This window comes from Pseudomonas sp., assembly GCF_048265905.1.
Classification (GTDB): Bacteria; Pseudomonadota; Gammaproteobacteria; order Pseudomonadales; family Pseudomonadaceae; genus Aquipseudomonas.
Genome location: NZ_JBLXAP010000005.1, coordinates 230377 through 288047 on the forward strand (window position 1 = coordinate 230377; position 57671 = coordinate 288047).

Sequence of the window (57671 nt, forward strand, 5' to 3'; positions counted from 1 at the left end):
CCTGACACGCCTGTCGAATAATGACTGCATGTATCTGGATCGCAAATCGCGCCTGTGCACCATCTACGATGTACGCCCGGAAACCTGTCGCAACCACCCAAAAGTCGGCCCACGCCCCGGTTATTGCGCCTATATTCCCAAGCCAGCACGCTAAATCGTAGCTGACGCCTTTATTCCGGAAATAAAAAAGCCCCGCAAAATCTGCGGGGCTTTTATCTGGCAAACCCAGGCCTGGCAAACTCAGGATCGACCGGGCTAGTTGGTCGCCACATCATCCTTACTCAACTGGATTTTCTTTGGCTTGATCAAGCTGAAATCAATCAAGGATTTCGGTTTATAAGGGTCGCCAATAATTTGCGGACGGGCGATGAACTTGTTACTGACCAAGCTCTTGCTCCGATCAAGCTCACCAAAGCTCAGCCCAGCCAAATCAGCCCAGGTATGAATCAGGTTCGAGCTGCTGTAAGGCCGCTCAAGCATGCTGCTGAAATCAAAAGAGCTGTGCGCCTTCCACTTGTCCGAGGCCCAGACCATAAATGGAATGGTGTACATCGGCGAAGTTGGCTTGCCTTCGTTACGACCAATCACACCGCCTTTCGGGGTGTCGAACACGGCTTCGCCATGATCCGACAGGTACAACAGAAAACCATCCGGCTTGGTCGCTGAGAACTGCTTGATCAGGCTAGACACTACAAAATCGTTATACAGCACTGCGTTGTCATAGCTGTTGTAGGTCGCTATTTGGTCCTCGGTCACCCACTTGGGCGCCCCTTTGTTATCGGTGAACTTGTCGAAGTCTTCCGGGTAACGGTACTTGTAGCGCATGTGCGTACCCAGCAAGTGCACCACAATCAGCTTGCGCGGCGCTTTGTCAGCCAACACCTTGGCAAAGGGCTCAAGCACATCACCGTCGTACTGGCGAGCGTTCTGATTGAGGTTGTTGTTCAGGTAATACTGCTCATCCGTCTGTTCAGAGAAAGTCGTGAGCATGGTGTTGCGCTTGGTCATGGTCTGCTGATTGGTGATCCAGAAGGTCTTGTAACCGGCCTGTTTCATCATGTTGACCAGCGACGGCGTGGTCAGGTAACCGTCTGGATTTTTCTCATCGGCAAAGGTCAGAACCTGCTGCAGCGCCTCGATCGTGTAAGGGCGCGGCGTGACTACATTGTCGAACACCTGCAACTGATCGCGCAGCTTGTCCAATTCAGGCGTAGTTTCACGCGGGTAGCCATAAAGGCTCATGCGCTGGCGGTTGGTTGATTCACCAATGACCAACACCAAGGTTGTCGGCTTGTCAGCACGCACATCCTTCATGCCCTTAAGTGGCGCAAGCTTGGCGTTGCCCGCCAGAAGCTTTTCCATGCTGTCGAGTTGCTGGCGGTATTTACGAAAACCCACAACCAACTGCCAAGGCACTGCCGGCTCAATGCGCTCTTCAAACTTCTCGAAGGCCAGGCCCAGCGTTGCTCGCTTACTGATTTCTTTAGCCAACGGGTAGCCAATCAAGCTAAGCAGCAGCACAACACTGAGCACCCGCGCCTGAGTAACACCGAATTCCAGCGGTCGGATCTTGCGCCATAGCAGCCAGGCAATAAAGGTATAAGCGAGGTAGACCGGAATCATCCACCACACGAAGTAGTGGCCAAAATATTCCATGCTCTCAGCCACGTTCGACTCGAACATGATGAAAATAACGCTTTGAGAAAATTGCTGGCCGTAGATACAGAAGTAGCCCAGCCCCACTAAAGAGCACGCCCACAAGATCACGCCAACCACAGCGGCGATCGTTTTGGTTTGTTTAGGAAACAGCAAGACTGGGATCAGCCAAATTCCACTGACCAAAAACGCTTGGCGGAAGCTGACAAAACCGGTGGTGTCGGTCAGTTGGATCAATAACTGGGTAACACCGGAGAAATACCAGAAAAACAGGAACAGCCAACCGAGTCCGGCCCAATCCCAACGTTTTCCATCCTTGGCGGCTGCCGATACTTGCATGTCCAACTCCTACTCAATACCGATACACTCAGAAGCCCCGAACATGTGCACTTAAAACGGGGCGAGCGATTAAAGCCGGCCAAAATAGCAGAAACATTGTGAAAAGAATGTCGGTTGCAAGGTCCGAATTCCATGGTGCTTTTGCCAGCCAGCGGACACAAAAAAGCCCCTGACAGCCAAGCTGCCAGGGGCTTTTTAGGTGTAGCTAAAACTAATGCTTAGTTTTTGCTAGCACGCTTACGGTCAGTCTCAAGCAGGAACTTCTTACGCAGACGGATCGACTTAGGCGTGATTTCAGCCAGCTCGTCGTCTTCGATGAATTCCAGAGCTTGTTCCAGGGTGTAACGGATTGGCGGAACCAGAGCGATGGTTTCGTCTTTACCGGAAGCACGCATGTTATCGAGCTTCTTACCCTTGGTTGGGTTAACAACCAGATCGTTGTCACGGCTGTTGATACCAACCAGCATGCCTTCGTATACGTCGTCGCCGTGGCCGAGGAACAACTTACCGCGAGCCTGCAGCGTTTCCAGCGAGTAAGTCAGAGCCTTACCAGTGGCGCTGGAAACCAGAACGCCCTGAATACGACCGCCCATATCGCCCGACTTCATCGGACCATAGTGGCTGAAGATGCTGGTCAGGATGCCCGAACCCGAAGTCAGGGTCAGGAACTGGTTACGGAAGCCGATCAGGCCACGCGCAGGAATGGTGTACTCAAGACGTACACGGCCCTTGCCGTCTGGAACCATGTTGGTCAGGTCACCTTTACGGTTACCCATCTGCTCCATCATCGGACCCTGATGCTGCTCTTCCAGGTCGATGGTGACGTTTTCGAATGGTTCGTGCTTAACGCCGTCAACCATACGAATGATAACTTCAGGACGGCCTACAGCCAGTTCGAAGCCTTCGCGACGCATGGTTTCGATCAGTACCGAGAGGTGCAACTCACCACGGCCGGAAACCTTGAACTTGTCAGCGCTGTCGCCTTCTTCAACGCGCAGGGCAACGTTGTACAGCAACTCTTTGTCGAGACGCTCTTTGATATTACGGCTGGTGACGAACTTGCCTTCCTTACCGCAGAACGGCGAGTCGTTAACCTGGAAGGTCATGCTCACGGTTGGCTCGTCAACGGTCAACGGCTCAAGCGCTTCAACATTCAGCGGATCACACAGGGTGTCGGAAATGAACAGCTCGTCCATGCCGCTTACGCAAACGATGTCACCGGCTTGCGCTTCGTTAACTTCAACGCGCTGCAGGCCCGAGTGACCCATGATCTTGAGGATACGGCCGTTACGCTTCTTGCCGTCAGTGCCAATAGCGGTCACTGGGGTGTTGGTCTTGACCTTACCGCGAGCGATACGGCCGATACCGATAACACCGAGGAAGCTGTTGTAGTCCAGCTGCGAGATTTGCATCTGGAACGGGCCATCAACGTCTACGGCTGGAGCCGGGACGTGGTCGATGATCGCCTGGAACAGTGGGTCCATGGTTTCTTCGAGCTTATCGTGCTCAAGACCTGCAATCCCGTTCAGGGCGCTGCAATAAACGATTGGGAAATCGAGTTGCTCTTCGGTTGCACCCAAGTTATCGAACAGGTCGAAAATCTGGTCAACAACCCAGTCAGGACGTGCGCCCGGACGGTCGATCTTGTTGATTACAACGATAGGACGCAGGCCAGCCTTGAACGCTTTCTGAGTTACGAAGCGAGTCTGTGGCATTGGGCCGTCTTGGGCGTCAACCACCAGCAGCACGGAGTCAACCATGCTCATTACGCGCTCAACTTCACCACCGAAGTCGGCGTGGCCCGGGGTGTCTACGATGTTGATGTCGTAGTCGTGCCATTTCAGAGCGGTGTTTTTAGCCAGAATGGTAATGCCACGCTCTTTTTCCTGGTCGTTGCTGTCCATCACGCGCTCGTTTTCAAGCTCTTTACGGTCAAGCGTGCCGGACTGGCGCAGGAGTTTGTCTACCAGGGTGGTTTTACCATGGTCAACGTGGGCGATGATTGCGATGTTGCGTAGATTATCGATCACTTGTGTATCTCGATCAGAGGATTCGGTTTGCCGCATAGTGTAGACGGCGAGTATTAAGGTTGTGCTAGACGACGTAAAAACGCATTGAGCGGGTCGCGGCTCAGAAGCTTTTACGCCGCCTGTATGTCGGGAGGGCGATGGCGGATGCTGCCGCCATTCAACCCGGGCGTCTTATGTCGGACGATAAACGCGCACATTCGCATGCCCCTCATTTAACAGGTGGTGAGCATGCAAGCGACTCATGACACCCTTGTCGCAATACAACAAATACTGGCGACTAGGGTCCAACTCTTTAAAGCGACTGTTGAGTGCGTAGAACGGCAAAGTCTGCACTTCAGTGCCGGGCAGCTGCAGTGGCTCGTCCTCGGCGCTGTCCGGATGACGGATATCAATGATGACATGACCGGCAAGGGCTTCGCTGACTTCCTCAACATGAATATCTTTGCCCAGCTCGTCGATAACCTTATCAATCGGCAACTGGGTTGCGCTCTGTACTGCACGCTCAAGCACCGCCATGTCGAACTGCTTTTCTTCGTAAGCAATGCGGTCGGGCTTGGCCTTGGTGGTCGGGTTCACCGAAATCACACCGCAGTATTCAGGCATGTGCTTGGCAAAATCGGCAGTGCCGATCTGCGTCGCGGTATTGATAATGTCTTGCTTGTGGCTGGCCAATAGCGGACGCAGCACCAGCTTTTCGGTGGCGGCGTCGATCACCGACAGGTTGGGCAGAGTCTGGCTCGACACCTGTGAAATAGCTTCGCCTGTCACCAGAGCGTCGATCTGCAGACGATCGCTGATCTGCGTAGCGGCGCGCAACATCATGCGCTTCAACACCACGCCCATCTGGCTGTTATCGACCTTGCCGAGGATTTCGCCGAGCACTTCTTCAAACGGCACGCTAATAAACAGTACGCGCTGCGAGCTGCCGAATTTCTTCCACAGATAATGCGCAACTTCCATCACACCCAGTTCGTGGGCGCGGCCGCCGAGATTGAAGAAGCAAAAGTGAGTCACCAGACCGCGACGCATCATTTGATAAGCAGCGACGGTTGAATCAAAGCCACCCGACATCAATACCAGCGTCTGCTCCAGCGAACCCAGCGGATAACCACCCAGGCCTTCATGCTGGTTATGGATGACGAACAGGCGCTGATCACGGATTTCCATGCGCACGACAACATCAGGATTTTTCAGCGAGATGCCGGCAGCGCCACACTGCTGACGTAACTGACTGCCTACATAACGCTCAACATCCATCGAACTGAAGGGGTGCTTGCCAGCACGCTTGCAGCGCACAGAGAAAATCTTGCCCGGCAATTGATCGGCGAAATGCAGCTTGCACTTTTCCAGTACATCGTCGAAATCACCCAGCGGGTATTCGTTGACTTCAAGGAAATGAGTAATGCCCGGCGTGCAGCTCAGGCGGTCAGTCAGCTCGCCGAGAAGCTTGGCATCGGTTAGGGTTGTCTCCACTTCCAGATTATCCCAGACACCGCTAACCGAGAGCTGCGGATCGAGATCGCGCAACACCGAGCGGATGTTCTTGGCCAATTGCCGGATGAAGTTCTTGCGAACAGGCCGACTCTTGATGGTGATTTCTGGGAAAACTTTTACGATCAGTTTCATGGAAGCAACGCGCGCCAAGCTCGCGAAAAAACAGGGGCGCGGATTATAGCGGAAATTGTGCAAGGTTTGATCAAAAACCTTACCTAAACATTTTAGCGCACTAAAATGGTGCGCCATTACTTCGCGCGGCACTTACTTGGTGCGCCGGTCGATTTATAAATTGCGATCAACCCCCGCCGCTCCTGCGTTTGCGGGTTTTAGCCCATCACAGTGCACTGGCATGCAAATTGCTCCCTTGTGAGGCAGGTAGTACTGGCGGAGTATCCGCCGAGCTTTTCCGAATTTTGTGGGCTCAACAGATTGAGCCTTATCCGCCTGGAGGACAGCATGTCGAAGTCGATTCAACTTATTAAAGAACACGACGTGAAGTGGGTTGACCTGCGCTTCACTGATACCAAGGGTAAGCAGCACCACGTAACCATGCCAGCCCGCGACGCACTGGACGAAGACTTCTTCGAACACGGCAAGATGTTCGACGGCTCCTCTATTCATGGCTGGAAAGGCATTGAAGCTTCCGACATGATTCTGATGCCGGTTGACGAAACAGCTGTACTGGATCCATTCACCGAAGAGCCAACCCTGATTCTGGTTTGCGACATCGTTGAGCCAAGCACCATGCAAGGCTACGACCGCGACCCACGCTCCATCGCCAAGCGCGCTGAAGAGTTCCTCAAGTCGACCGGTATCGGTGACACTGTATTCGTAGGCCCAGAGCCTGAGTTCTTCATCTTCGACGAAGTGAAGTTCAAGTCGGACATCTCCGGCTCGATGTTCAAAATCTACTCCGAGCAAGGTTCCTGGAACACTGACGGCGACATCGAAGGCGGCAACAAAGGCCACCGTCCAGCCGTCAAAGGTGGCTACTTCCCAGTTCCGCCATGTGACCACGACCACGAAATCCGTACTGCCATGTGCAATGCCATGGAAGATATGGGCCTGGTCATCGAAGTTCACCACCACGAAGTGGCGACTGCTGGTCAGAACGAAATCGGCGTCAAATTCAACACCCTGGTAGCTAAGGCTGACGAAGTTCAGACCCTGAAGTACTGCGTGCACAACGTTGCTGACGCCTACGGCAAAACCGCTACCTTTATGCCTAAGCCACTGTACGGCGATAACGGCTCAGGTATGCACGTTCACATGTCGATCTCCAAAGACGGCAAGAACACCTTCTCCGGTGAAGGCTATGCCGGCCTGTCTGACATCGCTCTGTACTTCATCGGCGGTATCATCAAACACGGTAAGGCACTAAACGGCTTCACCAACCCTTCGACCAACTCCTACAAGCGTTTGGTCCCTGGCTTCGAAGCTCCAGTAATGCTGGCTTACTCAGCTCGCAACCGTTCTGCTTCGATCCGTATTCCTTATGTTGCCAGCCCTAAAGCTCGCCGTATCGAAGCGCGCTTCCCGGATCCAGCTGCCAACCCATACCTGGCCTTCGCAGCATTGCTGATGGCCGGTATCGACGGTATCCAGAACAAGATCCACCCTGGCGATGCAGCTGACAAAAACCTGTATGACCTGCCACCAGAAGAAGGCAAGTTGATCCCACAGGTTTGCGGCAGCCTGAAAGAAGCCCTGGAAGAGCTCGACAAAGGTCGTGCGTTCCTGACCAAAGGCGGCGTGTTCAGCGACGACTTCATCGATGCTTACCTTGAGCTCAAGCACGAAGAAGAAATCAAAGTCCGCACCTTCGTACACCCACTGGAATACGATCTGTACTACAGCGTCTAATCCAGCCGGTATGACAAAAGGCCACCCTTGGGTGGCCTTTTGTTTTTATAACTGCAACCCGGATCAACCACGCGCAGATTGTCCGTCAGTTCCTTCTACCCCTTGTTTTATGCGCCCGCACACACTGCAACATGCCGACACTTGCCAGCAGCGCTGAGCAGTGCAATCTTTATTAGCAAACTCATTTGAGATATTGGCCATGCGCACCCTAATTGCCTGCCTTTTACTCGCCGCCGCCCTGCCGGCCAGCGCGCAAATCTATAAATACACAGACGCCAACGGCAATACGGTTTTCACCAATGAGCCACCTGATGGCGCCAAGACAGAAGTCATCGAACTGCCCAAAACCAACACGGTAGAAATGCAAACACCGCAGGCGCCAATCAGCAATGACAGCACAGAAGCCTCGACCCAGGCTCAGTCGTCTTATCAAGTGCTTGAACTGACAGGCATACCTGATGAAGCAGCGCTGCGCGCAAACAACGGCACATTCAGCGTCGGCGTTAATATTCAGCCCCGCCTGTCACCAGCCCATCGCTTGCAACTCGTTCTCGACGGCCAACCTTATGGCGAACCGTCTAACGTACCGCGCTTACAACTGAACAATATTGATCGCGGTGAACACTCGTTGGCGGTACAGGTCATCAGCACGACCGGCACCGTACAACAAAGCGAGTCCAGCACATTCACCGTGCAACGGGTCAACACCAACAATAGCCCGGCATTCGTTCCTAAACCCAAACCTAAGCCAGCCCCTTGATGCGCGCACTTTTAACCTGTTTATTGCTGCTCAGTAGCCTGTCCGCCTCGGCGCAGGTCTACACCTATATAGATGCAGAAGGAAATCGGGTATTTACCGACCAACCCAGGGGCGGTAATGCAAAACCGGTGCAGATAGCACCGACCAACCGCATAACCCCGACCATCAAGCTCAAGCCAGAAGTTGTAGAAAACCAACCCGTGGTGCTGTCCTATCAGATGCTGCGCATTCTGGTGCCGCAACCGGACGCAACGATTCGCGACAACGCAGGCAACCTGATTGTCAGCGCCACCAGCGAGCCGGAACTGCTGCCCGGCCATCGCTTTCGTTTGATACTTGATGGCGATGTGATCGGCGAGACCGGCCGCAGCCCGGTTTTCCCACTTGAGAATATTGATCGCGGCACGCACCAGTTGGCTGTTGAAATCATTGATGAGCAGGAGCGCATCATTGAGCGGACACCAAGCCAGCCGTTCCATTTGCTGCGCACCTCGCTCGCGCAAAAGCGCCAGGTTAATCCCTGCAAAATAAAAGACTATGGTGTGCGCCCAGAATGCCCATTAAAGGATAAACCTGAAGAAGAAAGCGACATTCCCTTCGTTCCTTTTATGTAGCCCAACACGCATGCGCACCATTTGAGTGCGCATGCAGGCGGCGACTTCTATACTCTCCCTGTTTTGGGTCGCCCTGCGCACGGCGATCTACACCTATTTGTGGGCGTTGTCGCTATTTATGCGGGTTAAACGCTACTTTTCAGGGCTTTGGTTTGCTTCTTGCATTTTCATAACCACTGCCGGAAGCCGATGCCTATGATCATTAACGACGCACTGCACCGCCTGCTACTCGATAACCTGACAACAGCTACATTATTGCTCGACGCCGAACTGCGTCTTGAGTACATGAACCCGGCTGCCGAAATGCTCTTGGCCGTAAGTGGCCAACGCAGCCACGGCCAATTTATCAGTGAGCTATTCACTGAGTCCGCCGAAGCACTAAGCTCATTGCGCCAAGCAGTCGATGAAGCCCATCCATTCAATAAACGTGAAGCGGTGCTGACCTCGGTGAGCGGGCAAACTCTCACCGTAGACTATGCAGTTACGCCAGTGATTAGTCGCGGCAAAACCTTGCTTCTGCTCGAAGTCTTCCCGCGCGATCGCATGCTGCGCATCACCAAAGAAGAAGCACAGCTTTCAAAACAAGAAACCACCAAGCTATTAGTGCGCGGCCTGGCTCATGAGATTAAAAATCCGTTAGGTGGCATCCGCGGCGCGGCGCAACTGCTAGCCCGCGAACTCCCAGAGGAAAACCTCAAGGACTACACCAACGTAATCATTGAAGAGGCCGACCGCTTGCGCAACTTGGTTGACCGCATGCTTGGCTCAAACAAGCTGCCGTCGCTATCGATGACCAACGTGCATGAAGTGCTCGAGCGCGTCAGCAGCCTGGTTGAGGCCGAAAGCCAAGGCTGCATCACCTTGGTGCGTGACTACGATCCGAGCATCCCGGATGTACTTATCGACCGCGAACAAATGATCCAGGCCATGCTCAATATCGTGCGCAACGCCATGCAGGCGCTGAGCCCATTGAGTGACATGCGTTTGGGTCGCATTACCCTGCGCACTCGGGCTTTGCGCCAGTTCACCATTGGTCATGTTCGCCATCGCCTGGTGACCAAGATTGAAATTATCGACAACGGCCCCGGCATCCCTCCAGAACTGCAAGAAACCATTTTCTTCCCAATGGTCAGTGGCCGTGCCGACGGCACCGGACTTGGCCTTGCAATCACGCAGAATATTATTAGTCAGCATCAGGGGCTGATCGAATGCGAAAGCCATCCGGGCCACACCGTATTCACCATCTTTCTGCCGCTGGAACAAGGAGCAACTCAGCCATGAGCCGTAGTGAAACCGTCTGGATTGTCGACGATGACCGTTCTATCCGCTGGGTGCTTGAAAAAGCCTTGCAACAAGAAGGGATGATCACTCAAACCTTCGATAACGCTGATGGTTTGCTGACCCGGCTGACGCGCCAACAGCCTGATGTGATTATTTCCGATATTCGCATGCCGGGCGTTAGCGGTCTCGACCTGCTTGCCCGCATTCAAGACCTGCATCCGCGCCTTCCGGTCATTATCATGACGGCACACTCGGATCTCGACAGTGCAGTAGCCTCTTATCAAGGTGGCGCATTCGAATATTTGCCCAAGCCGTTTGACGTCGACGAGGCCATTTCACTGGTCAAGCGTGCCAACCAGCATGCGCAAGAACAGCAAAACCTCAGGGTTCCAGTTGCTGAAACACAAACACCAGAAATCATCGGTGAAGCGCCAGCGATGCAGGAGGTGTTTCGCGCCATCGGTCGCCTGTCGCACTCCAATATCACGGTTCTGATCAACGGTGAGTCAGGTACGGGTAAGGAACTGGTTGCCCACGCCCTGCATCGCCACAGCCCTCGCGCCGCGTCTCCCTTTATTGCGCTGAACATGGCGGCAATTCCTAAAGACCTGATGGAGTCCGAACTCTTCGGTCATGAAAAAGGCGCGTTCACCGGAGCAGCCAATCAGCGTCGCGGTCGCTTCGAGCAAGCAGATGGCGGCACTCTGTTTCTCGATGAAATCGGCGACATGCCCGCCGACACCCAGACTCGTCTGCTCCGGGTACTAGCTGATGGCGAGTTCTACCGCGTGGGTGGCCACACTCCAGTCAAGGTTGATGTGCGGATTATTGCCGCCACTCACCAGAATCTTGAAAGTCTGGTGCACGCAGGCAAATTCCGTGAAGACCTGTTCCATCGCCTCAACGTTATTCGCATCCACATTCCGCGCTTGTCAGACCGCCGTGAAGACATTCCAACCTTGGCCCGGCACTTCCTCAGCCGCGCCGCACTTGAGCTGTCGGTCGAACCCAAGCTACTGAAAAGTGAAACCGAAGATTACCTGCAACAATTGCAGTGGCCGGGCAATGTGCGTCAGCTGGAAAACACCTGCCGTTGGATCACCGTCATGGCCTCTGGCCGTGAAGTGCATATCGATGACTTGCCACCTGAGCTGCTTTCGCAACCACAAGACAGCACGCCGGTCAGCAACTGGGAACAGGCGCTGCGCCAATGGGCCGACCAGTCACTGGCCCGCGGCCAGTCAAACCTGCTCGACAGTGCTGTACCCGCATTTGAGCGGATCATGATTGAAACAGCCCTCAAGCACACCGCCGGTCGGCGCCGTGATGCCTCGATCCTGCTTGGCTGGGGCCGCAACACCCTCACCCGCAAGATCAAAGAGTTGGGCATGAACATCGATGGCGGCGATGACGACGACGGCGACGGCGATGACAACTGAGTTTGCTGTAAGCGTATAAGCAACATGAAAAACGGGCCTTGAATCAAGGCCCGTTTTTTTATGCACAGGACATAGACATAAGCACGCTTATTGAGAGTGCCAGCGTTTGAACTAAGCTGGATAGGTTTGGTGCGGACCGCCACTGGCGGCTGCGTGCACTTGACCTACTCGCAGGAGAATGTGATGCCTGACAAGACTGGTACAGTCCAACTACACCGTGTGCTACGGGCACCGCCAGAGCGCATTTATAAAGCCTTTACCGATAAAGGCGCTTTGGAGCGCTGGCTACCTCCGTATGGGTTCATCGGGACGATCCACAAAATGGATGTTCGCGTTGGTGGTGGCTACCAGATGTCCTTCACCAACTTCGGCAGTGCAAGCAGCCATTCTTTTAGCGCTGAATACGTTGAGTTAGTCCCTCACAAGCGAATTCAACATATAGACCGCTTTGACAGCAAACACCTGCCCGGTGAAATGACAGTATCGATTGATCTAAAAGCCGTTTCCTGCGGAACCGACGTCAACATTGTTCAAGAGGGCATTCCTTCTGTGATTCCAGAAGAAATGTGCTACCTGGGCTGGCAAGAGTCTCTCGAACAGCTAGCTCGACTTGTAGAGCCGGATATTCCAGAGCATGGCTAAGCAATCAATTGGCAGCGGCTGGTTAATGACGTCAGCTAAGCAGCTTTCGCAATAAACCCTCTATCACCGATTACAGCACTGAATAAGCAGTGCCCAAAAACGGCGCTCAAATCGTGCATATGCACTCATGAGAGACACTTTTTGGGGTTCAAAGTCCGCGTCAATCAGCTTTCTGGGGCGCAAACAGCCCGGTTTCACTGACATCAAGGCGCAATACAAAAGTTGGCACACTGACTGCATATACCTAAGCAACTCCAGTTTCGGGGGCCTTGGTACAGGCAGGCCGGGGATTCCCCTCTTTTATTAGGTTTGTTTCGCCCTGAATAGACAAAAGCCCAGCCATGCATTGCATGGACCGGGCTTTTTGTCTTTTTGCCGCTGAGCTTATTTGCTCTTGTAAGGAACGGTCACGACTCCATAAGAGTGGGTCAGAGCGCTGCCAGGATAACCATCAACAACTGTCAGCTCACCCGTCTCCTGGTTGATTTTGAACACCCAGGTCTTACCCGTGTTGCCGCTGATAACGTTTACATAGTTACCGTCTGCACTCAGATCCATATCGAGGAAGTACTCATCGTACTTACTGTCTTGATACGCGATCTCTTGCTTGAGTTTGATACTGCCGTCTTTATTGATTTCGTAGGTAGAAATGCTCGACGTCAAAGGATTGGTCGTCCAAGCGTATTTGCCATCAGGCGAAATAGTCACCCAGCAAACTGCCTGCTGGCCGCCCCAGTAGCCTTTCCCAGCAATAACGTCAGGGGAAATGACGCTAAGCTTGCCGTTTTTGTCGATATTGTATGAAGTAACAGAACCTGACTGCCCTTCAAACAAGTGCAGGAAAGGGTACTTCTTTTTATGCTCGGCAGATGAGTTATGAAACTTGTGATCACTAGTGATAAAGCGGGTTTCAGTCACCAGAAGTGTGTAATTGTCGCCTTCACCTTTTACGATTTTCGTGCCGATCGGCAAAGCGAAGAAACGGTCTTTCGAGGCCTGCGGCGAATCGATGCTTGATACCGGCTTTTCAGACAGCAAACCATTGTCGTCAACAGCATAGGAGTGAGTAACGCCAGTGGTGATCTCAACCACGATTAGGAACTTGCCGTTATCTGTGAACTCAACACTTGCCGGGCGCCCAGTAAGCGGGCGAATGGAGTTGGGAATTTCTTTAAGAAAACCATTGTCGTCAATGGTGTAACCCTTGATATTGCCTTCGCTAGGGTCTTCGATCTTCTTGCCCATACTAACGACGTAGACAAGGTTCTTATAGGTCGCAATGCCGTTTGGCTTGATATCACCAGCCTTGACGACGTTGGTCAGCTTCAGAGACAGATCGTCTTGGACACGTAGAGACGAAACCGTGCCATTACCTGCGTTTACAACCAGAACATTCTTGTTATCCGCAGAGCGCCATAGGCCATAGGCTGCGGCTAGTGGGTCAATACCATCAGTAAAGGTGTGGCCAGTTGTAGGATCGTAGGGAAGACCAAACAGCTCAACAAAACCCGTGCCCTTGCCACCAGTTTTGTACTCACCGACTTGCGCTAGTGTCCCGTCAGCAAATTGCTTGTAACCAACAACTGAGTTCTCATCTCCATTATTGGTCGCGACATAGACGCCGCCTGTTATCTCACTGGCGAATGCCGGGAGCGAACAGGCAAATAATAAACAACACATTAATTTTTTCATGCGATCTCGTCCTTAAGAGTATTTTGCAAGAAATGCAGCTACTAGCATCTGATCCGATGATGCCTATCTTAAGTTAAGCATACAATTTGTTTAGCGGGCAAACCGGCACTCCTGTCCTGTATCTCCGTAGGAAGCCTCGCACGCAGTCGAATGGATTTATTTCTCGAGCAAACTAACTCTTAACCGCCATTGCCCGTCTACCTGGACAGCCTGCCATTCGCCACGCAGAGGACGGGCCGCAATGAGGGTCAGCACCATATCCCGCTCATCTCTTTGCAACCGCCAGTTAACCGCTCGTCCATTGAGCTGTAGCTGGCCTTGTTGCTCGCGTCCCAGTGTTCGCAAACGCAGCACATAAGCGCCGTTGTACTCGCCGCTTTGTGGGGTTGGTTGCTCGTTAAACCACAGTTGCAACCCAGCTTGGTGCACCTCGACTCGATCAAGACGCAGCGCATCCGGGCGAAACAAATCACCAAACATTAAACCGATTAAAAAGCCAAAAATGGCTAACGAGCCAATCACTCGCAACCAAGGACGAGGCCGATCACCCATATCGGGAGTAGAATACTGCCCGCCTTCACGCTCGGAGCCGCGCATGTTTCACGTCATCCTTTTTCAACCAGAAATACCACCCAATACCGGCAACATTATCAGGCTCTGCGCCAATAGCGGATGCAGCCTGCATTTAATCGAGCCAATCGGCTTCGAGTTGGATGATAAACGCCTGCGCCGCGCAGGGTTGGATTACCACGAGTACGCCACGCTGCAGCGCCACTCAAACCTTGAAAGCTGTCTGGCCAGCCTCGGCCAGCCACGGGTATTCGCTTTTACCACCAAAGGCACACAAGGCTTCCATGAAGTGAGTTATCGGGCCGGTGATGCATTTCTATTCGGCCCGGAAAGTCGCGGCTTGCCGCAGGATGTGCGTGACGCGCTGCCCGTTGAGCAGTGTGTGCGCTTGCCGATGCGTGAAGGCTGTCGCAGCCTGAACCTGTCGAATACAGTAGCCGTTGCGGTTTACGAGGCATGGCGCCAGCAAGGCTTTGCCATGCCGCCAACGAACCAGGCCAAGCCCGACAATTAATCTGCAGACATAAAAAACGCCCCGAGGGGCGTTTTTTATGAGCAACTCAACCTAGGCCAATGCCTTATTAAGCTGTGGTTTCTGGTGCCGCTTGCTGCAGACGCTGTAGCTCTTGGGCATACAGTGCGTCGAAGTTCACAGGCGCCAGCATCAACGCAGGGAACGAGCCGCGGACAACCAAGCTGTCCAGGGTTTCGCGGGCGTATGGGAACAGAATATTTGGGCAGAAAGCGCCAAGGGTGTGGCTCATCGATGCGCCATCCAGACCTTTGATCAGGAAGATACCCGCCTGCTGAACTTCAGCAATGAAGGCAACTTCGTCACCGTTCTTAACGGTCACAGACAAAGTCAGCACGATTTCATGGAAGTCACCGTCCAGAGGCTTCTGTCGAGTGTTCAGATCCATCTCTACCGTAGGCGTCCATTCCTTACGGAAAATCTCTGGGCTTTTCGGTGCTTCGAAGGAAAGGTCACGTACGTAGATACGCTGCAGCGAGAACTGTGGAGTTTGTTCTTCAGTTGCGCCCGCACCATTGTTTGCTTGTTCAGTCATACCAATGCCTTCTTATTAGTTAAAGCAGAATTTAAAGTCTAACCGTTATGCCTTGAGCAAGGCGTCGAGCTTGCCGGCGCGCTCCAAGGCATAAAGTTCGTCGCTACCGCCCACATGGGTTTCGCCGATCCAAATCTGTGGAACCGAGGTTCTACCTGCTTTGCGCGTCATTTCTGCACGCAGTGCAGAATTACCATCGACGCGCATTTCAGTGAATGCCACCCCTTTGTTCGCCAGCAATTGCTTGGCACGCATGCAGTAGGGGCAATAGTCACTTGAGTAGATTACGACTTCCATTTCACTTCACCACAGGTAAGTTATCACCGCGCCAAGTGGACATCCCACCCGACAGTTTTGCTGCGGTGAAGCCCGCCTTTTGCAGATCACGCGCAGCTGTACCGGCATGTTGGCCGGCAGCATCAATCACAACAATGGTTTTAGCCTTGTGTTTTTCTAGTTCAGCCATACGAGTTGCGATCTTGTCGTAAGGAATGTGCAGCGCACCAACAATATGGCCGGCAGAGAAGTCTTTTTGCGAGCGCACATCCAGTGCGACGCCTTGCTCGCTATTAAGCAACGCGGTCAGCTCACGGCTGCTCAAGCTCTTGCCGCCCTTTTGCAGTTCAGTAACCAGCAACAACACAAGCAGGATTACGAAAGTGCCGACAAGCAAATAGTGGTTAGTGACAAATTCAATGGCGTTGGCAAGCATCAGGAAATTCCAGGACGGTAAAATGCCGGCCAGTATACACAGCCCCACAAGTCGGCCAAACCCCGTCCAGCGGTGACTTGATAGCCGCTAGGCCTTAAAATGGTCAATCTTTATGCCTACAGCAGAGTGAGCCAGCTTTATGAGCGCCACGCCAAAACCTTTGGTACTGATCATTCTTGATGGTTTCGGGCACAGTGACAGCCCCGAACACAACGCCATTTTTGCCGCCAATACGCCGGTCTACGATCACTTGCGTGCGACACAACCGCACGGATTGATCTCCGGCAGCGGCATGGACGTTGGCCTGCCAGACGGTCAAATGGGCAATTCAGAAGTAGGCCACATGAACCTCGGCGCTGGCCGGGTGGTGTACCAAGACTTTACCCGCGTGACCAAAGCCATTCGTGATGGCGAGTTTTTCGACAACGCAGTCATCAACCAAGCAGTTGATGACGCGGTGAGTAACGCTAAAGCCGTGCATATTCTCGGCCTGCTGTCCGACGGCGGCGTACATAGCCACCAAGATCACATTGCCGCCATGGTTGAATTGGCGGTAAAGCGCGGCGCTGAAAAAATTTATCTGCATGCTTTTCTTGATGGTCGCGATACGCCGCCAAAGAGCGCGCAAACATCGATCGATCTACTCGACAGCACCTTCGCCAAGCTCGGCAAAGGCCGCATCGCCAGCATCATTGGGCGTTACTTCGCCATGGACCGCGACAATCGTTGGGACCGTGTCGAGCAAGCCTATAACCTGATCGTCAATGGTCAGGGCCAGTTCAACGCAGCAAACGCTAGCGCGGGCCTTGAAGCGGCATATACCCGTGGCGAAAGCGATGAGTTCGTTAAAGCCACCACTATTGGCGATGCGGTATCGGTTGCAGACGGTGACGCGGTTATTTTCATGAACTTTCGCGCAGACCGTGCACGTGAGCTGACGCGCAGCTTCGTCGAACCAGACTTCAGCGAGTTCAGCCGCGCCCGCGCTCCCCAGCTCGCGGGTTTCATCATGCTCACCCAGTACGCGGCCAGCATCGATACACCGAGCGCATTCAAACCAACGCCATTGACCAATGTGCTCGGCGAGTATCTGGCCAACAACGGTAAGACCCAGCTGCGCATCGCCGAAACCGAAAAATACGCCCATGTGACCTTCTTCTTTTCCGGCGGCCGTGAAGAGCCATTTGCTGGTGAAGAACGCATCCTGATTCCATCGCCGAATGTCGCCACCTACGATTTGCAACCGCAAATGAGCGCCCCGGAAGTCACTGATAAAATCGTCGACGCCATCGAAAACCAGCGCTACGACGTGATTGTGGTCAACTATGCAAATGGCGACATGGTCGGCCATACCGGCGTATTTGCCGCCGCTGTAGCTGCCGTCGAGTGCCTGGACGGCTGTGTCGGACGCATTGTCAGCGCGCTCGATAAAGTCGGTGGCGAAGCGCTGATCACCGCCGACCACGGCAACGTTGAGCAAATGGAGGATGAATGCACTGGCCAAGCGCACACAGCACATACCTGTGAACCGGTGCCATTTATCTATGTTGGCAAACGCAATACCCAAGTACGTGATGGCGCCGTACTGGCAGATATCGCCCCAACCATGCTCACGTTACTGGGTTTGCCGGTGCCAGGCGAGATGACCGGCACCAGCATTCTCACCTTCGATAAGTGAGGATTGGTCGATAAAATCCACAAATGCCTCAGCCCGCTGGTCTGGGGCATTTTTTTTGCTCCAGACCACGGGCATACTAGAGCCACTTTACGCACAGGTATGCCCCGCCCCATGTTTCGCGCCCTAATTCTGATATTGATGACGTGCTTACTCTCCCCTGCATTCGCAGACGAGAAAGCTGACGCGCAAAAAAAACTTAATGCCGCCCAGTCAGATGTCGTCGAGCTGAAAAAACTGCTGCAAAAAATCCAGCAGGAAAAGTCTGGCGTACAGAAGTCGCTAAAACAGACGGAAACCGAGATGGGCGAGCTGGAAAAGCAGGTTAAAGGCCTGCAAGAACAGCTCAACGACGGTGCAGAAGAGATCAAACGCCTCGAAACAGAGAAAAAAAAACTCCAGAGCGCACGAATTGAACAGCAACGCCTGATCGGGATTCAAGCCAGAGCGGCCTACCAAAGCGGTCGCCAGGAGTACATCAAGCTGTTGCTCAACCAGCAAAACCCCGAGAAATTCTCGCGCACCATGACTTATTACGACTATGTCAGTAAGGCGCGCATGGAACAGTTGAATACCTTCAACGAAACCCTGCGCCAATTGGCTAACGTCGAAAATGACATCACTGCCCAGCAACACCAGTTACTTGAGCAAAAAAACACCCTCGACACCCAGACTGAAAAGCTTGCTCAGGTGCGCAAGCAACGTCAGGTTGCTCTGGCCAAACTGAACAACGACTACTCAGCGCGCGACAAAAAGCTCAAAGCCCGTCAGCGCGACCAAGCGCAACTGGCCAAAGTCATCAAGACTATCGATGAAACCCTCGCAAGGCAGGCCCGTGAAGCCGAAGCAGCACGACAAAGAGCATTGGCCGCTGCCAATCAGGCAAAACAGCAGAACAGTTCTTCAGGCTCACCGGCCGCCAACGCTAGCGGACCAATTGTCAGCGCTGGCGCAGTCTACGGCGGTAAATTCGCTAACGCTCGCGGCAAGCTACCTTGGCCAGTTAATGGCCGTTTACTAGCACGATACGGAACCCCGCGCGGTGGAGATGCTCGAACCAAATGGGATGGCGTACTAATCAGTGCAACCGCTGGCAGCCAGGTACGAGCTGTACATGGTGGTCGAGTAGTTTTTGCAGACTGGTTGCGCGGAGCTGGACTTCTAGTCATTCTCGATCACGGCAATGGTTTTTTGAGCCTGTATGGGCACAACCAGAGCCTGCTCAAAGATGCGGGGGAAGTGGTTAAAGCTGGCGATCCAATTGCAACAGTGGGTACCAGTGGCGGGCAGAATACGCCTGCATTGTATTTTGCAATCCGCCAAAAGGGTCGCCCAAGCGACCCGGCACAATGGTGCCGCGCGCAAGGATAAGCGCTTATTTATTTCGTAGGAGTTTGTTTGACATGCCGCACTTGCCCCGCCTTACCTCTCTGGCTTTAGCGATCGCCCTGCTCAGTGGCGTGTCACTGTCTCATGCAGCAGAGATCATCGCTCCAGCAACAGTACCAGCCAGTGACAAGGCGCCTTTGCCGCTTGATGAGCTGCGCACCTTTGTTGAGGTGATGGACCGTATCAAGAGCTCATATGTTGAGCCGGTCACTGATAAAGAGCTGCTGGAAAATGCCATCAAAGGCATGATCAGCAATCTTGATCCGCACTCTGCTTACTTGGAACCAGACGATTTCGCAGAGCTGCAGGAAAGCACCAGCGGCGAATTCGGCGGGCTCGGCATTGAAGTGGGCATGGAAGATGGCTTCGTTAAAGTTGTCTCGCCGATTGATGACACTCCAGCATCAAAGGCGGGCATTCAACCGGGCGACCTGATTATCAAAATAGACGACCAGCCAACCAAAGGCCTGTCGATGCTCGATGCTGTCGACAAAATGCGCGGCAAAGCTGGTAGTAAAATCAAATTGACGATCGTCCGTGACGGCGGCAAACCCTTCGTTGTTGAGTTGGTACGCGCTGCTATCAAGGTGAAAAGCGTCAAGAGCCAAATGCTGGAGACTGGCTACGGCTACATTCGCATCTCTCAGTTCCAGGTCAACACCGGTGAAGAAGTCGGCAAAGCCCTGAACAAACTGCGCAAAGACAATGGCAATAAGCTCAACGGCCTGATTCTCGACCTGCGTAACAACCCTGGCGGGGTGTTACAGGCGGCGGTTGAAGTAACCGACCACTTCCTCAAGAAGGGTTTGATCGTTTACACAAAAGGTCGCATCGCCAATTCTGAGCTGCGTTTTTCCGCAGATCCCGCTGACGCCAGTGAAGGTGTACCGCTGGTGGTATTGATCAACGGCGGCAGTGCTTCAGCGTCTGAAATTGTTGCCGGCGCCTTGCAAGATCATAAGCGTGGTGTGCTGATGGGTACCGACAGCTTCGGTAAAGGTTCAGTCCAGACTGTATTACCCCTCAACAGCGACCGTGCCTTGAAACTGACAACCGCGCTTTACTTCACCCCCAACGGCCGCTCGATTCAGGCACAGGGCATTGTCCCGGACATTGAAGTCAATCGCGCCAAGCTCACCCGCGAAGGCCCGGCATCCAGCCTCAACTATAAAGAGGCAGATCTGCAAGGCCACCTGGGCAACGGTAACGGCGGCGCTGACAAACCAAGCAGCAGCGCTAAAGCAGCTCAAGCTCGGCCACAGGATGATGACTTCCAGTTGAGCCAAGCATTGAGCCTGCTTAAAGGCCTGAACATCACCCGTAACTAAGCGCGCCTCGAACACCAAGGACAAACGCGTTGCCGTTTGAACCTTGGTGGACAAGCTTCGCGTTGTCGCACGCTACTGGACGATGGCCGCTTGGCAGGGTGTATATGAGTTACTGGCTTAAACGGCGCCCACAAAAAACCGGTCTGACTTATCGCCAGACCGGTTTTTTATTGTGCGCAGTTATAGGTAACTGTTGGTCATATCATCAATGAAGCCTTCGGCGCGCAACTCATCCAGTGCTTTCTGCAGACGCTGCACGACTTCATCCGGAGTGTCTTTATTCAATGCCAGATACAGCTCAGCTTCCTTGAAGCGCAGCACTGTATTAAGCCCACTAACACCTTCTTGCTTGGCGAGATAGCGACCAACAGGATCGGTCGTTGCCCAGAGGTCAATCTTGCCGGAGATCAACTTCTTGACGTTTTCCTGATCTCGCAAGGCATTGATTGGCTTGAGCCCTTGACTCTCCAACGCCTGACTCACTGCGTCGTTTTTGTATGCACCGACGTTGTACTGCGCCGAGTCCTTGAGATTGGCAACCTTGATGTCATTGCCGGGCGCTGCCAGCAATACCCAACCGGTTTTAGCCAATGGCCCGACCCACTTGAACAGTGGTTTACGTTCTTCAGTGTAAGTGGTCGAGAATAGACCGTAGCTAGGTTTATCCAAAGTCAGACGGTACAAACGATCCCATGGAAAGCGTAGCGTCAGCGTGTACTTAATCCCTGCACGCTTGAACATCTCCCGCACGATGTCAGCGCTAATGCCGTCGATCCCATCATCGCGAGCAAAGTTTTTATCGTCCACCGCCATATTAAAGGGTGGGAAGTTCTCAGTCAGTAACACGACCTTGTAGTCTTCTGGTAACTCTGCATGTGCCGCGCTTGCCATCAGCGCCAGCCCGATCAACAGACCGTTCTTCACTTTCTTCAGCATTTTGCTTACCCCGCCCTTATGTATTGTGATTATTGGCTAGCAACGCCTGCCCGCAGGGCTGCGGCGCAACCCTCATACCCCCTTAAACAAACGGGCCTTAAAAGGCCCGTTTGGTATTACAGATAGCTGTTGAGGGTGTCGTCGACAAAGCCCTCTTTGCGCATCTTGTCCAACTCAGCCTGCAGCTTCTGTACCACCTCGTCCGGCACCTCCTTATTGAGCGCCAGATAAAGCTCGGCAGTGTCGAAACGCAAGATTGTCTTCAAACCGGAAATGCCTTCTTGTTTCGCTAGGTAACGCCCGGCTGGGTCGCCGGTCGCCCAGAGGTCAATCTGCCCAGCCATCAACTTAGTAGCATTGAGCTGATCGCGCAATGCAGTGGCTGGAGACAACCCCTGTTCCTCCAGGTGCTGGGCAATCGCATCACCCTTATACGCGCCAATTTTGTACTGCTTGGCTTCTTCAAGATTTTTGACCGTGATGCTGCTATCGCCGCGTCCCAAGAGAACCCAATCATCGGGACCGATTGGCCCGACCCACTTGAACAGCTTCTCACGCTCAGGCAAGCGCGCAGTCACGAATACGCCGTAGTTCGGCTTCTCTAGCGCCAATTTGTAGATACGGTCCCAGGGGAAACGCAGCGTCATGCTGTATTGAATACCTGCACGCTTGAACATTTCACGCACGATATCCACGGCAATGCCGTCGAGGTTATCTTCCTGGGCGAAATTTTTACCGTTGATTGCCATGTTGTATGGCGGGAAGTTTTCGGTCAGTAAGACCATGCGGTAGTTTTCATCAATCTCGGCTCGCGCCGCCCCAGACATCAATAGCAGTGCCCCAGCACTTGCCAACAACAGACGCTTCAACATCAATCACAACCCTAATTCAGAACTTATAGTTTTAGGCGGCCTAGACTAGCCCTGTTTTAATGCAGACAAAAATTGGATGTGTATAGCTGCGACTCAGGTCACCTCCCCGTGACCCGAGATAGAGCATTAAGAACACTAACGCACAACAATGCCGCGACTGGCCATGTAAGCCTTAGCCTCAGGCACGGTGTATTCACCGAAGTGAAAAATACTGGCAGCAAGAACCGCAGCAGCCTTGCCCTCAATAATCCCGTCAGCTAAATGCTCAAGATTACCCACGCCACCTGAAGCGATAACCGGAATCCCGACGCTCTCGCTGATAGCGCGGGTAACACCCAAATCAAAACCGCTCTTCATGCCGTCTTGATCCATGCTGGTCAGCAGAATTTCGCCAGCGCCGAGCTCTTCCATCTTTTTCGCCCACAGCACCGCATCCAGCCCAGTTGGCTTGCGCCCGCCATGAGTAAAAATTTCCCAGCGCGGTGTTTCGCCCGGACCAGACACCCTCTTGGCGTCAATCGCGACAACAATGCACTGCGAGCCAAAGCGCTGCGCAGCCTCACCCACAAACTCGGGATTAAACACCGCAGCAGTGTTGATCGAGACTTTGTCAGCGCCGGCATTGAGCAGGTTACGAATATCCATCACCGTACGCACTCCGCCACCAACGGTCAGCGGGATAAACACTTGGCTGGCCATGCGTTCAACGGTATGCAAAGTGGTGTCGCGGCCATCAACGCTTGCAGTGATATCGAGAAAGGTAATCTCGTCAGCACCCTGCTCATCGTAACGACGGGCAATTTCTACCGGATCACCGGCATCGCGGATGTTCTCGAATTTAACGCCTTTAACCACGCGGCCATTGTCGACGTCGAGGCAGGGAATAATACGTTTTGCCAGTGCCATGATGGAGTCCTGTTAAGGGTAGGCAACGCAGGAGTTACCCACCTACTGAAGCAAGTCGGTCAACCCGTGCAGCTGTCGCAAAATGCCTGGGCTTCAGCAACATCCAAGGTGCCTTCGTAAATCGCCCGACCGGTGATTGCCCCAATGATGCCAGGAGCTTTAGCGGCCAGCAGGGATTTAATGTCACCCAGATTGTGGATACCGCCAGAGGCAATGACCGGAATCGAAGTCGCTGCCGCCAACGCCGCAGTGAAGGGTACGTTGCAACCTTGCATCATGCCGTCTTTGGCAATGTCGGTATAAACGATGGCCGAAACGCCGTCGGCTTCAAAGCGCTTGGCCAGGTCAATAACCTGGACGCTGCTGACTTCAGCCCAGCCATCGGTGGCGACGAAACCGTCTTTAGCATCCAGGCCGACAATGACCTTGCCCGGAAAGGCTTTGCAGGCCTCTGCCACAAACTCTGGCTGCTTGACCGCCTTGGTGCCGATGATCACGTAGCTGACGCCCGCTTTAACGTAGTGCTCGATGGTTTCCAGCGAGCGAATACCGCCGCCAATCTGGATCGGCAGATTTGGATAGCGCTTGGCGATTGCGGTGACCACATCGCCATTGACCGGCTGGCCTTCGAACGCGCCATTCAGATCGACCAGATGCAAGCGGCGGCAGCCACCCTCTACCCACTTTGCAGCCATGCTCACCGGGTCATCAGAGAACACCGTTGAATCTTCCATACGGCCTTGACGAAGACGCACGCAGGCGCCGTCTTTGAGGTCGATCGCGGGGATAATCAGCATCGGTTGAACCTATTCAAGTCTTATCATTAATCCAAGAAAGCCGTTGAATGCCTCAAGCTGGCGCGAGGCGTTTCAGCGGTTCGTTAACTTTTTTCGAGTGCCCACAAGTCGCTTTCGATGCTCTCAAACCGGTCTCTAAGCACGGTTTGCACATCATCAACAGCTTTGTTGTAGTAAAGCGGCGCGATCTCGCGGTTAAACAACTCGAGAATCTCCTGCACTTCAAACGAGCCCAGCTCAAGCTCGAAACGCTGGTCGAGAAACTTCTGCAAGCTGGCAACCGCAGCCGCTTCCTGAGCCGGTTCGAGGCTCAGGAAGCGGCTTTTATCCTTGCCCCGAGCCATTTACCAGCGACCGTCCCACGCAGCAAAGTTCTGCAGCAATTGCAGGCCATGGGTGTGGCTTTTCTCCGGATGGAACTGCACGGCAAAGCGCGAGCCATCAGCCAGCGCTGCGGCAAAATCGTTGCCGTAATGCCCGCGACCAACCACCTGTTTTGGGTTGCCTGCTTCAATGTAATAGCTGTGCACAAAGTAAAAACGCGCCATATCCGGAATGTTGTGCCACAGCGGGTGCTTGACCGTTTGCGCGACTTCATTCCAACCCATGTGCGGGACTTTCAGCGCCTCGCCATCTTCAACCTGGCCTTTGCCAAAGAAGCGCACAGAGCCCGGAAACTGGCCAATGCAATCTATGCCGCCATTCTCTTCGCTGCGATCCATCAACGCCTGCATACCCACGCAGATGCCAAGGAACGGGCGATCCTGACTGACTTCACGCACTAGCTGGTCAAAACCCAAACGGCGGATTTCAGCCATGCAGTCGCGAATCGCGCCGACACCCGGGAATACCACGCGATCAGCTTCGCGAATCACCTGAGCGTCGCTGGTCACCAGCACGCGGCCTGCACCAACGTGCTCAAGCGCCTTGGACACCGAGTGCAGGTTGCCCATACCGTAGTCGATCACGGCAACTGTCTGCATCAGAGCACGCCCTTGGTTGACGGCATCTGCCCGGCCATACGCGGATCAAGCTCAACCGCCATGCGCAACGCGCGGCCGAAAGCCTTGAACACGGTTTCGATCTGGTGATGCGTATTGGTGCCGCGCAGATTGTCGATATGCAGGCTCACCAGTGCATGGTTGACGAAGCCCTGGAAAAACTCCTGAAACAGGTCAACGTCAAAGCCACCAACGACCGCACGGGTGAACGGCACATGCATCTGCAAGCCGGGACGACCCGAGAAGTCGATGACCACTCGCGACAGCGCTTCATCCAACGGCACATAAGAGTGGCCGTAACGGGTCATGCCCTTTTTGTCGCCAATGGCTTTAGTGAAGGCCTGACCGAGGGTAATACCGACATCTTCGACTGTGTGGTGATCGTCAATGTGCAGGTCGCCTTTACACTCGATATCGAGATCAATCAGGCCGTGGCGGGCGATCTGGTCAAGCATGTGCTCAAGAAATGGCACGCCGATGTCGAATCGCGCCTTGCCAGTACCATCTAGGTTGATCGAGACCTTGATTTGGGTCTCCAGTGTGTTGCGCTCGACGAATGCCGTACGTTCGGCCATCACCTGCTCCACTCAATCGTTGTGCAAAAGGGTAGCCATTATAGGCAGCCTTATGCGCAGCGGCTACCGGGGATAACCAATGCAGGCTCCCGTAAATCACCATTAGTAAGAAATTTCTCAGAACAAGGTGCCTGCACCGACTTCCGCAGCCCTTGCCAGCAACTGAGCACGACATAATAAGAAGCGATCGACAGGCACTAACCAGACGCATCGCTGCCATCCATTCGTGGTTTGCGGCACTATCGTTGTAACAGTTCCGCAGACTTAGACGAACCACCATGGACACAATTGACCGCTTGATCATCGGCGCCGGGGCCCTTGGCCTTGCCTGCGCAGCCCGCCTCGCCAAGCCCGGTGAAAGCACCCTGATTGTCGAACGTGAAAGACTCATCGGCAGCCATACATCGAGTCGCAATTCCGAGGTCATTCACGCAGGCATTTATTACGCCGCAAACTCGCTCAAAGCGCAGTTATGCCTGGAGGGCCGCGAACGACTTTACGCTTGGTGTGCGAAATATCAGGTGCCACATAAGCGCATCGGCAAGCTTTTGGTCGCAGTCAACGATGACGAGCGCAGCCAGCTCACAGCCATCGCCGAGAATGCCAGCGCCTGTGACGTGAATGACCTGCAAGCCATCAGCCAGCAACAACTGCACAGTCTCGAACCCGCCGTGCGCGGCGTTGAGGCGTTGTTGTCGCCGAGCACCGGCATTATCGACAGCCATGTATATTTGCAATCGCTACTCGCCAGCGCTGAACGCAATGGCGCGCAATTGGTACTCGACACGCGCATTGAGCAACTCGAACCCACGGCCAGCGGCTGGATTGTGCGTGGTGTGAGCTGCGGCGAACCCTTCAGCCTCAAGGCTCAGCAGGTGATAAACGCCGGTGGCCTGTTTGCCCAGCAACTAGCACAAAACACAATTGGCCTTAGTGCTGGTTTGATTCCGAAGCTACACCTGTGCCAAGGTCGCTATTTCGGCTACAGCGGCCGCTCGCCGTTTAGCCGCTTGATCTACCCAATGCCCGAAGCCAATGCAACCGGGCTGGGCATTCATGCCACTCTGGACCTCGCTGGCCAGCTACGTTTTGGCCCTGACACTCGCTACGTTGAGCATGTTGACTACAGCGTTGATGCCGGTTTGCTACAGCCTTTTGCCCAAGCAATCCGCCGATATTTTCCGAAACTCGACAGCTCTCGCCTTGTGCCGGGTTACAGTGGCGTCCGTCCAAAGCTGTCTGGGCCTATGGAACCGGCTGCCGACTTCGTCATCCAAACCTCTGCCGACCATGGTTTGGACGGGCTGATCAACCTATTCGGCATTGAGTCGCCGGGCCTTACTGCCGGCCTGGCAATCGCCGAACGCGTTGCGGGCGTTAATTTGTAACCCACGCAGCGCTATACTTACCCGTTTATATTTAAGCTAATGCATACAAGGAATCGGTCATGAAATCGCTCGGCAAAATCCTGGGTTTATTCTTCCTCGGACTGCTGCTGATCATTGTGGCGCTGGGCTTTGCCCTGACCCACTTGTTCGATCCCAACGACTATAAAGACGAGATCCGCGATCTCGCCCGCGAAAAAGCCAATCTGGAGTTAACACTCAACGGCGATATTGGCTGGAGCCTGTTCCCGTGGCTAGGCCTTGAGCTGACCGACGCAACCCTGGCCAGCGCCGACACCCCAGACAAGCCATTTGCGGACCTGCGCCTGCTTGGCTTATCCGTGCGTGTCTTGCCGCTGCTGCGCAAAGAAGTGCAGATGAGCGACATCCGCGTTGATGGCCTTAATCTCAACCTCGACATCGATGATAAAGGTCACAGCAACTGGGAAAACGTCGGCCATCCAAGAAAGACGGCCAACACAGTTGACGTCTCCGCTGCCAAGCCAGAATCAAACACTCCGGCAGCAACAAACCAGACAAGTGAACCGGTCAAGCTGGATATTGATAGCTTGATCGTCAACAGCGCCCGGATTAACTACCACAACGCTCAGAAAGGCCAACAGTTCAGCGCTGAAAGCATCCAATTGACCACCGGCGCGATCCAGGAAGGCACCAGCGTACCGGTCAAACTCAGCGCTTTCTTTGGTATCAACAAACCGGTGATGCGCGCCCGCACCGAGCTGCAAGGCGACTTGCGCTTTGACCGGGTCTTGCAACGCTATGAACTGGAAAACGCAAAAATCTCCGGTGAAGCATCCGGCGAACCCCTTAACGGCCAAACGCTGACCTATGCCTTGCAAGGTCAATTGACAGTCGACATGGCAGCTAACATCGCGCGCTGGAGCAGCTTGAAGTTGTCTGCCAACCAGCTGCGCGCGATTGGCGATATAGAGGTTACCGACCTGCGCAATAAGCCCAAGCTCAGTGGTGGCCTGTCTATTGCTGAAGTTAACCTACACCAGTTCCTGACAGGCATCGGCCAGAAACTCCCTGCCAGAAACGACGAAACCACCTTGGGCAAATTTGAACTGGTAACCCGCCTTAGCGGCAGCCCAACCAGCATCAAACTCAATGAAATGACGCTCAAGCTCGACGACACCACCTTCACCGGCGAACTGGCGGTTGATGATTTCGCCAAACAAGCACTGCGCGTAAAACTCAAAGGCGACAAACTGGACCTAGACCGCTACCTGCCGCCAAAGTCGAAAGAAGCCAGTGCACGAGATGCCGAGGTCAAGCAAAGTGTCGCCAAAGCTGGCAGCGCCGGCACTTCGGCACTGCCTAATGCGCCAACTCAGCAAGCCTGGAGCACCGACCAAGTGCTACCAATCGAGCGCCTGCGCAAACTCGACATGCAGGTTGCGTTGAAGCTTGATCATTTAACGGCAGACAAACAAAACTTCAGCGATGTCGACCTGCAGGCCAAAAGCCTGGGCGGCCTGCTGACGCTCGAAAATGCCAGCGGCAAGCTCGGTGGCGGCAGCTTTGTAGCCAAGGCGCGAGTAGATGTGCGTCCGGCTACGCCGGTGCTCAGCCTGCAAGGCACAATCAAGCGCCTGCAAGTCGAGCCATTTCTGACTACCGCTAAAAACAAGGCACCGGTTAAAGGCCTGCTCGACCTGCAAGCCAATCTGACCACGAATGGCAACAGTCAAAAAGCTTGGATCGAGGCACTCAACGGCACCAGCAACTTTGCTCTGGAAAACGGCGTGCTGGTCGACGCCAACCTAGAGCAGCAAATCTGCCAAGGCATTGCCACGCTTAATCGCAAGCAACTGACCCGTGAAATCAGTGGCAAGGACACTCCTTTTAAAACCCTGCACGGCAATCTGACCTTCCGTAATGGAGTTGCCAGCAATCCCGATCTGAAGGTCGAGGTGCCGGGCCTGGATGTAACTGGCGATGGCGACCTTGATCTGCGTGTGCTGGGCTTGGACTATCGCATTGGCGTCACCCTGCTCGGTGACACCCGTGCAATGCCGGACCCTGCCTGCCAGGTTAACGAACGCTACGTCGGCCTGGAGTGGCCGATTCGCTGCCGTGGCCCGCTTGAACTTGGCGCTAAAGCTTGCCGTCTCGATAAAGACGGCTTGGGTAAGATTGCAGCCAAATTAGCGGGCGAAAAACTCACTGAGAAGCTCGAAGAAAAACTCGGTGACAAAGTCAGTCCGGAACTGAAAGATGCACTCAAGGGCCTGTTCAAGCGATGAGTCCAGAGCAGTTTTCAACAGCTGTTCTGCAATGGTATGACCTGCACGGTCGCAAGGACCTTCCCTGGCAACAGGGCATAACTCCCTATCGCGTCTGGGTGTCTGAAATCATGCTCCAACAAACTCAAGTCAGCACTGTCTTGGGTTACTTCGACCGGTTTATGGATGCGCTGCCAACGGTGCGTGACTTGGCTGAGGCAGCGGAAGATGAAGTGCTGCATTTATGGACCGGGCTGGGGTATTACACTCGTGCCCGCAACCTGCAAAAAACCGCCAAGCTGGTGATGAGCGAGCACGGTGGGGAGTTTCCACGTGACCTTGAAGCACTGATCGCCCTGCCCGGTATCGGTCGCTCAACTGCAGGCGCGATTGCCAGCTTGAGCATGAACCTGCGCGCGCCGATTCTCGACGGCAACGTTAAACGCGTTCTGGCCCGCTATGTCGCGCAAGAGGGCTATCCCGGCGAACCCAAAGTTGCCCAGCAGTTATGGGATGTCGCTGAACGCTTCACCCCGCAACAGCGCGTGAATAACTACACCCAAGCGATGATGGACCTCGGCGCGACGCTCTGCACTCGCAGCAAGCCAAGCTGCCTGCTTTGCCCGCTTAAAACGGGCTGCCAGGCGCACCTGCTGGGTCTGGAAATCCGCTATCCGATCCCCAAGCCGCGTAAAGCGCTGCCGCAAAAGCGCACATTGATGCCGATACTGGCCAACCCCGACGGCGATATTCTGCTTTATCGCAGGCCGTCCAGCGGGCTTTGGGGCGGTTTATGGAGCTTGCCGGAGCTATCTGAGCTGCAAGAACTAGAATTACTCGCCAACAGTCATCAACTGGAAATGGGCGCGCGCCAACAACTCACCGAGCTCACCCATACCTTTAGCCACTTCCAACTTGCCATCGAGCCATGGTTGATCAAGGTCACCAAAGCCCCGGCAAGCGTGGCCGAGGCTGACTGGCTCTGGTATAACCTCGCCCAACCGCCGCGCCTGGGCCTTGCTGCCCCGGTCAAAAAACTATTGAAACGCGCGGCAGATGCCTTGAATGCAGGAGAACTGTCATGACCCGCACCGTAATGTGTCGCAAGCACAAGCAAGAACTTCCAGGCCTTGAACGCCCGCCATACCCAGGCGCCAAAGGTGAGGACATCTTCAATAACGTCTCCAAGCAAGCGTGGGATGAGTGGCAAAAACACCAAACCCTGCTGATCAACGAGCGTCGCCTGAACATGATGAACGCCGAAGACCGCAAATTCCTTCAAGCCGAGATGGATAAATTCCTGTCCGGCGAAGATTACGCACAAGCCGAAGGTTACGTGCCGCCTAGCGAGTAAATTTGACCAAGGGTGAAACTGATCAAAACTTGATCGATTTCACCCGAATTTACCGTAAGCGCCCGTTATCTTTAAATATTTTTCAAACCTTCGCTTGACATGCCTTCGTCAAATCCGTCTAATACGCCCCGTTGCCCAGATAGCTCAGTCGGTAGAGCAGGGGATTGAAAATCCCCGTGTCGGCGGTTCGATTCCGTCTCTGGGCACCACTAATTGATTTCAGGTGGTGTAAACAGCATCTGAAAGCCCACAAGAAACCCGCCTAGTGCGGGTTTTTTGTTGCCTGTAATTTCCTGCCCAGCCTTTGACTGCTCAAGTTATTTTGAGCAGAGCCCACCTCAGCCCGGCAAGCAGCGCAACCGTCGCCCGAAGAGCCATCACCAACAACCCGGTTAGCTGCATCAAATCCCTCGCGCCTTTTCACTTAGCTATATTCAATTTTCAAGATAATTTTTACCTTAAGATAAAAGAAAGCCAGTAAGATCAATAGATCCGTGCGATAGATTGTAGATATCACATTTACAAATCAGAGACATTTCCACATGCCTGATTTTTCACATTACGATCTCAAACTATTAAACCCTTCCTTCGACTCCCCCCTAGTCGATGTGCTCAGTGAGCTAGAACACCTTCGCCGCTTAAAGCTGGAAGGTGACACTCCACCTTCTGTTTTTTTTCAACTCAAGGCTATTTTTCATACGCTCGAGAGTTTGGGATCAGCGCGTATTGAGGGCAACCATACGACTCTCGCCGACTACATCGAAAGCAAGGTGGAGGGTACAGCGCAAGACAGCGACCAATTGCGCGAAGTGGCTAATATTGAAAACGCCATGAACTACATAGAAGAAATCATCAAGCCTGGCCTACCAATATCAGAACATACGATCAGGGAACTACATGCCATAACCGTGGACGACCTAGTTCGCGAGGGCGACAAGACGCCAGGCGCTTACCGTCAAGGCGCCGTGCAGATATCTCAATCGAAACACCTACCACCTGACTTTGTCCAAGTGCCCGGCTACATGCAAGAGCTGGTGGCGTTCATAAACCGGGAAGACTCCCCGAAATATGACCTTATGAAGGTCGCACTGGCTCACCATAGGTTTGGCTGGATACACCCCTTCACCAATGGTAACGGCCGCGCGGTCCGCTTATTAACCTATGCAATGCTGATTAAATACGGTTTCAACGTAAGTGCTGGTGGGCGCATCCTAAATCCAACCGCAGTGTTTTGCATCGACCGCGAACGTTACTACTCAATGCTTGAGACAGCAGACACAGGCACAAAAACAGGATTGGAAAACTGGTGCACATATGTGCTCGAAGGTATTCGCGATGAACTAGGGAAAGTAGATCGCCTTACTAATTACATTTATTTAACAAAATCGATCCTTAGCCCCGCCGTAGCTTTCGCACGCGAACGGAAATGGATCACGGACGCAGAGGAATCGGTACTAAATCTAGCCATAAAATTGCGAGTCGTGAAATCTGCCGACCTCGCAGACGCACTGCCTGAGCTATCAAATCATCAACGAACCTATCAAATCAGAAAGCTTGTAGATCAAGGATTGCTTCTCCCCATCAACGAGGGTGCAAGGCAATACACCATCGGGTTTTCAAACAACTACCTGATACGTGGCGTGATCAAGTCGCTCAGAGAGCAAGGTTTTATTCCCGAGCCGCTGGAAAAACCATAAATCCTTCGCGCCCATCGCCGTCGCACGCAAGCCCGTCGCCTATCGCTAGCATTGAGCGCTGTTGCTCGGGCATAATTTGCCTGATTTTGCAGTGTATTCAGCTCTTTAGCGCACATTTGCGCGCAGTACTCAGCAAATTGTTTTAGCGTAGACTCGAACAACCCTGTTTTAGCCTGTTGGATAAAACGCCAGGCACGCATGGTGTTTTTTGTATCTGCGCGACAGGCAACTGCAGTGATGCGACACCCTCGCGCACTCAGACACGATACCGGCTCTGGCCCGCTTGGCGCTCCATAAGACGCTGTGCTAGCTTGGCGCTTCAATAGGATGGCCAATTGATACTTGGCGCTAATCCAATAACAAGAGGACAACCCATGGCCGATGCAGCTGTCGCGCTGGAAATCCGCAACCTGCACAAGCGCTACGGCGACCTCGAGGTGCTTAAAGGCATCTCTCTCACCGCCCGTGATGGCGATGTGATCTCTATTCTGGGTTCTTCCGGTTCAGGCAAATCAACCTTTCTGCGTTGCATCAACCTGCTGGAAAACCCGCACAAGGGACAAATCATTGTTTCTGGTGAAGAACTCAAACTGAAATCCGCGAAAAATGGTGAACTGGTTGCTGCTGATGGCAAACAGATCAATCGCCTGCGCAGCGAAATCGGTTTTGTATTCCAGAATTTCAATTTGTGGCCACACATGAGCGTGCTCGACAACATCATCGAAGCACCGCGCCGCGTGCTGGGCCAGAGCAAAGCCGAGGCGATTGAAACCGCTGAAGCATTGCTGGCAAAAGTGGGTATTGCCGACAAACGCCACGTTTACCCCAACCAACTTTCTGGCGGACAACAACAGCGTGCAGCAATCGCTCGCACATTGGCGATGCAGCCAAAAGTTATTCTCTTCGACGAACCTACTTCGGCACTCGACCCGGAGATGGTACAAGAAGTGCTTAATGTGATCCGCGCACTCGCAGATGAAGGCCGCACCATGTTACTGGTCACCCACGAGATGAATTTCGCTCGTCAGGTTTCCAGTGAAGTGGTTTTCCTGCATCAGGGCCTGGTAGAAGAACAAGGAACGCCCGAGCAGGTGTTTGATAACCCTGACTCGATGCGTTGCAAACAATTCATGTCAAGCAATCGCTAACACGGAGCAACATTGGAATGCAAAACTACAAAAAGATCTTACTGGTTGCAGCCGCCACTCTGGCTTTCGGCACCAGCGCAGTCGCTGCAGACAAACTGAAACTCGGTACTGAGGGTGCTTACCCTCCGTTCAACCTGATTGACGCAAGCGGCAAAGTGGGCGGCTTCGACGTCGAAATTGGTCAAGCACTTTGCGCCAAGATGAAAACTGAATGCGAAGTCGTGACTTCCGACTGGGACGGCATCATTCCAGCGCTGAACGCTAAGAAATTCGACTTCCTGATCGCTTCAATGTCGATCACCGAAGAGCGTAAGCAAGCAGTTGATTTCACCGACCCGTACTACACCAACAAGCTGCAGTTCATTGCACCAAAAGACAAAACCTTCACCACTGACAAAGCCAGCCTCGAAGGCAAAGTGATTGGTGCTCAGCGCGCGACCATCGCCGGTACGTGGCTGGAAGACAACATGGATGGCGTTGTCGACATCAAACTGTACGACACTCAGGAAAACGCTTACCTCGACCTGTCATCTGGCCGTCTTGATGGCGTGCTGGCTGACACCTTCGTCAACTGGGAATGGCTGAAGAGCGATGCGGGCAAGAACTTCGAGTTCAAGGGCGATCCGGTATTCGACAACGACAAGATCGGTATTGCCGTGCGCAAGAACGACCCTCTGCGTGAGAAGCTCAACGCTGCTCTGAAAGAGATCGTTGCTGACGGCACTTACAAGAAGATCAACGACAAGTACTTCCCTTTCAGCATTTACTAAGCTGCTAGCTTTGCGCCGCCACTCACCTGGCGGCGCAAGCATCTGAGCCCTCATGAATTTTGACCTCTACGGATTCGGCCCCGCACTCGCTGCAGGTACCTTGATGACCATTAAACTGGCGCTTTCTGCGCTGGTATTGGGCTTGGTGCTTGGGCTGCTTGGCGCGCTGGCCAAAACATCGCCTTACAAGCCTGTGCAGTGGCTGGGCGCTACATATTCAACAATTGTGCGCGGCATTCCCGAACTGCTTTGGGTCCTGCTGATTTATTTCGGCACCGTTAGCATGATGCGCACACTGGCTGACTTTCTAGGCATTGAAAGCCTCGAACTTAGCCCCTTTGCTGCTGGCGTAATCGCACTCGGCATCTGTTTTGGCGCATACGCGACTGAAGTTTTTCGTGGCGCTATTTTAGCCATTCCCAAAGGCCACCGCGAAGCGGGCCAAGCGCTGGGCATGTCTAAACCGCGTATTTTCTGGCGTTTGATTCTGCCGCAAATGTGGCGCATCGCCCTGCCCGGCCTTGGCAACTTGTTTATGATCTTGATGAAAGACACAGCCTTGGTTTCGGTCATCGGTCTGAATGAAATCATGCGTCGCTCACAAATTGCCGTTACCGCAAGCAAAGAACCCTTCACCTTCTTCCTGGTTGCCGCATTTATTTATCTTGGCCTGACAGTCATTGCCATGACTGGCATGTACTTCCTTGAAAAACGCGCGGGTCGCGGATTTAGCAGGAGCGCCGCATGAACTGGGAAGTCATCATCAAGTGGCTACCACGCCTGGCTGAAGGCGCGGTACTGACCTTGGAACTAGTCGCAATCGCAGTCGTTGCCGGGTTGATTCTGGCGATACCAATGGGCATCGCCCGCTCATCGAAGAACCTGCTGGTTCGCGGCATCCCTTACGGCTACATCTTTTTCTTTCGCGGCACACCACTGCTGGTTCAGCTGTTTTTGGTGTATTACGGCCTTGCCCAGTTTGATGCGGTGCGCAATGGGCCGTTGTGGCCGATCTTGCGCGACCCGTTTTGGTGCGCAGTGATCACCATGACACTGCACACCACTGCCTATATTGCCGAGATTCTGCGCGGTGCGATTCAGGCAGTTCCCCAAGGCGAGGTAGAAGCTGCGCGAGCGCTTGGCATGTCACAAACCCAAGCCATGCTCCGTATCATTCTGCCGCGGGCCGCACGCATCGGCCTGCCAGCGTACAGCAACGAAGTCATCCTGATGCTCAAGGCCAGCGCCTTAGCCAGCACTGTGACCTTGCTCGAACTGACTGGCATGGCGCGGACGATCATTGCCCGGACTTACCTGCCAGTGGAAATTTTCTTTGCCGCCGGTATGTTCTATCTGGTGATTGCCTACGTCCTCGTCCAAGCATTCAAATTACTTGAGCGCTGGCTACGCGTAGACGCCTGCCAAGGCCGTTAAAATGGTGCAGGCCGCACGGGCCTGCACCCTTCATGAAGACACCGCAAATGCCATCACCCAACGATTTAGCCGAGCACTTTGAGGCGCTAAATCGTTTTCTTAGCGAGCATCAAGCACTCTGGCGACCGCGCCCATTCAGCGATCGCCCCATGGAGTGGGAGCAAACCCACCCACAATTAGCGACCTGGCTGCAAGCACGCAGCCTTGCCGATGCAGAGCAAGCACAGGCTGATCCGCACAGGCTAGAAGCCCCTGAACCCTTTGCGAGCCTGGCCAAACAAGCCCAAGCGTTGTGTCAGATTGCCCCGCTGCCACAGATAAATAGCCCTCAATTGCCTAACCGCTTGAGCAACGACATCCCCGGACGTAAGTGGCTGCAAATTCAGGCATTCGCCAGCAGCTTGAATTTTGACAAGCCAACAAAGCACTGGCTCGACTGGTGCTCAGGCAAGGGCCACCTTGGGCGATTATTAGCCCTAAAAGGCCAGCCATTAAGCTGTTTGGAATATGACCCCGAGCTTGTGGATAAAGGTGCGCAGCTCAGCCAAAAGCTGGGGATCAATGCCGAGCATATTGAGCAGGATGTGCTGGCTTCAGACGCGGGGAAATGGCTCAAAACCGAGCACACACCGGTGGCATTACATGCCTGCGGCGACCTGCATATCCGGTTGATGCAACTGGCGAGCGAAGCTGGCTGCGAGCAACTGGCAATCGCCCCTTGCTGCTACAACCGCATCAACAGCAGCCACTATCAACCGCTGTCTAAAATCGCTCAGGCAGGCAAACTTGAACTGTCTATCCAAGACCTCGGCTTGCCCCTCAGCGAGACCGTAACCGCCGGTAACCGAGTGCGTAAACAGCGCGATATTTCCATGGCCCGACGCTTGGCCTTCGACTGCCTACAGCGCGATATACGTGGGTTAGACGAGTATTTACCAACGCCTTCACTGGCGTCTGCCTGGCTTAACAAACCCTTCGCCGAGTTCTGTATAGATCTCGCCAAGCTGAAAGATATTGCGCCTCCGTCCGCTACAACCGACTGGGACAAACTTGAAGCCAAAGGCTGGCAATTATTAGCGCAGGTACGCAATCTCGAATTGTTACGCGGCCTGTTTCGCCGACCGTTGGAAGTCTGGTTATTGCTCGATCGCGCCCTGTATTTGTGCGAACGTGGCTATGCCGTTCAGCTCGGCACCTTCTGTTCGCGCGAGCTCACCCCGCGTAACCTTATGCTGGTCGCTGAGCGTATCGTTTCTGCCCACTGAAGCTGTGGATAACTTTGTTGATAGATTCTGCAAAACCCGCTCTAAAGCCGCTGCCATCTAACTGACAAAAAACCGACTATTTTCGACCAATAATTAATTACCAACAAAAACATAAGCTTGCATGACAGTGTGATGACAAGCACCTCTGACTAATACAAATTGATTAATTACTAACCAGTTGTGCATAAGAAATTCGCTGCTCATAGCTAGACGAACAAAAAACCCTGCTAAAAGCCCTTGTCAGCCAGAAACTTATCTATATAATGCGCCCCACAAATGCCGGTATAGCTCAGTTGGTAGAGCAACTGACTTGTAATCAGTAGGTCCCGAGTTCGACTCTTGGTGCCGGCACCATATACAGAAAGGCCCACAGCGATGTGGGCCTTTTTTTTGCCTAAAATTAGTGCGTACTGGATTTACGATATAGGTGTATCAATGAATGTCCGGCTTCATTAGACCACTACACACCTCTCCAACAAGTGCAGCGGATGCACTTTCACCCCCCCCAAACAACAACGTTGACCTATTGCTTTTCATGTAATAACGTAAGTTACATGAAAAGAGACAGCAAGCTTTCCGGTGTTCTTCACGTCCTTCTGCACATGGCAGAGGTAGACGCCCCAATCACGTCTGATGCATTGGCCAAGATCATGCAGACGAACCCCGTGGTGATCCGGCGGATCATGGCGGGGTTACGTGAACAGGGTTTTGTCAGTTCTGAAAAAGGTCACGGTGGCGGCTGGAGGATTTCCTGTGATTTTGCCGCCATCACTTTGGCGGATATCTACAGCGCTTTAGGCTCTCCCCAGCTCCTTGCCATGGGCAATCGCACTGAGGCGCCGGGCTGCCTGGTTGAGGAAGCCGTCAACGCTGCATTGAGCAGTGCTTTTGAAGCTGCCGAAGCGCTGCTGATGGCTCGACTTTGCCAAGTGACGTTGGCCAGTCTCAGTAAGGACTTCCATGCTCGCCTGCACTTGCACGGCGGAGGGTTTGATTTGGAGAAATCCCATGAACTATGACGCTATTGTCATCGGTGGAAGTTTCGCCGGATTATCCGCAGCCATCTACATTGCACGCGCACGCCGCACCGTCTGCGTGATCGACAGCGGTGCTCCGCGAAACCGCTTCGCAGGGGCGTCTCATGGTTTCTTTGGCCAAGATGGACAACAACCACAGGCAATGATTTCTGCGGCCAAGCAACAACTGGCCAACTACCCAAACGCGAGGATCATCAACGGTTATGCAACCGCTGCCGAGCAGATGAGCGATGGCTTTACTGTGCAACTCGCATCCGCTGAAGTGCTATGCGCGACTAAGTTGGTGCTGGCTTTCGGCGTCTCCGACGTACTGCCAGAAACTCCCGGCTTGGCCTCCTGCTGGGGTGTCAGCTTGTTGCATTGCCCGTACTGCCACGGCTACGAGTTTGCGAACAAACGCCTGGGCGTACTTTACGCAGGCCCCGGCTCCTATCGCCATGCCACATTGATCTCTGAGTGGGGGCCAACCACGCTGTACTTGAATGGCCATGATGATCCTGACCAGGATGCGCTGGCGGCGCTTACCAAGCGAGGCATTGCGATCGAACCTGCGGGGATCTCTGCGGCCATTGCTGAAGATGGCCAGCTTTCGGCGCTGCAACTCGAAGAGGGTCGCCACAGCAGCATAGACGCGTTGTACATCCACGCTCATACCAAACTCTCCAGCTCGCTCGCCGAGCAACTTGGCTGTGCTCTGGAAGATGGACCATTCGGCCCGCTGGTCCGCACCGATGCCAACAAACTAACCTCGGTTCCCGGCGTCTACGCAGCCGGAGACATTGCCCGTGCACCGCATAACGCAACTTGGGCCGCTGCAGACGGAGTAACGGCTGGCACAGCATTGCATCAGGCTCTGGTCTTCGACTGACCGAGCATCCAGCCGTCAGCAAACCCGCTTGAATCGCCCAAGGGCGACTCAAGCAATATGTGAGTGATTAGCACCCGATTGCTGTCACAGCCTCTGCTCAGAACTGCGGCGTATATTTAACGCTGAACATCAGGTTGCGTGGGTCGCCGAAGTTATTGCTCCCGTCTGCGGCGGCGAAGCCTGGAAGGTAGTAACGCTTGTCGAACAGGTTGTTGGCATTGACGGCCAGATCGATTTCGTCGTTCAAACGGTAGCCCATGCGGGCATTCCAGACGGTGAAGCCGGGTACGTCGAACTCCCGGTCGAAACTGACGGTATGGCTTTGCGAGGTAAAGCCGCCGCCCAGGCTGACGCGGTCCCATTGGCCTTGTAAGCGGTAGTCAGCCCACATGCGCAGCATGTGCTTGGGTGTCCACTGGCTGTAGATGCTGCCTTCGTTATCTGGGTCATCGAGGAACTTGGTGGTGTTGTAGGTGTAGCCAGCAAACAGTTGCAGATCGCGCAGCACTTCACCGCTGATCTCCGCCTCGATGCCCTGGCTGCGCACCTTGCCAGATGCAGTTGAGCAGTACCAACCATCGCAGGCGAAGCCTGAGGCCTCGTCGGTAACCGCACGGTTCTTCTGGTCATAGCGGAACACAGCCAGCGAAGTGTTGACCCGGCCGTTGAACAGTTCGCCCTTGAGGCCCACTTCGTAGTTGCTGCCGATCACCGGTTCGAGCATCTGCTGCTGGGCCGTGCGTCCGCTCTGTGGCTCAAATACATCGGTGTAGCTGGCGTAAACTGCCCACTCCTGAGTCAGGTCGTAGACCAGGCCCAGATAGGGGGTGAACTCGCCGGTCTCGGTCATGCTGTCCTTGTAATCGTCGTCAGGAAGCATGTAGGCATAGTCGTACCAACTGACGCGGGCACCGACCACGGCCGTCAACGGCTCGGCCAACTTAACCCGCCAACTGCCATACAGCCCCTTCTGGCGGATGTCGTACTCGGCATTGGTGCCGCGCCCGCCCGGCGAGCTGAGAATATCGTCCAGGCTCGGTTCTGGGCGATGATGGTCGATATCAAAGATATTACCGCCCGGCACGAAGCGCCGCGCGTAGAAGTCATCCGAAGTGTATTTGGAGTAGTTGCCGCCGACCGTGATTTCCTGCTCCAGGGAGAAGGCTTCGAATTTGCCGTTGAGAAACATGTCCAGCCCGAGCTTGGTCGACTCGAAGTTGGTGAGCCAGTCAGCGAAGTCCAGGCCGCTGCCATCGCCTGCAACATCACCGTGCATGCGCTGATGCAGCGAGTCGTTATGCTCGCGCATGCGCACGGCGCCAACTTTGAAGCGCCAGTTGTCATCGAAACGATGTTCTAGATCAGCATATAGCGTGTTCTGCTCTATATCGTTGCTGTTCCAGGTGGCGCCACTGTAGGTCGAGCGCGAAAAGCCGATGTCGCTACCGTCGGGGTAGCGCGGCAGGCCACGTACCATTGGCCGGGAATCAAGGTCGGTATTGCTTATGCCCACGCCCAAGGTAGTGTCCGGGCTGAGATCGAAGTCCAACGCGCTGTACAACGAGGTGGTCTTGCTCCACACGTAATCGGTGAAGGAATGAGTGTCGTCCTGATCGACCACCATGCGCCCGCGAATGCTGCCGCTCTCATTCAGAGGGCCGCCGGCATCCGCCTGCAAGCCATAGTGATCCCAGGAGCCAGCCTTGCCAGTGAAGCTGACCGTAGGCGCGACTTGGCCGCGCTTGCGCACCAGATTGATCGCCCCACCGGGACTGCCCGCACCCTGCAGAAGGCCGGAAGCGCCGCGCAGAATTTCCACGCGATCGAAGAACACAAGATCCTGGGTCGCCCAGTTTCCCAGCACATAGGTATTACGCGGGATTGGCACACCATCATATTGCCAGTCATCAATCTGGAATCCGCGTGATGAAATCACCATGCCCGGGCCGATACCGGTGGCGCCGACCAGGCCGGTGGTCTGGTTTACGGCGTCACGCAGGTCGGTGATGCCTTGGTCGTCGAGTTGCTGGCGGGTGATCACGCTGACAGACTGGGGGATTTCCTTGAGCCTATGCGTGCCCTTGCCGATGGTTACCGCACCTGAGGTGTAGGAGCCACTGCCTTCGGTAGTTGCCCCGAGCGCTTGCCCAGTGACGGTGACATCTTTGAGCTCAATCGTGCCATTGGTTTGCGCCTTGGGCTGCACACTGAAATTGCCGCTCTGGGTTACCTTCAACTCCAGGCCTGAGCCTTTCAGGGCCTGTTGCAGAGCCTGTGTTGCGGTTAGCTCTCCTTGTACAGAAGGTGCTTGTTTACCCCGAACCAACGCAGGTTCCAAGGAAATCACCTGGCCACTCTGGCGAGCGATAGCATTGATCGTCTCGCTCAGGCTGGCAGCGGGCAGATCGAAGCGCAGAGGCTGTTGGGCGGCAGGCTCTGCGTAGGCGAAACCTAACGGACCAACAGAAGTGAGCGCGATGGCGATGGCAAGGGCGCGGGGTTTGAACACGGAATGCTCCTGAGTAAATTTATCTAGTCAGGAGATAGGTGGAACGAAACAGAAAAACCAGACACGAATGAGAGTGATTTCCATAGATTATTTTCTGCAGCTCGAAAAGTAAGCAATAGAGCCGCCGCTCTAGCGAGGATCAATCCTGCGCATCGATCAGGGTCAACCAAGGCCCGTAATGGCTGATGCGAATTGGCAGAGTCTCCTCCAAGGCAGTCAGTGTCCGTTCGGGATCATCAAGCGGATAGACGCCCTGCACCCTTATCGAGCGAACCTCTGGATCGACACGAATCAATCCAGATCGATAGGGCCTCAGCGCTTCGATCACGGCTTCAAGAGGCTCGTCGAGCACGCTCAACTGACCTTGCAGCCAATCGGCGCGATGCCTCTCTGCGCTTCCCAAGCTTTCAATATGACGTGCGTGCAACAAGGCGGCCTCGCCTTTGTGCAGCGTCTGCGAAGCCCCGTTCGGCAGGCTGAGTTGAACCGAATGCTTAAGCACCAGCACACGTGTAACTTGGTGCTCCTGATGTACCAGAAAGCGGGTACCAAGCGCACGAACGTCACCTTGAGCGCTGCGCACGATAAATGGTCGGTTTGCGTCCGGGGCAACCTGCACGACCAGCTCGCCGTGACGCAGACGCAGCAAGCGTTGGCTGGCCGTGAAATCAATGTCGACCGAACTGCCGGCGTTGAGGTTGAGCTGGCTGCCATCGTCGAGATCGTAGCGCATTCGTTCGCCCGTGCCCGTGCTTAAGTCGGCAAGCAGCGCCTGGCCTGGCCGAGTGCGCCCCAACAACCACAATCCGCTGCCAAACAGGCCGAGGCCGGTCAAACCACGCAATACCTTTCGCCGCGATACGGCAGGTTGCAGCAAAACTTCACGCGCCAAGCCCGGAGTGCGCCGCTCGAAACTGCGCAAGGTTTCATAGTGACCGCCAAGCCCCTGATGCAAATGCCTCCAGGCGGCGGCATTTGCCGGGTCGCTCGACAACCAGGCTTCAAAGCCTGCCTGCATCGGTGCATCAGGCGTGGCCGCACGCAAGCGCACCATCCAGTCGATGGCCTCCTTACCTGCCCGGGTCAAAGCAATTTCGCTCATGGCTGCATACCGGTCAGGTAGCACTGGCGAAGGGCCTGAGTCATGTAGCGGCTTACGGTTCGTTCAGACACCCCCAGGCGGCGACCGATTTCCTGATAGCTGAAACCGTCAAGCTGACTGAGGAGAAAGGCTTTTTTCACTGCATGCGGCAGGCCTGCAAGCGAGCGGTCGATGGCGCTTAATGCCTCGACCAGCAAAGCGAGTTCTTCTGGTGAAGGGGCCAAGGCATCAGGTAATGCCGATAGCCGCTCGAGATAGGCAAGTTCAAGTCTGCGCCGACGATGGCGATCGGAAATCAGCCGGCGTGCGATGGTCGATAAATAGGCCCGCGGCTGCTCTATGCTGTCCGGGTCGACGCTAGAAGCCAGCATCTGACAAAAGGTCTCTGCAGCGGTATCTTCCGCGTCAGCGTGATTGCGCAGGCGACGCTGGACGTGCTGAAGGAGCCAGCGATGATGGTCGCTAAAGAAGAATCCCAGCTTGCTGGTCGTAAGGTGGGACACTGCCGACTCTCTGCAAATGTAAACTATTCGCATTCTACTGTTCGAACAGACCAGCTTACAAGTCTGTAAACCCGGTACATTGTTCAACGCCTGCTTGCGCCCCGTTATCCAGGCTGCTTGGCAGCGCTGAAGCAGTTGCTGATATAGGCTGCGACGCAAAATGGAAAGCGTGCTTTACGTATAGTTTGCCTTGCGTTAATGTAAAGCGTCCTTTCCACAGAGCAAACAGCATGACCAAGTATTATTATGAATTCGGTGGCGCGATCGCCCTCTATATTCTGGTTCTGACAGTATCGCTTGTGCTACTGACACAGCATCAAGACGCCACATTGCTGTTGCGCGTGCCACTAACCCTTGCCCCGATGATTCCAGCTGGCTTGCTCTGCTGGGCCATTGTTCGACAACTGCATCGCCTCGATGAAATGCACCTGCGCATTCAGTTTGAGGCGCTCGGTTTCGCATTCGCAGCCTCAGCTTTACTGACCTTCAGCTATGGTTTTCTGGAAAATGTAGGCGCGCCTCACCTGCCTTGGCTCTGGGTGTGGCCAGTGATGGCGACGACTTGGATAATTGGACTGATGATTGCCAAGCGCCGCTATCAATGAAGAACCGACTCAGAGCGCTTCGTGCCGAGCGTAAATGGTCTCAGCAAGATCTGGCCTCGATGTTGGGCGTCTCGCGCCAGACGATCAATGCGATTGAAAATGGGCGATATGATCCGAGCTTGCCGCTGGCGTTCCAGATCGGACGAGTTTTCCAGCAACCCATAGAAAGCATTTTCGATGATCAAGCGCCAACGCCTTGCTGAATTGATGACGCAATTGTCGGGCGAGATGCTTTCCCCACAACCAACGCCTGAACCCTTAGGGGTCAAGCGTGCGAGGATGCAGTTTCAAACCTTGAACTGCTTGGTCAACTGGTTCAAGCCCGTTGCCAAGGTTGATAGTTCAGCCGTAGCCAGTGCTGTCTGGCTCGCACCCTCCGATGTCTCGCTGGAGAAGTCGCGGATGCTGACCAGGTTTCGGTCAACTTCGCGAGCGACCTGAGCTTGTTCTTCAGCTGCCGTCGCTATCATAAAGTTGCGCTCGTTGATCTGAGTTAAAGACTCGGTGATATCAACCAAAGCCTTGCCTGCGCTGTAGGCCATCTCAAGTGTTTTCTGGGCTTGTTCACTGGTAAGCGACATAGAGGAGACCGCATTAGAGGTTCCGGTCTGAATCGAGCTCACCATTTGCTCGATTTCCTGAGTGGATTGTTGAGTGCGATGGGCAAGCGCCCTCACTTCATCCGCGACGACAGCAAAACCGCGCCCCGCCTCGCCCGCTCTTGCCGCTTCAATTGCAGCGTTCAATGCAAGTAGATTCGTTTGCTCGGCAATGGCCCGTATCACGTCCAGGACCTTGCTAATGTCGGTCGCCATTACAACAAGTGCCTGCACCTCGCTGGAGGTCGCCCCGACATTGGAAACCACAAGGTTAATCGCAGTAATCGTTTCGTCGACCTGAGCTTTACCCGCTGCTGCAGCATCGCTGGATTGTGATGTCATCTGCGACGTTGAGGAGGCATTACTTGCTACTTCTTCAACCGCAGCGCTCATTTCATTAACAGCGGTAGCCGCCATTTCAATTTCATGACCTTGACGTTGAATTGTCTGCGCAGCACCCTCGGTGACGGCATGCATTTCTTCAGAGGTCGCGGCTAGTTGAGTTGACGAGTCGCCAATCATCGCCAGGGCCTCACGCAATTTAGCCTGCATGGTGGCTAATGCTGCGATCAACCGCGCCGCTTCATCGGAGCCATCAACTTTGATGTCCTGACTCAAATCGTTGTCGGCAATACGTTCAGCAATTGCCAATGAGTAGCCGATGGGCACCGTCAGGCTACGGGTGTACAGCAAGGCAAGAGTCACGGTAGCGGCAAAACCAATGGCGATAGAAACCCAGACGACAATCTGGGTCTGTAAGTAAATTACATCAGCGTCGATACCAGCCTGCTTGGCTTTTTCTTGATTGACCTTGGTCAGTCCATCCAAGGCAGCTTGAACCCTCTGTGCCGCCATTCGCATCTCGCTGCTTGATAGCGCAACAGCAGCCTCTAACTGCCCGGCCGCGATTGTGGCAAGGTATTTGTCCTGGACAATAGTGTAGGCGTCGCGTGCTTCAACAAACGCATCGTATGCTTCGCGTCCATCCTGGGTCGTGAGAAAGGGTTGCAGCGATTCCATAGCGTTGCTTATGCGTACCCTGGCTTGCTTGATGTCACTAAGCGCCTTAGTGGTACGCGCTTCAGGTTCGAGCGGGTTTCTCAGGCGCGCATTATTGGCTCGAACCCCAGTAAATTCCCCGCTCATTTCACCGACTAATTTGATGCTGCTCAGGACATTAACTTCCACGTACATTTCAAAATCATTCAGCTTGTCTGCCTGATATAAAGACAACAGTCCAATAGCAACAATAACCAGAGAAAAAAAGCCAAAACAAATAGCCGAACGAGGCGCCAATTTCAGTCTTCGTAAAATCATCAGAGTACCCTCCTAAGTTGGTACCTAACTATCGTTACCAAGGCTGGAAACTTAACGCAGAGAAAAACCAATCAACTCACACCAAACGAAAGTTAGGCAGCACGACCAAGCCATTTGCAGCGCTCTGCTCGATAGGCGCATCAACTCTCAACTGGACTCGCACGCCCGCGCGGTGAGCGCTTGCGATATTGGTTGCTGAGTTGCTGGGCCAGCTCGATGAAATTGATGATGGGCGGCGATTGGTTGAAACTTCGGCACAGCAGCGTAATAGGCGCGACAAGTCGAGGTTTGGCGTCGCGCAGGTGGCAATAGACGACGCTGCCCTCATGAAAGCCTTGCATGGAAGCAGGCACGACTGAGATACCTGCGCCTGCCGCCACCAGACTTACGTTGGTCAGCATTCGCTCAACCTCAAAGGCGATCGTCGGTTCAAAACCTGCATTGCGACAGGCCTGCACAAGATTGGCGTACATGCCGGGCGCCCCCGGCCTGCGAACCAGAATGAAGCGCTCATTAACCAGTTCTGCTAATGACACACTAATTTCACTGGCAGGCGAATGGCCGTTAAGTAGCGGGTGACCGTCAGGAAGGGCCAGCAACAACTCTTCATTCAGCAAATGATGGTATTGAACCGTCTTAGGGTGCGCTACTGGGGCGCGGAGAATGCCAATATCGGTATGCTCGGCCAGCACATTTTCGGTCAGCTCGCTGGCGTTGCCTTCACGCAGACTGATATCCACGCCAGGATAACGCTCGCGATAGCTGCGGATAATCTGCGGGATCAGCGAGTGTGAGGCAGCCGAACTGGTGAAACCAACACTCAAAGTGCCTTCGATACCTTGAGCCGTTCGCGCAGCCTTGATTGAACCGAGCTCTACCTTGCGCAGAATCTCTTTGGCTTCACTCAGGAAGACTTTACCGCCCGCCGTTAGAACTACGCCTTTGGGATGACGGACAAACAGATCAAAGCCAAGCTCCTGCTCCAATGCGCGGACCTGCTGACTTAACGGCGGCTGCTGCATGTTCAGCCGAGCGGCGGCGCGGGTGAAGTGCTGCTCTTCTGCGACCATGACGAAGTAACGAAGATGACGCAATTCCATGACGAATTCACCCTGTGTCGAGTAAGTAACTGCGCTGCACGATACCGAATCCACTAGGGATGGGATAGGATGTTAGACCCCGGACGGCGCGGGGGATCAAACCAATAATAATTAAGAATTACTGATGCTCAGAGTTGTTCGATCTGGTCTTGCTCAGTTAGTGCTGGCTGTATTGCTCGGCAGCCTGCTGGGTGTCTGGAAACCCACGCTGGCAATCGAGATGAAGGTTTTCAGTGACCTGTTTATTGCCGTTGTGCGGTTCATCACGCCAGTGGTGATGTTCGTACTCATTGCGTCAAGCGTTGCGGGCTTACGTGGTTACAGCACGACCCTGAGGCTAAGTCTGAGCACCTTGGGCTATTGGCAGTTAATGTCGCTGCTCTCACTTGTTTGTGGCCTGTCGGTCGCCTTACTGCTGCAGCCTGGTGTTGACATGCCAATGGCTGAACAAAGCAGGCCACATGCGACTGTAATCGTTAATAGCATCTCGGTTACACAGGTTCCAGGTTTGCTGGCGATCGCTTTCGAGCACAGCATTATCTTTAAAGTGCTGCTCGCGGCCTTGGTTGCAGGACTACTGCTGGGGTTCGCTGGCGACAAAGGCGCCCAGCTCCGACAAGCGTTGAAGGATTCTGTCGGGCTGGTATTCCGGACCATGCAATTTGTTATTCGCTTTGCCCCGCTGGCTGCATTTGGCGCCATCGCATTTACCATCAGCCTATACGGTGCTGGAGCGACAATTCCTCTCGCAAAATTCGTCGCCACCGCCTACGCCGCCAGCCTGCTTTACATTTTATCAATGCTGACGCTAGCGCTTAGAGTGAGCGGCATCAGCTTGTGGAGACTGCTGGGCTATATCAAGGAAGAACTATTTCTGGTCGCATCCACCGGCTCATCGGTGGCGGCTCTGCCTCGTTTGATCGACAAGCTCGAAGCCGCAGGATGCAATAGCAAGCTTGCACGCCTGACGCTTACCACTGGCTATAGCTTCAATCTCAACGGCTCCAATATCTACCTGATGGTCGCGGTGATATTTCTCGCGCAGTCAGCCCATATTGAGCTGAACGGGCAGTTGCTGCTCACCGTGCTTCTTGTCAGTTTACTGACCTCATTAAGCTCTACCAGCGTCGCCGGTTCGGCATTTATTACCCTGACCGCAACCCTCAGCGTGCTGCAGATAGTGCCGTTGGAAAGCATTGGTGTGCTCATCGGTGTAGAACGAATGATGAAGTGCCGGTCACTGACCAATGTGCTCGGCAACTGCGTCGCCTGTCTGACCATGGCCAGTTGGCACAAAGAGATAGATCGAAACAAATTAGAGCAGGCACTGGGCTAGCGGTTGGAGTTATGCCGGAGCTGTTTTAACAAGTTCTTGCGGGAAGGCATTGAGGTTTGCAGCGCGCTTGAAAATGTTTATCCAGGCCATGACGCAAAAGCGACCGGCACTTGGCCGGTCGCTTGCTTTGCGAATACAGCTACCTGAATAGCGGCTTAGTTAGATGCTTTCACCAGTTTGCCAAACGCCTTGTCCAATGCCGCATCGGCATCCAGCAAATGCTGACGATGCTCGGTCATCCAGTTGCGATCGGCCTTCAAGCTTTTCTGCGCTTCAGCCAGCATGCGCTTAACCTCTTTTGGCTGAGGCCCGCCAGTGCCTTTACGTGATTCAACCATTGCGCGTGGCGATAATGTCGCCCGAAAAGCTGCTTCATCCAAAGGCAATTTTTCCAGCTCCCACTTGTACTTCTTAGCCGCTTGAGTGAACAGCTTTTGTGCTTCGGCGTAGGGGAAGTTCTTCGGAAAGTATCCCTCTTTGCGCGCTGCACCAACTACCAGCGAAGCAAAGCTGTGACCAATACGGAATGGCACCTTGTACTCACGCTCGAGGGTGTCAGCCAACTCCATTGAGGTGGTCCAGTCGGCGTCCAGCTCCTCCATCGCACGCTCTGGATTAATCACCAACGCGGCCAACACCTTGTCCAATCGTTTGAACATTTGGGTTGCGGAGGTAAACAAGCCAAGCGAGTCAAATGCGGCTTTATAGTCGGTCATGCCGGTGGTCACGTTGTGCGCCCGGATAGTCGTGGCGTTAGCCAGCCCAACGACATCAGATGCAGACTCACGGGTGCGCATCAGCAGACCCGGGTTACGTTTCTGCGGCATTGCGCTACTGGAGTATGTGGCCCCTTCCTCCAGCAGCAGCCACGGACGCGTCTGGTGATATTGAGTGTGAATATCACCAATCATGGCGCCGACGCGGATAGCCGAAGATGAAGCAATGCCAGCGGCTTCCAACGGAATATCAAAGGTCGAAACCTGCCCCGCATCGAGCGAGTTTTCGCGCAGGCCGTCAAAGCCCAATAGCTCGGCCAAACGCTCACGATTCAGTGGCCAGCCAGAGTTGGCCAATACGGCGGTGCCCATCGGGCTTAGGTTCAAACGCGCATAGAGTTCATGGATGCGTTGAGCATCTCGTTCGAATGAGGCCTCAAATGCCAGCAAGTAATGGGCATAGCTGATTGGCATCGCTTGCACGCCGTTGGTGTAAGCCGGGACCAGCGTATCAACGTTCTTCTCAGCAATTTTCAGCACGCGCTCGCGGACCTTGTTCAAGGCATCGCTGTAGTCCAGCACCTGAGCACGCAACACGGCCAAACGATAGGTCGCGTACATATCCTGACGACTACGACCGGAGTGAATCAAGGAAGCCTCTGGGCCGATTTTGTCGACCATGATCTTTTCCACCTGCAACACATCACTCGGCCGTTTGCCGTTTGGTTGCTTGGCTTGGTCGATCACATGCTGCACACCACCAGCGATAAGGTGGCCGAGCTTGGGGGTGACTACACCTTCTTCAGTGAGCATCACGATTGAGGCTTTGTTGATGCGGTTCATCCAACTGAACTGCTCTTCATAAGCGCCACCCTTACCGCTGCGTTTATCAACGGTTGCACCGATTTTCTCGGCTTGCGCCGCACATTCAGCCGTGGTTCGGCAAGGCAGGTCAGCGGTGTTGGCCGCCTGAGCGTTGTATGAGAAAAATAGAGAATAGACGACAGCAAGGTGGATCAGGTTCTTTCTGAATTTCATGTTGCGTTCCTTCCGAACAGATCAGGTTTGGTCATCGCCAACTGGCTGGTGACGATTGAACAAAGCAGCATCAGAGCGCCTTGGCTTAAAGCAGCGCGAGGGTGTAGCTGAAGATCAAACGGTTCTGATCAATATCGTTGCCGCCATTGCTGCGATAGGTACCGTTGCGCCACTTGACCCCGAAGTTTTTAAGCGCCCCGCTCTGTACGACATAGCCGATATCAGTGTTGCGCTCCCACTCTTTGCCCTCGCGACCAGGCGAGCGAACGAAGTTGTCACCACTGGTGTAACGGGTCATGAAGGTCAGGCCCGGGATACCAATCGCAGCAAAGTTGTAGTCGTAACGCGCCTGCCAGGACCGCTCTTCAGGGCTGGCAAAGTCGGCGGAGATCATCACGTAGTTGACCAGATATGAGTTGGTGCCTTCGATGTGCGGAAAGCCGGTTTCGCCATTCATTTGCTGGTAATTGACACCGAACGAGTGGCCACCAAGGTTGTAGATCAACTTGGCACCAAAGGCCTTGTTATCGATATTGGTTTTGCCGTCATTGCTGGAGTAGGCATAGCGAATATCCGTCTCGAAAGACTGCTCATCGCCCAGTGGATATTTGTATTTGATATTGGCGATGTGCTGCCGGTAATTTTTGTCGAGGTGTGCATAGTTGTAGCCAGTGGTCAGGTTTTTGTCCCACTTGTAATTAGCACCGGCAAAGTTAAATTCATCACTCTCCTGCCCGCCTCGGATACCTTTACCGGCGACGACCATGTCATCGTTTGAACTGGAGTTACGCAGGCTGTTCTGGGTCAGGCGACCGAGATCAACAGTCAGGCTGTCGATCTCTTTGGACTGCAACTGCGCGCCTTGGAAAGTCTGGGGTAACAGGCGCGAGTCATTGGGCAGCACAGTTGGCAGCTTTGGTATCAGGGTGCCGACGCGCAACACACTTTTGGAAATACGCGCCTTGGCAGCTGCGCCGAACTGGCTGTACTCATCGGGCGCTTTATCGTCACCGACGGGCAGCAAGCCAGTGTTTTGCCGATCAGGCCCCGAATCAAGCTTAACGCCAAGCAAGCCAATAGCATCAACCCCAAAACCCACCGTGCCTTCGGTAAACCCCGAGCTGTAATTCAAGATAAAACCTTGAGCCCACTCATCGCGCAGCGACTGCTTGGCATCTGGCTGATGATAATCACTGTTGAGGTAGAAGTTGCGCAGCTCGACTGAAGCCTTGCTGTCTTCAAAAAAGGCTGCATTGGCAGTCAGTGGAATGGTTAAGGCTGTGCTGGCGGCGAGCACAGTTGGGACACGCAAGTGGCATCTCGTCATGATTGTTGCCTCGTTTAATTGTTTTTATTTGAGCTGTCAGGCAAGTGGCAGCAAACGAGATGCTAGAGACTAACGATCAAGATTAAAAATATATGTAAGATATTAACTTAATACTTTAAAAGTATTGATTTAATTGCACCGCAAACCATCGCATTCGCCCGCCTTGGGCAAACGAGTGAGTGGAACGGTACAAGCAACCGAAGGGGCAGAGCTCAAACAAGCCGATAAGCGTCAATCAGATTGGTTATATCATCGGCAAGCGCCTCGACTTGAGCATCAGGTACATCGCGCTCGGCAAACACCCGCAAGCCAATCATTTGAGCTTGAAGCAAACGCGCCAGTCTTGAGCAATCGACGTCAGGCTTTAACTCAGCCGCAGCTTTGGCCTGCTCTAATGCCTTGCAAATTCTTTGCTCAACCAGCGCCATTACAGCGTCAGCCTTAGCCAGTAACTCTGCATCTTCTGGATTGATTTCAAGCAAGGTCTTAACCACCATGCAGGCTTGCGCTGGCATTTGAGTTTCAGCTGCGCATGGACGCACAAATAAACGCAAGTAGCCTTTCAATCCATCGACAACGGTCGGTGATCCCTCCAGCATCAAACGGAAGTTTTCACCAGTGCGCGCCACATAGGCATCCAGCGCCTCCATAAACAAACCGCTTTTACTGCCGAAGGTTGCATAGAGACTGCCGGGACGCATATCCAGTGCCTGCTCGATATGCTTCATGGAAGACGCGTAATAGCCCCTCGACCAAAATAGCTCGACAGCGCGTTCCAGAGCGACTTGACGATCAAAGCAGGCAGCACGAGGCATAGCGGTCCTTGGGAATGACAGTAGATTGATTTTGAGCGATCACTCAATTATAGCTTGATTGACTGAAAACTCTCAATTAACGTAAGCCCATATTTGAACGATCCTTCAAAAATCATTTTGCAAAAGGATGTCCAATGCCAGAGCACAGAACCACGCCGATTATCGTGTTTGATGTGAACGAAACACTGCTTGATATCACCACGCTAAACCCGTTGTTTGAGCGTGTCTTTGCTGACGCTGCAGTACTGCGTGAATGGTTTGCACAGCTGATTCTGTACTCACAAACCATGACCCTCAGCGGCCTTTACCGCCCTTTCGGCGAACTGGCCGTTGGCTCACTGAAGATGCTTGCCTCAATTCATGGCAAAACTATCAGCAACGCTGATATCGACGAACTCAAGCACCGCATGAGCACGATGCCCGCCCACGCCGACGTGGTGCCAGCACTTCAGCGCTTGCGCGATGCAGGCTTTCGCCTCGTGACGCTGACCAACTCAGCCAGCAGCGCATCGCCTACAGCTCTCGAACTAGCAGGTTTGAGCGAATTCTTTGAGTACTCATTCAGCGTTGAATCGGTAAAAAAATTCAAACCCGCCCCAGAAACCTACCAACTGGTAGCCGATCAGATGGCCGTACAACGCAGCGAATTAATCATGGTCGCCTGCCACCTATGGGACACGATTGGCGCCCAGGCTGCAGGCTGTAAAGGCGCACTACTGCTGCGCCCATACAACGCGATGCTGCCGGCAGCTGGCGTGCCTGAACCGGACTATATCGCTAGCGAACTACGCGAACTCGCGGAGCAGATCATTGCTTGAGCATACGACACACCTCAACCCACTTATTGCTCACTAGAGGAACCCGAAATGGACGATAACACTGCGTACACCCCACCCGCCGTCTGGACCTGGGAGAAAGAAAGTGGCGGCAAGTTTGCGAGCATCAACCGACCGATTGCTGGCCCAACTCACGAAAAAGTACTGCCCGTAGGTAAGCACCCACTCCAGCTCTACTCGCTTGCAACACCCAACGGTGTGAAAGTCACGGTGATGCTTGAGGAACTGTTGGAGCTCGGGCACTCTGGAGCGGAATACGACGCTTGGCTGATCGACATTTCAGAAGGCGATCAATTCTCCAGCGGCTTTGTTGCCGTTAATCCCAACTCGAAGATTCCTGCGCTGCTTGATCACAGCGACGCAACGCCAACCCGGCTATTTGAGTCCGGCTCGATTTTGCTGCATCTGGCAGAAAAGTTTGGTGCGCTGCTGCCAACAGAGCCGAAGGCCCGCACTGAAGCGCTTAACTGGTTGTTTTGGCAGATGGGTAGCGCGCCATACCTAGGCGGCGGCTTTGGTCATTTCTATGCCTATGCGCCAAGCAAATTCGAGTACCCAATCGACCGCTTTGCCATGGAAGTTAAGCGTCAACTCGACGTACTTGACCGCCAACTCGCCAACAACCGATACATCGCTGGCGATCAATACAGCATTGCAGATATCGCCATTTGGCCGTGGTACGGCTTACTTGCTCTGGGTGGGATTTACGATGCAGGTGAGTTCCTGCAAGTGCAAAGCTACGAGAATGTGCAACGCTGGGCGAAAGAAATTGCCAGTCGTCCTGCGGTAAAACGCGGGCGCATGGTCAACCGCACCTGGGGTGAGCCGCACGAGCAACTGCGCGAACGCCATGCTGCCAGCGACTTCGAAAACATCGCTTAAACACAACCGGCGTTGAGTCACTCAGGCGGGAGCAAACTCAGCCTGAGTGACCAACACGACGCTCGAGCAAGCGCTTTTATTTCGCTCTGTGCATAATGCGCAGCATGAGTCGAACAGCAACCCACCCAACTGTCCCCCGTCGCCTACGCTGGCGCAGTTTGCTCCTGCTCGGGCTTGTGCTCGCACCGTTGCTGTGGCCGCTACAAATTGTTATCGAGCGTTATTATCGCGAACAGTTGGCTGAGCAGAGGCAGCAGATTTTAGACCTGTACGTCGCCAACCTGCTTGGCACCCTCAATCGCTATGAAGTTTTGCCGCCGATTCTGGGTCAACTGCCGACCTTGCGCCAACTATTGGGCCAACCCGGTTCGGGGGCTAAGCGCGATCACGCAAACCGCTTACTCAATGACTTAAAAGAGCAAACTGGCGCCGATGTTATTTACTTGATGGCTCCAAACGGACAAACCCTGGCGGCCTCCAACTGGCAGCAAGACGACTCATTTGTCGATCGTAACTTCTCTTACCGCCCCTATTTTCGTGAAGCATTGCAGGGGCGTCCCGGGCGTTTCTTTGGTTTAGGTACCACATCGGGCAAACGCGGGTACTTCTTTGCTGCCGCAGTGCGCGACACAACCGGGGTGATTGGCGTGTTGGTGGTCAAGGTAGATCTCGACCACACCGAAACGCTGTGGGGCGATCGCCCGGAACGCTTGCTGGTGACGGACAATTACGGCGTTGTCATTCTGACCTCGCATCCGGGCTGGCGCTTCCACGCAACCCGAGCGTTGGACAACGCCGAACGCGCAGCGATTACTGACACGCAGCCCTATCAAATTCAATCACCGCCACCGTTGAAGCTTCAGCCCGATGCGTGGATGCAGCAATCGCGCAAGCTCGACAACATCGGCTGGACGGTGAATATTCTTGCGCCACGCGCCCTGCTCGACCGCCCGGTGCGAAGCGCAGTCGCAGCCGGCGGTGCGGCACTGTTAATGCTGATATTACTGCTTGGTTTGCTGATGCAGCGGCGTCGCCACTATCTGGAGCGTATCGCGCTAGACGCCTATGCCCGCCAGCAACTTGAACAACGCGTACTCGAGCGCACCCAAGACCTTGAACAGCTCAACAGTCGCCTGCGCCTGGAAGTACTTGAGCGTGAAAACGCTCAACAGGAGTTGGTCCGGGCACAGGATGAATTGGTTCAAGCCAGTAAATTGTCGGCGCTTGGCACCATGTCCGCGAGCATCAGCCACGAGTTGAATCAACCACTCGCAGCCATCCGCAGTTACGCAGAAAATGCAGGCGTATTGCTTGACCATCAGCGCAACGATGACGCCCGCAGCAACCTCAAGCTGATCAGCCAGTTAACCGAACGCATGGCCTCGATCATCTTGCACTTGCGCGCCTTTGCCCGACGTGACCGGCATGCGCCTGAAAGGGTCGCTCTGCAACCCGCTATTGATGACGCCTTGGCTTTGCTGGCCAAGCGCCGGCGTGCGATGGATGTAGAGCTGATTCGCGACCTGCCCGATGCAACATTGTGGGTTCAAGCTGGGGAAACCCGCTTGCGCCAACTGCTCGGCAATCTATTGGCGAACGCCTTGGATGCATTGAGTGAACGTCCGCAGCCACGCCGCATCTGGATCAGCGCGCAAATGACCGAAACAACACTGGACCTGCACCTGCGCGATAATGGTCCGGGCTTCAGCGACGAGGCCATGCAGCGTGCGCTGGAACCATTTTTCACCACTAAAACCAGCGCTCAGGGCCTGGGTCTCGGCTTAGCTATTTGCGAAACCTTGATGCGCGCCTTGGGCGGTGAGTTACGCTTCGCCAATCATAAAGACGGCGGCGCCGTGCTGACCCTTCATCTGCTGCGTAGCGACAGCAGCATGAGTAGCCAGTACCGATTCGATAACGAAAGCTAAAAAGCCCATAAAAATTTTATCTGCCAATTAACACGGACTGTTATTGCCCAACCCTGAGGTTTCGCTCCATGACCACCCTCGACGCCCATACTCAGGTTTTGCTGATTGATGACGATCCCCTCCTGCGCCAAGCCTTAAGCCAAACGCTTGATCTTGCGGGTTTACAGGTCACCAGTCTGGCCAATGCTCAGGACATCGCCACGCATATCGCTCGCGACTGGCCGGGCGTTGTGGTCAGTGACATCCGCATGCCGGGCATCGACGGGCTGCAACTGCTCAAGCAATTGCAAGAACAGGACCCAGAGCTGCCAATTCTGCTGATTACTGGTCACGGTGACGTGCCGCTCGCCGTACAAGCCATGCGCGCAGGCGCTTATGACTTCCTCGAAAAGCCATTCGCCAGCGAAGACCTGCTCGACAGCGTACGACGTGCGCTGGCTCTGCGCCGCTTGGTGTTGGATAACCGTAGCCTGCGCTTGGCCCTGACTGACCAACACCAGCTGACAGCGCGTTTAGTCGGCCAATCAACCGCCATGCAACGCCTGCGCGAGCAGATCGGCGCACTCGCCAGCATCAGTACTGACGTGTTGATTCTGGGTGAAACCGGCGCCGGTAAAGAAGTGGTCGCGCGCGCGCTGCATGACTTGTCGAACCGCCGCGAGGGACCATTTGTGGCGATCAACGCTGGTGCGCTGGCAGAGTCCGTGGTGGAAAGCGAGCTGTTTGGTCACGAACCTGGCGCTTTCACTGGCGCGCAGAAGCGCCGTATCGGCAAGTTTGAGTTTGCCAATGGCGGCACGCTGTTTCTTGATGAAATCGAAAGCATGAGTTTGGATGTGCAGGTCAAACTCCTACGCTTGCTGCAAGAGCGAGTGGTCGAGCGCTTGGGTGGCAACCAGTTGATTCCACTGGATATCCGCATCATTGCCGCGACCAAGGAAGACCTGCGTCAAGCGGCAGATCAAGGGCGCTTTCGCGCGGACCTTTATTACCGCCTCAACGTCGCGCCACTGAGTATTCCGCCGCTGCGCGAACGAGGCGACGACACCCTGATGCTGTTCCAGTATTTTGCCGACAACGCCAGCGCGCGCCACTCGCTTCCCAACCGTCCACTGCAACCGGCACAGTCGGCGCAGTTGTTACGTCACAGCTGGCCGGGCAACGTACGCGAACTGCAAAACGCCGCCGAGCGTTTTGCCTTGGGTCTGGGTCTGGGTCTTGAACAGGTACTTGACGAGTCACCAGCACTGAATACACAAAACGACTCTCTCAGCGAACAGGTCGAGCGTTTTGAACGCTCAATCATCGCCGCTGAACTCAACCGCACGCACAGTTCCATGCGCAGCTTGGCCGAAGCCCTGGGCGTACCGCGCAAGACCCTGCACGACAAGTTACGCAAGCACGGCCTGAGCTTCGCTGACACTGGCGAAAGCTCGCCAGATAACGCGGAGTAACTGGCGGAAAACCGCCAGCATTGATAAACAGTCATTTCTTGCTATGCGAAAAACGCACAGCAAGAAATGATCAACTCAGATCGAAATTGTCACGAAAGCCTCTGTTTACGGGATAATCTCGAATTAACCGAAGATCCTGCTAACTGTTTGTCGCATAAACACAACACTGGCATGAGCGTTGCTCTAAGCTTGGTAGGCGATACAACAAATACAAGCCAGGCCATCTCTGCCATGCGCCCGTCATTTTCTGACAAGCAGCCTAGACTTGTTGTTGTTCGCCCGTTTTTCGCGCTACAGCGCTCAACGCTATAAACACAACAAGAGGAAGTATTCGCATGTTCAAAATGACTGCCAAGGCGCTCGCATGCGCCCTGTCGCTGAGCATCGCCGGTATGGCCCAAGCGGCCGACCCGATCGTGATCAAATTCTCCCACGTCGTAGCCGACAACACGCCTAAAGGCCAAGGCGCCAACCTGTTCAAGAAACTGGCTGAAGAGCGTCTGCCGGGCAAAGTAAAGGTAGAGGTTTACCCGAACTCATCTTTGTTCGGTGATGGCAAGGAAATGGAAGCCCTGCTGCTCGGTGACGTGCAGCTGATCGCTCCATCGCTGGCCAAGTTCGAGCAATACACCAAAAAACTGCAGATTTTCGACCTTCCATTCCTGTTTAACGATATTCACGCAGTCGACAAGTTCCAGCAAAGCCCACAAGGCCAGGAACTGCTGACTTCGATGGAGTCAAAAAACATCACAGGTC

General features: G+C 54.1%; 54 protein-coding genes and 2 tRNA genes (2 of these 56 only partly in view). 33 read left to right on the forward strand and 23 right to left on the reverse strand.

The features are described 5' to 3' along the window. Positions 1-154, forward strand: the 3' portion of a protein-coding gene (locus ACN0UH_RS09700) for a YkgJ family cysteine cluster protein (protein WP_339516010.1). The gene continues 248 nt to the left of window position 1, outside the view; the window shows 154 of its 402 coding nt (coding positions 249-402); its start codon lies beyond the left edge, outside the window; it ends in the stop codon at positions 152-154. Positions 155-255: 101 nt separating this feature from the next. Here ACN0UH_RS09700 and cptA read toward each other — a convergent pair whose 3' ends face one another. The 3 genes from cptA to thiI all read right to left on the reverse strand — a co-directional run bounded on the left by cptA (position 256) and on the right by thiI (position 5651). Beyond that, positions 256-1995: a phosphoethanolamine transferase CptA gene (cptA, locus tag ACN0UH_RS09705; protein WP_417661867.1), complete on the reverse strand. Its 1740-nt coding sequence runs from the start codon at positions 1993-1995 to the stop codon at positions 256-258. A 218-nt stretch (positions 1996-2213) separates the two neighbouring features. Continuing rightward, positions 2214-4025 carry a translational GTPase TypA gene (typA, locus tag ACN0UH_RS09710; protein WP_339516012.1) on the reverse strand — a complete coding sequence of 604 codons (1812 nt, stop codon included), beginning with the start codon at positions 4023-4025 and terminating at the stop codon, positions 2214-2216. Between the two features lie 171 nt (positions 4026-4196). After that, positions 4197-5651, reverse strand: coding sequence for a tRNA uracil 4-sulfurtransferase ThiI (gene thiI / locus ACN0UH_RS09715; protein ID WP_417661868.1), 1455 nt, complete (start codon positions 5649-5651; stop codon positions 4197-4199). A 327-nt stretch (positions 5652-5978) separates the two neighbouring features. Between thiI and glnA the strand changes: the two genes are divergently transcribed. The 6 genes from glnA (at position 5979) to ACN0UH_RS09745 (ending at position 12121) form a co-directional block, all read left to right on the forward strand. Further along, complete coding sequence (gene glnA, locus ACN0UH_RS09720; RefSeq protein WP_087518528.1) at positions 5979-7385, forward strand: glutamate--ammonia ligase; 1407 nt, start codon at positions 5979-5981, stop codon at positions 7383-7385. A gap of 199 nt (positions 7386-7584) precedes the next feature. Next, entirely contained in the window at positions 7585-8145 is a 561-nt protein-coding gene (locus ACN0UH_RS09725) for a DUF4124 domain-containing protein (RefSeq protein ID WP_417661869.1), read from the forward strand. Further along, positions 8145-8759 (forward strand): DUF4124 domain-containing protein, encoded by a 615-nt coding sequence (locus ACN0UH_RS09730; protein ID WP_417661870.1) that lies wholly within the window; start codon positions 8145-8147, stop codon positions 8757-8759. Before ACN0UH_RS09725 ends, ACN0UH_RS09730 begins: the two co-directional genes overlap by 1 nt. A 195-nt stretch (positions 8760-8954) precedes the next feature. Further along, positions 8955-10040 (forward strand): nitrogen regulation protein NR(II), encoded by a 1086-nt coding sequence (gene glnL, locus ACN0UH_RS09735; protein ID WP_417661871.1) that lies wholly within the window; start codon positions 8955-8957, stop codon positions 10038-10040. Then, positions 10037-11479, forward strand: a complete 1443-nt coding sequence (gene ntrC, locus ACN0UH_RS09740; RefSeq protein WP_417661872.1) for a nitrogen regulation protein NR(I) — start codon at positions 10037-10039, stop codon at positions 11477-11479. The genes glnL and ntrC overlap by 4 nt, the downstream gene beginning before the upstream one ends. 183 nt (positions 11480-11662) lie before the next feature. Continuing rightward, positions 11663-12121, forward strand: coding sequence for an SRPBCC family protein (locus tag ACN0UH_RS09745; protein WP_417661873.1), 459 nt, complete (start codon positions 11663-11665; stop codon positions 12119-12121). 384 nt (positions 12122-12505) lie between these two features. Here ACN0UH_RS09745 and ACN0UH_RS09750 read toward each other — a convergent pair whose 3' ends face one another. Then, on the reverse strand, positions 12506-13813 hold the full coding sequence (locus tag ACN0UH_RS09750; protein ID WP_417661874.1) for a lactonase family protein: 1308 nt from the start codon (positions 13811-13813) through the stop codon (positions 12506-12508). A gap of 156 nt (positions 13814-13969) precedes the next feature. Further along, on the reverse strand, positions 13970-14410 hold the full coding sequence (locus ACN0UH_RS09755) for a hypothetical protein (RefSeq protein ID WP_417661875.1): 441 nt from the start codon (positions 14408-14410) through the stop codon (positions 13970-13972). On the opposite strand from ACN0UH_RS09755, the gene trmL reads away from it, so the two are divergent. Beyond that, the gene (gene trmL, locus ACN0UH_RS09760; protein WP_417661876.1) at positions 14409-14897 is read left to right on the forward strand and encodes a tRNA (uridine(34)/cytosine(34)/5-carboxymethylaminomethyluridine(34)-2'-O)-methyltransferase TrmL; all 489 of its coding nucleotides are present in this window, start codon (positions 14409-14411) and stop codon (positions 14895-14897) included. The two genes, ACN0UH_RS09755 and trmL, sit on opposite strands and share 2 nt — an antisense overlap. A 67-nt stretch (positions 14898-14964) precedes the next feature. On the opposite strand, the gene secB is transcribed toward trmL, so the two are convergent. Genes secB through ACN0UH_RS09775 form a run of 3 tightly spaced genes read right to left on the reverse strand, consistent with a single transcriptional unit; the run spans position 14965 to position 16162 of the window. Continuing rightward, complete coding sequence (gene secB / locus ACN0UH_RS09765) at positions 14965-15450, reverse strand: protein-export chaperone SecB (RefSeq protein ID WP_417661877.1); 486 nt, start codon at positions 15448-15450, stop codon at positions 14965-14967. Between the two features lie 45 nt (positions 15451-15495). Beyond that, on the reverse strand, positions 15496-15747 hold the full coding sequence (grxC, locus tag ACN0UH_RS09770; RefSeq protein ID WP_417661878.1) for a glutaredoxin 3: 252 nt from the start codon (positions 15745-15747) through the stop codon (positions 15496-15498). A gap of 1 nt (position 15748) precedes the next feature. Further along, the gene (locus ACN0UH_RS09775) at positions 15749-16162 is read right to left on the reverse strand and encodes a rhodanese-like domain-containing protein (RefSeq protein WP_417661879.1); all 414 of its coding nucleotides are present in this window, start codon (positions 16160-16162) and stop codon (positions 15749-15751) included. 139 nt (positions 16163-16301) lie between these two features. Between ACN0UH_RS09775 and gpmI the strand changes: the two genes are divergently transcribed. From gpmI to ACN0UH_RS09790, 3 genes are all read left to right on the forward strand, one after another. Then, positions 16302-17840: a 2,3-bisphosphoglycerate-independent phosphoglycerate mutase gene (gpmI, locus tag ACN0UH_RS09780; protein WP_417661880.1), complete on the forward strand. Its 1539-nt coding sequence runs from the start codon at positions 16302-16304 to the stop codon at positions 17838-17840. A gap of 111 nt (positions 17841-17951) precedes the next feature. Next, the gene (locus ACN0UH_RS09785; RefSeq protein WP_417661881.1) at positions 17952-19208 is read left to right on the forward strand and encodes a murein hydrolase activator EnvC family protein; all 1257 of its coding nucleotides are present in this window, start codon (positions 17952-17954) and stop codon (positions 19206-19208) included. A gap of 32 nt (positions 19209-19240) precedes the next feature. Beyond that, positions 19241-20554 (forward strand): S41 family peptidase, encoded by a 1314-nt coding sequence (locus tag ACN0UH_RS09790; RefSeq protein WP_417661882.1) that lies wholly within the window; start codon positions 19241-19243, stop codon positions 20552-20554. 180 nt (positions 20555-20734) lie between these two features. Here the strand turns inward: ACN0UH_RS09790 and ACN0UH_RS09795 are convergent, their stop codons facing one another. The 7 genes from ACN0UH_RS09795 to hisB form a co-directional block, all read right to left on the reverse strand. Further along, on the reverse strand, positions 20735-21490 hold the full coding sequence (locus tag ACN0UH_RS09795; protein WP_417661883.1) for a substrate-binding periplasmic protein: 756 nt from the start codon (positions 21488-21490) through the stop codon (positions 20735-20737). A 116-nt stretch (positions 21491-21606) separates the two neighbouring features. Continuing rightward, positions 21607-22362: a substrate-binding periplasmic protein gene (locus tag ACN0UH_RS09800; protein ID WP_417661884.1), complete on the reverse strand. Its 756-nt coding sequence runs from the start codon at positions 22360-22362 to the stop codon at positions 21607-21609. Between the two features lie 135 nt (positions 22363-22497). Then, positions 22498-23268, reverse strand: a complete 771-nt coding sequence (gene hisF, locus ACN0UH_RS09805) for an imidazole glycerol phosphate synthase subunit HisF (RefSeq protein ID WP_417661885.1) — start codon at positions 23266-23268, stop codon at positions 22498-22500. A gap of 59 nt (positions 23269-23327) precedes the next feature. Then, positions 23328-24065, reverse strand: a complete 738-nt coding sequence (gene hisA, locus ACN0UH_RS09810) for a 1-(5-phosphoribosyl)-5-[(5-phosphoribosylamino)methylideneamino]imidazole-4-carboxamide isomerase (protein WP_417661886.1) — start codon at positions 24063-24065, stop codon at positions 23328-23330. A gap of 83 nt (positions 24066-24148) precedes the next feature. Beyond that, entirely contained in the window at positions 24149-24409 is a 261-nt protein-coding gene (locus ACN0UH_RS09815) for a DUF2164 domain-containing protein (protein WP_417661887.1), read from the reverse strand. Next, complete coding sequence (gene hisH / locus ACN0UH_RS09820) at positions 24410-25048, reverse strand: imidazole glycerol phosphate synthase subunit HisH (protein WP_087518546.1); 639 nt, start codon at positions 25046-25048, stop codon at positions 24410-24412. Continuing rightward, positions 25048-25641, reverse strand: coding sequence for an imidazoleglycerol-phosphate dehydratase HisB (gene hisB / locus ACN0UH_RS09825; RefSeq protein WP_010488624.1), 594 nt, complete (start codon positions 25639-25641; stop codon positions 25048-25050). The genes hisH and hisB overlap by 1 nt, the downstream gene beginning before the upstream one ends. A 278-nt stretch (positions 25642-25919) precedes the next feature. On the opposite strand from hisB, the gene ACN0UH_RS09830 reads away from it, so the two are divergent. From ACN0UH_RS09830 to ACN0UH_RS09895, 14 genes are all read left to right on the forward strand, one after another. Continuing rightward, complete coding sequence (locus tag ACN0UH_RS09830; RefSeq protein WP_417661888.1) at positions 25920-27029, forward strand: NAD(P)/FAD-dependent oxidoreductase; 1110 nt, start codon at positions 25920-25922, stop codon at positions 27027-27029. A 59-nt stretch (positions 27030-27088) separates the two neighbouring features. Next, complete coding sequence (locus ACN0UH_RS09835; protein ID WP_417661889.1) at positions 27089-29296, forward strand: AsmA family protein; 2208 nt, start codon at positions 27089-27091, stop codon at positions 29294-29296. Beyond that, the gene (gene mutY, locus ACN0UH_RS09840; protein ID WP_417661890.1) at positions 29293-30360 is read left to right on the forward strand and encodes an A/G-specific adenine glycosylase; all 1068 of its coding nucleotides are present in this window, start codon (positions 29293-29295) and stop codon (positions 30358-30360) included. Before ACN0UH_RS09835 ends, mutY begins: the two co-directional genes overlap by 4 nt. Next, on the forward strand, positions 30357-30629 hold the full coding sequence (locus ACN0UH_RS09845; protein ID WP_087518550.1) for an oxidative damage protection protein: 273 nt from the start codon (positions 30357-30359) through the stop codon (positions 30627-30629). The genes mutY and ACN0UH_RS09845 overlap by 4 nt, the downstream gene beginning before the upstream one ends. A gap of 133 nt (positions 30630-30762) precedes the next feature. After that, positions 30763-30838: transfer RNA gene (locus tag ACN0UH_RS09850), tRNA-Phe, on the forward strand. Between the two features lie 333 nt (positions 30839-31171). Then, entirely contained in the window at positions 31172-32326 is a 1155-nt protein-coding gene (locus ACN0UH_RS09855) for a Fic family protein (protein WP_417661891.1), read from the forward strand. 374 nt (positions 32327-32700) lie between these two features. Continuing rightward, positions 32701-33474 carry an ABC transporter ATP-binding protein gene (locus ACN0UH_RS09860; protein ID WP_417661892.1) on the forward strand — a complete coding sequence of 258 codons (774 nt, stop codon included), beginning with the start codon at positions 32701-32703 and terminating at the stop codon, positions 33472-33474. Positions 33475-33491: 17 nt separating this feature from the next. Beyond that, complete coding sequence (locus ACN0UH_RS09865; protein ID WP_417661893.1) at positions 33492-34244, forward strand: ABC transporter substrate-binding protein; 753 nt, start codon at positions 33492-33494, stop codon at positions 34242-34244. A 52-nt stretch (positions 34245-34296) separates the two neighbouring features. Next, positions 34297-34992, forward strand: coding sequence for an ABC transporter permease (locus ACN0UH_RS09870; RefSeq protein ID WP_417661894.1), 696 nt, complete (start codon positions 34297-34299; stop codon positions 34990-34992). Further along, positions 34989-35678, forward strand: a complete 690-nt coding sequence (locus ACN0UH_RS09875; protein ID WP_417661895.1) for an ABC transporter permease — start codon at positions 34989-34991, stop codon at positions 35676-35678. The genes ACN0UH_RS09870 and ACN0UH_RS09875 overlap by 4 nt, the downstream gene beginning before the upstream one ends. 47 nt (positions 35679-35725) lie before the next feature. Continuing rightward, positions 35726-36943 (forward strand): methyltransferase, encoded by a 1218-nt coding sequence (locus tag ACN0UH_RS09880; protein ID WP_417661896.1) that lies wholly within the window; start codon positions 35726-35728, stop codon positions 36941-36943. A 278-nt stretch (positions 36944-37221) separates the two neighbouring features. Then, positions 37222-37297: transfer RNA gene (locus ACN0UH_RS09885), tRNA-Thr, on the forward strand. 200 nt (positions 37298-37497) lie between these two features. Beyond that, entirely contained in the window at positions 37498-37962 is a 465-nt protein-coding gene (locus tag ACN0UH_RS09890) for an Rrf2 family transcriptional regulator (protein ID WP_417661897.1), read from the forward strand. Further along, complete coding sequence (locus ACN0UH_RS09895) at positions 37952-38848, forward strand: NAD(P)/FAD-dependent oxidoreductase (protein ID WP_417661898.1); 897 nt, start codon at positions 37952-37954, stop codon at positions 38846-38848. Before ACN0UH_RS09890 ends, ACN0UH_RS09895 begins: the two co-directional genes overlap by 11 nt. A gap of 97 nt (positions 38849-38945) precedes the next feature. Here ACN0UH_RS09895 and ACN0UH_RS09900 read toward each other — a convergent pair whose 3' ends face one another. From ACN0UH_RS09900 to ACN0UH_RS09910, 3 genes are all read right to left on the reverse strand, one after another. Continuing rightward, positions 38946-41357, reverse strand: coding sequence for a TonB-dependent siderophore receptor (locus tag ACN0UH_RS09900; RefSeq protein ID WP_417661899.1), 2412 nt, complete (start codon positions 41355-41357; stop codon positions 38946-38948). A gap of 139 nt (positions 41358-41496) precedes the next feature. Further along, complete coding sequence (locus ACN0UH_RS09905) at positions 41497-42459, reverse strand: FecR family protein (protein ID WP_417661900.1); 963 nt, start codon at positions 42457-42459, stop codon at positions 41497-41499. Continuing rightward, complete coding sequence (locus ACN0UH_RS09910; RefSeq protein WP_417661901.1) at positions 42456-42962, reverse strand: sigma-70 family RNA polymerase sigma factor; 507 nt, start codon at positions 42960-42962, stop codon at positions 42456-42458. The genes ACN0UH_RS09905 and ACN0UH_RS09910 overlap by 4 nt, the downstream gene beginning before the upstream one ends. A gap of 230 nt (positions 42963-43192) precedes the next feature. On the opposite strand from ACN0UH_RS09910, the gene ACN0UH_RS09915 reads away from it, so the two are divergent. Continuing rightward, complete coding sequence (locus ACN0UH_RS09915) at positions 43193-43567, forward strand: hypothetical protein (protein WP_417661902.1); 375 nt, start codon at positions 43193-43195, stop codon at positions 43565-43567. Then, positions 43564-43770, forward strand: coding sequence for a helix-turn-helix transcriptional regulator (locus ACN0UH_RS09920; RefSeq protein ID WP_339516068.1), 207 nt, complete (start codon positions 43564-43566; stop codon positions 43768-43770). Before ACN0UH_RS09915 ends, ACN0UH_RS09920 begins: the two co-directional genes overlap by 4 nt. A gap of 84 nt (positions 43771-43854) precedes the next feature. Here ACN0UH_RS09920 and ACN0UH_RS09925 read toward each other — a convergent pair whose 3' ends face one another. Beyond that, entirely contained in the window at positions 43855-45483 is a 1629-nt protein-coding gene (locus tag ACN0UH_RS09925; RefSeq protein WP_417661903.1) for a methyl-accepting chemotaxis protein, read from the reverse strand. A 140-nt stretch (positions 45484-45623) separates the two neighbouring features. After that, entirely contained in the window at positions 45624-46583 is a 960-nt protein-coding gene (locus tag ACN0UH_RS09930) for a LysR substrate-binding domain-containing protein (protein WP_417661904.1), read from the reverse strand. Positions 46584-46707: 124 nt separating this feature from the next. Here ACN0UH_RS09930 and ACN0UH_RS09935 point away from each other — a divergent pair, with 124 nt between their 5' ends. Continuing rightward, the gene (locus tag ACN0UH_RS09935) at positions 46708-47919 is read left to right on the forward strand and encodes a cation:dicarboxylate symporter family transporter (protein ID WP_417661905.1); all 1212 of its coding nucleotides are present in this window, start codon (positions 46708-46710) and stop codon (positions 47917-47919) included. 155 nt (positions 47920-48074) lie between these two features. On the opposite strand, the gene ACN0UH_RS09940 is transcribed toward ACN0UH_RS09935, so the two are convergent. From ACN0UH_RS09940 to ACN0UH_RS09950, 3 genes are all read right to left on the reverse strand, one after another. Next, the gene (locus ACN0UH_RS09940) at positions 48075-49673 is read right to left on the reverse strand and encodes an argininosuccinate lyase (RefSeq protein ID WP_417661906.1); all 1599 of its coding nucleotides are present in this window, start codon (positions 49671-49673) and stop codon (positions 48075-48077) included. Between the two features lie 85 nt (positions 49674-49758). Then, the gene (locus ACN0UH_RS09945) at positions 49759-51000 is read right to left on the reverse strand and encodes an OprD family porin (protein WP_417661907.1); all 1242 of its coding nucleotides are present in this window, start codon (positions 50998-51000) and stop codon (positions 49759-49761) included. 212 nt (positions 51001-51212) lie between these two features. After that, complete coding sequence (locus ACN0UH_RS09950) at positions 51213-51815, reverse strand: TetR/AcrR family transcriptional regulator (protein WP_417661908.1); 603 nt, start codon at positions 51813-51815, stop codon at positions 51213-51215. 134 nt (positions 51816-51949) lie between these two features. On the opposite strand from ACN0UH_RS09950, the gene ACN0UH_RS09955 reads away from it, so the two are divergent. The 5 genes from ACN0UH_RS09955 to dctP form a co-directional block, all read left to right on the forward strand. Continuing rightward, entirely contained in the window at positions 51950-52633 is a 684-nt protein-coding gene (locus ACN0UH_RS09955; RefSeq protein WP_417661909.1) for a haloacid dehalogenase type II, read from the forward strand. Positions 52634-52681: 48 nt separating this feature from the next. Next, positions 52682-53533, forward strand: coding sequence for a glutathione-dependent disulfide-bond oxidoreductase (yghU, locus tag ACN0UH_RS09960; protein WP_417661910.1), 852 nt, complete (start codon positions 52682-52684; stop codon positions 53531-53533). A gap of 104 nt (positions 53534-53637) precedes the next feature. Then, positions 53638-55461 (forward strand): sensor histidine kinase, encoded by a 1824-nt coding sequence (locus ACN0UH_RS09965; protein WP_417661911.1) that lies wholly within the window; start codon positions 53638-53640, stop codon positions 55459-55461. Positions 55462-55529: 68 nt separating this feature from the next. Further along, positions 55530-56915 (forward strand): sigma-54-dependent transcriptional regulator, encoded by a 1386-nt coding sequence (locus ACN0UH_RS09970; protein ID WP_417661912.1) that lies wholly within the window; start codon positions 55530-55532, stop codon positions 56913-56915. A 335-nt stretch (positions 56916-57250) separates the two neighbouring features. Next, on the forward strand, positions 57251-57671 hold the start of the coding sequence (dctP, locus tag ACN0UH_RS09975; RefSeq protein ID WP_417661913.1) for a C4-dicarboxylate TRAP substrate-binding protein DctP. 566 nt of this gene lie beyond the right edge of the window; the window shows 421 of its 987 coding nt (coding positions 1-421); its start codon is at positions 57251-57253; the stop codon falls past the right edge of the window.

Bases quoted from the DNA above. Each gene is read 5' to 3' on its own strand.
- cptA (WP_417661867.1), bottom strand. From the start codon at position 1,995: ATGCAAGTATCGGCAGCCGCCAAGGATGGAAAACGTTGGGATTGGGCC.
- thiI (WP_417661868.1), bottom strand. From the start codon at position 5,651: ATGAAACTGATCGTAAAAGTTTTCCCAGAAATCACCATCAAGAGTCGG.
- glnA (WP_087518528.1), top strand. From the start codon at position 5,979: ATGTCGAAGTCGATTCAACTTATTAAAGAACACGACGTGAAGTGGGTT.
- ACN0UH_RS09725 (WP_417661869.1), top strand. From the start codon at position 7,585: ATGCGCACCCTAATTGCCTGCCTTTTACTCGCCGCCGCCCTGCCGGCC.
- ACN0UH_RS09730 (WP_417661870.1), top strand. From the start codon at position 8,145: ATGCGCGCACTTTTAACCTGTTTATTGCTGCTCAGTAGCCTGTCCGCC.
- glnL (WP_417661871.1), top strand. From the start codon at position 8,955: ATGATCATTAACGACGCACTGCACCGCCTGCTACTCGATAACCTGACA.
- ntrC (WP_417661872.1), top strand. From the start codon at position 10,037: ATGAGCCGTAGTGAAACCGTCTGGATTGTCGACGATGACCGTTCTATC.
- ACN0UH_RS09745 (WP_417661873.1), top strand. From the start codon at position 11,663: ATGCCTGACAAGACTGGTACAGTCCAACTACACCGTGTGCTACGGGCA.
- ACN0UH_RS09750 (WP_417661874.1), bottom strand. From the start codon at position 13,813: ATGAAAAAATTAATGTGTTGTTTATTATTTGCCTGTTCGCTCCCGGCA.
- trmL (WP_417661876.1), top strand. From the start codon at position 14,409: ATGTTTCACGTCATCCTTTTTCAACCAGAAATACCACCCAATACCGGC.
- ACN0UH_RS09755 (WP_417661875.1), bottom strand. From the start codon at position 14,410: ATGCGCGGCTCCGAGCGTGAAGGCGGGCAGTATTCTACTCCCGATATG.
- secB (WP_417661877.1), bottom strand. From the start codon at position 15,450: ATGACTGAACAAGCAAACAATGGTGCGGGCGCAACTGAAGAACAAACT.
- grxC (WP_417661878.1), bottom strand. From the start codon at position 15,747: ATGGAAGTCGTAATCTACTCAAGTGACTATTGCCCCTACTGCATGCGT.
- ACN0UH_RS09775 (WP_417661879.1), bottom strand. From the start codon at position 16,162: ATGCTTGCCAACGCCATTGAATTTGTCACTAACCACTATTTGCTTGTC.
- gpmI (WP_417661880.1), top strand. From the start codon at position 16,302: ATGAGCGCCACGCCAAAACCTTTGGTACTGATCATTCTTGATGGTTTC.
- ACN0UH_RS09785 (WP_417661881.1), top strand. From the start codon at position 17,952: ATGTTTCGCGCCCTAATTCTGATATTGATGACGTGCTTACTCTCCCCT.
- ACN0UH_RS09790 (WP_417661882.1), top strand. From the start codon at position 19,241: ATGCCGCACTTGCCCCGCCTTACCTCTCTGGCTTTAGCGATCGCCCTG.
- ACN0UH_RS09795 (WP_417661883.1), bottom strand. From the start codon at position 21,490: ATGCTGAAGAAAGTGAAGAACGGTCTGTTGATCGGGCTGGCGCTGATG.
- ACN0UH_RS09800 (WP_417661884.1), bottom strand. From the start codon at position 22,362: ATGTTGAAGCGTCTGTTGTTGGCAAGTGCTGGGGCACTGCTATTGATG.
- hisF (WP_417661885.1), bottom strand. From the start codon at position 23,268: ATGGCACTGGCAAAACGTATTATTCCCTGCCTCGACGTCGACAATGGC.
- hisA (WP_417661886.1), bottom strand. From the start codon at position 24,065: ATGCTGATTATCCCCGCGATCGACCTCAAAGACGGCGCCTGCGTGCGT.
- ACN0UH_RS09815 (WP_417661887.1), bottom strand. From the start codon at position 24,409: ATGGCTCGGGGCAAGGATAAAAGCCGCTTCCTGAGCCTCGAACCGGCT.
- hisH (WP_087518546.1), bottom strand. From the start codon at position 25,048: ATGCAGACAGTTGCCGTGATCGACTACGGTATGGGCAACCTGCACTCG.
- hisB (WP_010488624.1), bottom strand. From the start codon at position 25,641: ATGGCCGAACGTACGGCATTCGTCGAGCGCAACACACTGGAGACCCAA.
- ACN0UH_RS09830 (WP_417661888.1), top strand. From the start codon at position 25,920: ATGGACACAATTGACCGCTTGATCATCGGCGCCGGGGCCCTTGGCCTT.
- ACN0UH_RS09835 (WP_417661889.1), top strand. From the start codon at position 27,089: ATGAAATCGCTCGGCAAAATCCTGGGTTTATTCTTCCTCGGACTGCTG.
- mutY (WP_417661890.1), top strand. From the start codon at position 29,293: ATGAGTCCAGAGCAGTTTTCAACAGCTGTTCTGCAATGGTATGACCTG.
- ACN0UH_RS09845 (WP_087518550.1), top strand. From the start codon at position 30,357: ATGACCCGCACCGTAATGTGTCGCAAGCACAAGCAAGAACTTCCAGGC.
- ACN0UH_RS09855 (WP_417661891.1), top strand. From the start codon at position 31,172: ATGCCTGATTTTTCACATTACGATCTCAAACTATTAAACCCTTCCTTC.
- ACN0UH_RS09860 (WP_417661892.1), top strand. From the start codon at position 32,701: ATGGCCGATGCAGCTGTCGCGCTGGAAATCCGCAACCTGCACAAGCGC.
- ACN0UH_RS09865 (WP_417661893.1), top strand. From the start codon at position 33,492: ATGCAAAACTACAAAAAGATCTTACTGGTTGCAGCCGCCACTCTGGCT.
- ACN0UH_RS09870 (WP_417661894.1), top strand. From the start codon at position 34,297: ATGAATTTTGACCTCTACGGATTCGGCCCCGCACTCGCTGCAGGTACC.
- ACN0UH_RS09875 (WP_417661895.1), top strand. From the start codon at position 34,989: ATGAACTGGGAAGTCATCATCAAGTGGCTACCACGCCTGGCTGAAGGC.
- ACN0UH_RS09880 (WP_417661896.1), top strand. From the start codon at position 35,726: ATGCCATCACCCAACGATTTAGCCGAGCACTTTGAGGCGCTAAATCGT.
- ACN0UH_RS09890 (WP_417661897.1), top strand. From the start codon at position 37,498: ATGAAAAGAGACAGCAAGCTTTCCGGTGTTCTTCACGTCCTTCTGCAC.
- ACN0UH_RS09895 (WP_417661898.1), top strand. From the start codon at position 37,952: ATGAACTATGACGCTATTGTCATCGGTGGAAGTTTCGCCGGATTATCC.
- ACN0UH_RS09905 (WP_417661900.1), bottom strand. From the start codon at position 42,459: ATGAGCGAAATTGCTTTGACCCGGGCAGGTAAGGAGGCCATCGACTGG.
- ACN0UH_RS09915 (WP_417661902.1), top strand. From the start codon at position 43,193: ATGACCAAGTATTATTATGAATTCGGTGGCGCGATCGCCCTCTATATT.
- ACN0UH_RS09920 (WP_339516068.1), top strand. From the start codon at position 43,564: ATGAAGAACCGACTCAGAGCGCTTCGTGCCGAGCGTAAATGGTCTCAG.
- ACN0UH_RS09925 (WP_417661903.1), bottom strand. From the start codon at position 45,483: ATGATTTTACGAAGACTGAAATTGGCGCCTCGTTCGGCTATTTGTTTT.
- ACN0UH_RS09930 (WP_417661904.1), bottom strand. From the start codon at position 46,583: ATGGAATTGCGTCATCTTCGTTACTTCGTCATGGTCGCAGAAGAGCAG.
- ACN0UH_RS09935 (WP_417661905.1), top strand. From the start codon at position 46,708: ATGCTCAGAGTTGTTCGATCTGGTCTTGCTCAGTTAGTGCTGGCTGTA.
- ACN0UH_RS09940 (WP_417661906.1), bottom strand. From the start codon at position 49,673: ATGAAATTCAGAAAGAACCTGATCCACCTTGCTGTCGTCTATTCTCTA.
- ACN0UH_RS09945 (WP_417661907.1), bottom strand. From the start codon at position 51,000: ATGACGAGATGCCACTTGCGTGTCCCAACTGTGCTCGCCGCCAGCACA.
- ACN0UH_RS09950 (WP_417661908.1), bottom strand. From the start codon at position 51,815: ATGCCTCGTGCTGCCTGCTTTGATCGTCAAGTCGCTCTGGAACGCGCT.
- ACN0UH_RS09955 (WP_417661909.1), top strand. From the start codon at position 51,950: ATGCCAGAGCACAGAACCACGCCGATTATCGTGTTTGATGTGAACGAA.
- yghU (WP_417661910.1), top strand. From the start codon at position 52,682: ATGGACGATAACACTGCGTACACCCCACCCGCCGTCTGGACCTGGGAG.
- ACN0UH_RS09965 (WP_417661911.1), top strand. From the start codon at position 53,638: ATGAGTCGAACAGCAACCCACCCAACTGTCCCCCGTCGCCTACGCTGG.
- ACN0UH_RS09970 (WP_417661912.1), top strand. From the start codon at position 55,530: ATGACCACCCTCGACGCCCATACTCAGGTTTTGCTGATTGATGACGAT.